Origin of the sequence: Pseudomonas sp. CFBP13508, assembly GCF_005233515.1 — a bacterium.
Classification (GTDB): domain Bacteria; phylum Pseudomonadota; class Gammaproteobacteria; order Pseudomonadales; family Pseudomonadaceae; genus Aquipseudomonas; species Aquipseudomonas mercuritolerans.
In genome coordinates, this window is the sequence record NZ_QFZZ01000010.1 from 115,210 (window position 1) to 171,527 (window position 56,318).

51 protein-coding genes and 1 pseudogene (2 of these 52 only partly in view) are annotated in these 56,318 nt (G+C 61.9%); 26 read left to right on the forward strand and 26 right to left on the reverse strand.

What is annotated here, in order from left to right; all coding sequences use genetic code 11:
• Window positions 1-394, reverse strand: the 5' end (the start) of a protein-coding gene (gene prmA / locus PspCFBP13508_RS24045) for a 50S ribosomal protein L11 methyltransferase (protein WP_137215885.1). Its footprint begins 485 nt before the window's first position; only the first 394 of its 879 coding nucleotides appear in the window; it begins with the start codon at window positions 392-394; its stop codon lies off the left edge, out of view.
• Between the two features lie 194 nt (window positions 395-588).
• On the opposite strand from prmA, the gene PspCFBP13508_RS24050 reads away from it, so the two are divergent.
• Window positions 589-4,545, forward strand: a complete 3,957-nt coding sequence (locus PspCFBP13508_RS24050) for a DUF6543 domain-containing protein (RefSeq protein WP_137215886.1) — start codon at window positions 589-591, stop codon at window positions 4,543-4,545.
• Window positions 4,546-4,609: 64 nt separating this feature from the next.
• Here PspCFBP13508_RS24050 and accC read toward each other — a convergent pair whose 3' ends face one another.
• The 5 genes from accC to gcbA all read right to left on the reverse strand — a co-directional run bounded on the left by accC (window position 4,610) and on the right by gcbA (window position 10,831).
• Window positions 4,610-5,965 (reverse strand): acetyl-CoA carboxylase biotin carboxylase subunit, encoded by a 1,356-nt coding sequence (accC, locus tag PspCFBP13508_RS24055; protein ID WP_024011424.1) that lies wholly within the window; start codon window positions 5,963-5,965, stop codon window positions 4,610-4,612.
• A 17-nt stretch (window positions 5,966-5,982) separates the two neighbouring features.
• The gene (gene accB / locus PspCFBP13508_RS24060; RefSeq protein WP_016771862.1) at window positions 5,983-6,441 is read right to left on the reverse strand and encodes an acetyl-CoA carboxylase biotin carboxyl carrier protein; all 459 of its coding nucleotides are present in this window, start codon (window positions 6,439-6,441) and stop codon (window positions 5,983-5,985) included.
• 24 nt (window positions 6,442-6,465) lie between these two features.
• A complete protein-coding gene (aroQ, locus tag PspCFBP13508_RS24065; RefSeq protein WP_016771861.1) occupies window positions 6,466-6,921 on the reverse strand; it encodes a type II 3-dehydroquinate dehydratase in 456 nt (151 codons plus the stop codon).
• A 241-nt stretch (window positions 6,922-7,162) separates the two neighbouring features.
• On the reverse strand, window positions 7,163-9,109 hold the full coding sequence (locus PspCFBP13508_RS24070) for a methyl-accepting chemotaxis protein (RefSeq protein WP_137215887.1): 1,947 nt from the start codon (window positions 9,107-9,109) through the stop codon (window positions 7,163-7,165).
• Between the two features lie 51 nt (window positions 9,110-9,160).
• The gene (gene gcbA, locus PspCFBP13508_RS24075) at window positions 9,161-10,831 is read right to left on the reverse strand and encodes a diguanylate cyclase GcbA (RefSeq protein WP_137215888.1); all 1,671 of its coding nucleotides are present in this window, start codon (window positions 10,829-10,831) and stop codon (window positions 9,161-9,163) included.
• Window positions 10,832-11,155: 324 nt separating this feature from the next.
• Between gcbA and PspCFBP13508_RS24080 the strand changes: the two are divergent.
• The 8 genes and pseudogenes from PspCFBP13508_RS24080 to PspCFBP13508_RS24115 all read left to right on the forward strand — a co-directional run.
• A pseudogene (locus tag PspCFBP13508_RS24080) lies at window positions 11,156-11,506 on the forward strand (hypothetical protein); the annotation flags it as partial.
• Between the two features lie 59 nt (window positions 11,507-11,565).
• The gene (locus PspCFBP13508_RS24085) at window positions 11,566-11,901 is read left to right on the forward strand and encodes a hypothetical protein (RefSeq protein ID WP_178084509.1); all 336 of its coding nucleotides are present in this window, start codon (window positions 11,566-11,568) and stop codon (window positions 11,899-11,901) included.
• Between the two features lie 138 nt (window positions 11,902-12,039).
• Entirely contained in the window at window positions 12,040-13,107 is a 1,068-nt protein-coding gene (locus tag PspCFBP13508_RS24090; protein ID WP_016771859.1) for a DUF2333 family protein, read from the forward strand.
• 3 nt (window positions 13,108-13,110) lie between these two features.
• The gene (locus PspCFBP13508_RS24095) at window positions 13,111-13,668 is read left to right on the forward strand and encodes an NUDIX hydrolase (protein WP_130910584.1); all 558 of its coding nucleotides are present in this window, start codon (window positions 13,111-13,113) and stop codon (window positions 13,666-13,668) included.
• 214 nt (window positions 13,669-13,882) lie between these two features.
• Window positions 13,883-14,254: a translation initiation factor Sui1 gene (locus PspCFBP13508_RS24100; protein ID WP_007951016.1), complete on the forward strand. Its 372-nt coding sequence runs from the start codon at window positions 13,883-13,885 to the stop codon at window positions 14,252-14,254.
• 220 nt (window positions 14,255-14,474) lie between these two features.
• A complete protein-coding gene (speA, locus tag PspCFBP13508_RS24105) occupies window positions 14,475-16,388 on the forward strand; it encodes an arginine decarboxylase (protein ID WP_016771856.1) in 1,914 nt (637 codons plus the stop codon).
• 233 nt (window positions 16,389-16,621) lie between these two features.
• Window positions 16,622-17,968 (forward strand): contractile injection system protein, VgrG/Pvc8 family, encoded by a 1,347-nt coding sequence (locus tag PspCFBP13508_RS24110; RefSeq protein WP_137215889.1) that lies wholly within the window; start codon window positions 16,622-16,624, stop codon window positions 17,966-17,968.
• Complete coding sequence (locus PspCFBP13508_RS24115; protein ID WP_137215890.1) at window positions 17,965-18,756, forward strand: DUF4123 domain-containing protein; 792 nt, start codon at window positions 17,965-17,967, stop codon at window positions 18,754-18,756. Before PspCFBP13508_RS24110 ends, PspCFBP13508_RS24115 begins: the two co-directional genes overlap by 4 nt.
• A 9-nt stretch (window positions 18,757-18,765) precedes the next feature.
• Here PspCFBP13508_RS24115 and PspCFBP13508_RS24120 read toward each other — a convergent pair whose 3' ends face one another.
• Complete coding sequence (locus PspCFBP13508_RS24120; protein ID WP_137215891.1) at window positions 18,766-20,115, reverse strand: MATE family efflux transporter; 1,350 nt, start codon at window positions 20,113-20,115, stop codon at window positions 18,766-18,768.
• A 235-nt stretch (window positions 20,116-20,350) separates the two neighbouring features.
• Entirely contained in the window at window positions 20,351-20,644 is a 294-nt protein-coding gene (locus tag PspCFBP13508_RS24125) for a hypothetical protein (protein ID WP_016771853.1), read from the reverse strand.
• Window positions 20,645-20,889: 245 nt separating this feature from the next.
• Between PspCFBP13508_RS24125 and PspCFBP13508_RS24130 the strand changes: the two genes are divergently transcribed.
• The 5 genes from PspCFBP13508_RS24130 to PspCFBP13508_RS24150 all read left to right on the forward strand — a co-directional run bounded on the left by PspCFBP13508_RS24130 (window position 20,890) and on the right by PspCFBP13508_RS24150 (window position 25,379).
• The gene (locus PspCFBP13508_RS24130) at window positions 20,890-21,192 is read left to right on the forward strand and encodes a MazG-like family protein (protein WP_016771852.1); all 303 of its coding nucleotides are present in this window, start codon (window positions 20,890-20,892) and stop codon (window positions 21,190-21,192) included.
• Window positions 21,192-21,941 (forward strand): methyltransferase, encoded by a 750-nt coding sequence (locus PspCFBP13508_RS24135; protein WP_137215892.1) that lies wholly within the window; start codon window positions 21,192-21,194, stop codon window positions 21,939-21,941. The genes PspCFBP13508_RS24130 and PspCFBP13508_RS24135 overlap by 1 nt, the downstream gene beginning before the upstream one ends.
• Before the next feature lie 12 nt (window positions 21,942-21,953).
• Window positions 21,954-22,565: a DUF4136 domain-containing protein gene (locus tag PspCFBP13508_RS24140; RefSeq protein ID WP_137215893.1), complete on the forward strand. Its 612-nt coding sequence runs from the start codon at window positions 21,954-21,956 to the stop codon at window positions 22,563-22,565.
• Window positions 22,566-22,606: 41 nt separating this feature from the next.
• On the forward strand, window positions 22,607-23,164 hold the full coding sequence (locus PspCFBP13508_RS24145) for a DUF4136 domain-containing protein (protein ID WP_137215894.1): 558 nt from the start codon (window positions 22,607-22,609) through the stop codon (window positions 23,162-23,164).
• 217 nt (window positions 23,165-23,381) lie between these two features.
• Window positions 23,382-25,379 (forward strand): pilus assembly protein TadG-related protein, encoded by a 1,998-nt coding sequence (locus tag PspCFBP13508_RS24150; protein WP_137215895.1) that lies wholly within the window; start codon window positions 23,382-23,384, stop codon window positions 25,377-25,379.
• Here the strand turns inward: PspCFBP13508_RS24150 and PspCFBP13508_RS24155 are convergent.
• Together PspCFBP13508_RS24155 and PspCFBP13508_RS24160 are read right to left on the reverse strand one after the other, a co-directional pair.
• Window positions 25,364-28,126: an ATP-binding protein gene (locus PspCFBP13508_RS24155; protein ID WP_137215896.1), complete on the reverse strand. Its 2,763-nt coding sequence runs from the start codon at window positions 28,124-28,126 to the stop codon at window positions 25,364-25,366. The genes PspCFBP13508_RS24150 and PspCFBP13508_RS24155 overlap by 16 nt on opposite strands.
• Window positions 28,123-28,569 (reverse strand): TadE/TadG family type IV pilus assembly protein, encoded by a 447-nt coding sequence (locus PspCFBP13508_RS24160; protein WP_137215897.1) that lies wholly within the window; start codon window positions 28,567-28,569, stop codon window positions 28,123-28,125. The genes PspCFBP13508_RS24155 and PspCFBP13508_RS24160 overlap by 4 nt, the downstream gene beginning before the upstream one ends.
• 74 nt (window positions 28,570-28,643) lie before the next feature.
• On the opposite strand from PspCFBP13508_RS24160, the gene PspCFBP13508_RS24165 reads away from it, so the two are divergent.
• From PspCFBP13508_RS24165 to PspCFBP13508_RS24175, 3 genes are all read left to right on the forward strand, one after another.
• The gene (locus PspCFBP13508_RS24165) at window positions 28,644-29,114 is read left to right on the forward strand and encodes a prepilin peptidase (RefSeq protein ID WP_137215898.1); all 471 of its coding nucleotides are present in this window, start codon (window positions 28,644-28,646) and stop codon (window positions 29,112-29,114) included.
• Between the two features lie 118 nt (window positions 29,115-29,232).
• The gene (locus tag PspCFBP13508_RS24170; protein WP_137215899.1) at window positions 29,233-30,000 is read left to right on the forward strand and encodes a response regulator transcription factor; all 768 of its coding nucleotides are present in this window, start codon (window positions 29,233-29,235) and stop codon (window positions 29,998-30,000) included.
• A gap of 1,202 nt (window positions 30,001-31,202) precedes the next feature.
• Window positions 31,203-31,565, forward strand: a complete 363-nt coding sequence (locus tag PspCFBP13508_RS24175; RefSeq protein WP_137215900.1) for a DUF6124 family protein — start codon at window positions 31,203-31,205, stop codon at window positions 31,563-31,565.
• Window positions 31,566-31,675: 110 nt separating this feature from the next.
• On the opposite strand, the gene PspCFBP13508_RS24180 is transcribed toward PspCFBP13508_RS24175, so the two are convergent.
• From PspCFBP13508_RS24180 to cpaB, 8 genes are read right to left on the reverse strand one after another with little or no spacing between them, the layout of a single operon-like run.
• The gene (locus PspCFBP13508_RS24180) at window positions 31,676-31,948 is read right to left on the reverse strand and encodes a DUF3613 domain-containing protein (RefSeq protein WP_137215901.1); all 273 of its coding nucleotides are present in this window, start codon (window positions 31,946-31,948) and stop codon (window positions 31,676-31,678) included.
• Window positions 31,949-31,958: 10 nt separating this feature from the next.
• Window positions 31,959-32,681: a tetratricopeptide repeat protein gene (locus PspCFBP13508_RS24185; RefSeq protein WP_137215902.1), complete on the reverse strand. Its 723-nt coding sequence runs from the start codon at window positions 32,679-32,681 to the stop codon at window positions 31,959-31,961.
• 22 nt (window positions 32,682-32,703) lie between these two features.
• A complete protein-coding gene (locus tag PspCFBP13508_RS24190) occupies window positions 32,704-33,588 on the reverse strand; it encodes a type II secretion system F family protein (RefSeq protein ID WP_137215903.1) in 885 nt (294 codons plus the stop codon).
• 1 nt (window position 33,589) lies between these two features.
• Window positions 33,590-34,474 carry a type II secretion system F family protein gene (locus PspCFBP13508_RS24195; protein ID WP_137215904.1) on the reverse strand — a complete coding sequence of 295 codons (885 nt, stop codon included), beginning with the start codon at window positions 34,472-34,474 and terminating at the stop codon, window positions 33,590-33,592.
• Between the two features lie 17 nt (window positions 34,475-34,491).
• On the reverse strand, window positions 34,492-35,760 hold the full coding sequence (locus PspCFBP13508_RS24200; protein ID WP_024011443.1) for a CpaF family protein: 1,269 nt from the start codon (window positions 35,758-35,760) through the stop codon (window positions 34,492-34,494).
• A complete protein-coding gene (locus PspCFBP13508_RS24205) occupies window positions 35,757-36,947 on the reverse strand; it encodes a pilus assembly protein (protein ID WP_137215905.1) in 1,191 nt (396 codons plus the stop codon). The genes PspCFBP13508_RS24200 and PspCFBP13508_RS24205 overlap by 4 nt, the downstream gene beginning before the upstream one ends.
• The gene (locus PspCFBP13508_RS24210) at window positions 36,944-38,161 is read right to left on the reverse strand and encodes a type II and III secretion system protein family protein (RefSeq protein WP_073471824.1); all 1,218 of its coding nucleotides are present in this window, start codon (window positions 38,159-38,161) and stop codon (window positions 36,944-36,946) included. Before PspCFBP13508_RS24210 ends, PspCFBP13508_RS24205 begins: the two co-directional genes overlap by 4 nt.
• Before the next feature lie 20 nt (window positions 38,162-38,181).
• The gene (gene cpaB / locus PspCFBP13508_RS24215) at window positions 38,182-39,123 is read right to left on the reverse strand and encodes a Flp pilus assembly protein CpaB (RefSeq protein WP_137215906.1); all 942 of its coding nucleotides are present in this window, start codon (window positions 39,121-39,123) and stop codon (window positions 38,182-38,184) included.
• A gap of 330 nt (window positions 39,124-39,453) precedes the next feature.
• On the opposite strand from cpaB, the gene PspCFBP13508_RS24220 reads away from it, so the two are divergent.
• From PspCFBP13508_RS24220 to PspCFBP13508_RS27365, 4 genes are all read left to right on the forward strand, one after another.
• Window positions 39,454-39,669, forward strand: coding sequence for a Flp family type IVb pilin (locus PspCFBP13508_RS24220; protein WP_130911677.1), 216 nt, complete (start codon window positions 39,454-39,456; stop codon window positions 39,667-39,669).
• Between the two features lie 112 nt (window positions 39,670-39,781).
• A complete protein-coding gene (locus PspCFBP13508_RS24225) occupies window positions 39,782-39,994 on the forward strand; it encodes a Flp family type IVb pilin (protein ID WP_110603764.1) in 213 nt (70 codons plus the stop codon).
• A 71-nt stretch (window positions 39,995-40,065) separates the two neighbouring features.
• Window positions 40,066-40,473, forward strand: coding sequence for a response regulator (locus PspCFBP13508_RS24230; RefSeq protein ID WP_137215907.1), 408 nt, complete (start codon window positions 40,066-40,068; stop codon window positions 40,471-40,473).
• Window positions 40,474-40,878: 405 nt separating this feature from the next.
• The gene (locus PspCFBP13508_RS27365) at window positions 40,879-41,211 is read left to right on the forward strand and encodes a hypothetical protein (RefSeq protein ID WP_137215908.1); all 333 of its coding nucleotides are present in this window, start codon (window positions 40,879-40,881) and stop codon (window positions 41,209-41,211) included.
• Here PspCFBP13508_RS27365 and PspCFBP13508_RS24240 read toward each other — a convergent pair.
• The 5 genes from PspCFBP13508_RS24240 to PspCFBP13508_RS24260 all read right to left on the reverse strand — a co-directional run bounded on the left by PspCFBP13508_RS24240 (window position 41,177) and on the right by PspCFBP13508_RS24260 (window position 47,969).
• On the reverse strand, window positions 41,177-41,539 hold the full coding sequence (locus PspCFBP13508_RS24240) for a DUF6124 family protein (protein WP_024011449.1): 363 nt from the start codon (window positions 41,537-41,539) through the stop codon (window positions 41,177-41,179). The genes PspCFBP13508_RS27365 and PspCFBP13508_RS24240 overlap by 35 nt on opposite strands.
• A 519-nt stretch (window positions 41,540-42,058) precedes the next feature.
• Window positions 42,059-43,729, reverse strand: coding sequence for a POTRA domain-containing protein (locus tag PspCFBP13508_RS24245; protein WP_137215909.1), 1,671 nt, complete (start codon window positions 43,727-43,729; stop codon window positions 42,059-42,061).
• 134 nt (window positions 43,730-43,863) lie between these two features.
• Window positions 43,864-45,456 (reverse strand): collagen-like triple helix repeat-containing protein, encoded by a 1,593-nt coding sequence (locus PspCFBP13508_RS24250; protein ID WP_137215910.1) that lies wholly within the window; start codon window positions 45,454-45,456, stop codon window positions 43,864-43,866.
• A 303-nt stretch (window positions 45,457-45,759) separates the two neighbouring features.
• Window positions 45,760-46,614 carry a MaoC/PaaZ C-terminal domain-containing protein gene (locus PspCFBP13508_RS24255; protein ID WP_137215911.1) on the reverse strand — a complete coding sequence of 285 codons (855 nt, stop codon included), beginning with the start codon at window positions 46,612-46,614 and terminating at the stop codon, window positions 45,760-45,762.
• 2 nt (window positions 46,615-46,616) lie between these two features.
• Window positions 46,617-47,969: a 3-oxoacyl-ACP reductase gene (locus PspCFBP13508_RS24260; protein ID WP_137215912.1), complete on the reverse strand. Its 1,353-nt coding sequence runs from the start codon at window positions 47,967-47,969 to the stop codon at window positions 46,617-46,619.
• Between the two features lie 255 nt (window positions 47,970-48,224).
• Here PspCFBP13508_RS24260 and PspCFBP13508_RS24265 point away from each other — a divergent pair, with 255 nt between their 5' ends.
• From PspCFBP13508_RS24265 to PspCFBP13508_RS24275, 3 genes are all read left to right on the forward strand, one after another.
• Window positions 48,225-49,502: an acetyl-CoA C-acetyltransferase gene (locus PspCFBP13508_RS24265; RefSeq protein WP_137215913.1), complete on the forward strand. Its 1,278-nt coding sequence runs from the start codon at window positions 48,225-48,227 to the stop codon at window positions 49,500-49,502.
• A 430-nt stretch (window positions 49,503-49,932) separates the two neighbouring features.
• On the forward strand, window positions 49,933-50,829 hold the full coding sequence (locus PspCFBP13508_RS24270) for a PA4780 family RIO1-like protein kinase (RefSeq protein WP_016771829.1): 897 nt from the start codon (window positions 49,933-49,935) through the stop codon (window positions 50,827-50,829).
• Between the two features lie 427 nt (window positions 50,830-51,256).
• Window positions 51,257-52,465, forward strand: a complete 1,209-nt coding sequence (locus PspCFBP13508_RS24275) for an MFS transporter (protein WP_137215914.1) — start codon at window positions 51,257-51,259, stop codon at window positions 52,463-52,465.
• Here the strand turns inward: PspCFBP13508_RS24275 and cueR are convergent.
• The 3 genes from cueR to PspCFBP13508_RS24290 form a co-directional block, all read right to left on the reverse strand.
• Window positions 52,419-52,832 (reverse strand): Cu(I)-responsive transcriptional regulator, encoded by a 414-nt coding sequence (gene cueR / locus PspCFBP13508_RS24280; protein ID WP_016771827.1) that lies wholly within the window; start codon window positions 52,830-52,832, stop codon window positions 52,419-52,421. The genes PspCFBP13508_RS24275 and cueR overlap by 47 nt on opposite strands.
• A complete protein-coding gene (cueA, locus tag PspCFBP13508_RS24285) occupies window positions 52,829-55,222 on the reverse strand; it encodes a copper resistance metal-translocating P1-type ATPase CueA (RefSeq protein WP_137215915.1) in 2,394 nt (797 codons plus the stop codon). Before cueA ends, cueR begins: the two co-directional genes overlap by 4 nt.
• A 175-nt stretch (window positions 55,223-55,397) precedes the next feature.
• Window positions 55,398-55,781 (reverse strand): hypothetical protein, encoded by a 384-nt coding sequence (locus PspCFBP13508_RS24290; RefSeq protein WP_125917565.1) that lies wholly within the window; start codon window positions 55,779-55,781, stop codon window positions 55,398-55,400.
• Between the two features lie 148 nt (window positions 55,782-55,929).
• Here PspCFBP13508_RS24290 and PspCFBP13508_RS24295 point away from each other — a divergent pair, with 148 nt between their 5' ends.
• Both PspCFBP13508_RS24295 and PspCFBP13508_RS24300 read left to right on the forward strand, forming a co-directional pair.
• The gene (locus PspCFBP13508_RS24295; protein WP_137215916.1) at window positions 55,930-56,127 is read left to right on the forward strand and encodes a cation transporter; all 198 of its coding nucleotides are present in this window, start codon (window positions 55,930-55,932) and stop codon (window positions 56,125-56,127) included.
• Between the two features lie 87 nt (window positions 56,128-56,214).
• On the forward strand, window positions 56,215-56,318 hold the beginning of the coding sequence (locus PspCFBP13508_RS24300) for a multidrug effflux MFS transporter (RefSeq protein WP_130912907.1). The gene runs 1,093 nt beyond the window's last position; only the first 104 of its 1,197 coding nucleotides appear in the window; it begins with the start codon at window positions 56,215-56,217; its stop codon lies off the right edge, out of view.

Genomic DNA, 56,318 nt, shown 5'->3' on the forward strand with positions numbered 1-56,318 from the left:
GGTCCAGCAGCAGGTTGACCGCATCAGGCTCAGGGGCGGCGTGCCAGCTCGGCACGATCCACAGGCGCTGGCCGAACCGCATCGGCTCGAAACCGTCCATCCAGCTGCGTTCCCAGTCCTGGTCCTCGATGACTTCGCTGTGGTGCTCGGGCAGCGGGCTGCCGGTGAGCAATTCCAGATGGGCGAGGACCGGCTCCGGTTGCGTGCCGCCCTCGAACAAGGCCAGCAAATGGGTGTGCGACCACAGCGGTGTGGTGTTGAGTTCCGGTTCGAAGATCGGCTGGTCTTCGGCGTCCATGAAAGTCACCGACACGGCGCCGACTTCGAGAAATGCATCCTCGTAGGTTTCGGCTTGTTCCGGAGTGATGGCGAGACGGACTTGCAGCCAAGGCATGGCGGGCACCTTTGAAAATCTGTGGGGCAGCCCGAAGCTGCAAAAGCGCGCAGTTTACGCCAGGTCGCCGGCAAAGTGGACACGCCAGTCGGCTGTAACACATCCGCAGGTGCCATATACATATGTACGGCCTGGGCACGCTGGCCGTGAAATAGAGTGGGGGCTCATTTCCATGCAACAAAAGGCTGGACGATATGGCGGATCAACAAGGGATTGTAGAAGAAAAACTACCTGTAGCTGCGGCGCCTACGGGGTCGGTGCAGGAAATCCTGCTACGCATCACGCGCTGGCAGGTGATGATCGACAAGCGCTTGAGCAGCCAGATGACGCTGCTCGAGGCGCTGGAGCATTACGCGTTGACTGAATTGCGCATTGATTATCCCGAAGGTCATTTCGATCCGGGGTTCGTGGTTGCCCTGCTCGATGCCATTCTGCAAAAGCTTCTCGACGGCAAGCCAGTCACGTTCCTGGCAGTCCAGGACGCTCCATTTCGCTGGCCGGGAGCCGCTGACCTCGGGTTGCCAGCCAGCCGCCGGGAGCACGTCGCCCGGACGGTGGATTCCGTTTCGCTGCACTTCCTCGACCAGTACAAGAAATACCTGCGCGAACACTGGGCGACAAAAGGGCAGGAGGCGTTGTTCGATCGTTTGATGAAGCGCAAGCTGCGGCGCTATATCAAGGACATCGAGTCGCTGTTGCGTCGTGACCGGCTCGTGGGCGTGACATTGAATCAGTTGCGCCGAAAGATCGATAGAGTCCAGGCCCGAGGCACCCGTCGGTACCGGTTGACTGCATTGGCAACCGGTGCAGAGAAAAAGATTCTCGAGGCGCACTCCTTCGCGCAACTGCCGCAGTGGATGAAGGTGTTGAAGGACCCGGATCGCGCCTTGTTGCGCCATTATCAGGAGCAGACGTCACTGTCCCGGACAGCGCTCGATGAGCTGCTGCAGGGCTACGGCTCCTTGCGCGCCTTTGCCCGGCAGCAGGCCATCGAATACATTCAGCGCAAGCTCGACATGACGGTTGAACCGGATCGGATCGACGTGCGACTCAGATGGCGCTCGGCAGTCGGCGAGCCGACGCGCAATCGCAGCCTGACCGACTTGCTGGCATCCGGGCCGATCGGTCAGGACTTCGCAGCGGTCCTGTATATCGCCAGTACTGCGCCTTTGCGCAACCAGTCACTCAAGCCGACATTCATTGCCGACATGCTGGCGGAACAGGACTATCCGGCAGATTACCTGCGAGTCCTCGCCGAGCAGTACAAGCGCACAGAAGTGCAAAAGGCGCTGATCGACTGGTTCACCGCTCGGCTCCGGCAGAGCGCATACGTCGCGCGTTGTGCAGCTCATCTGTCGGAGTCCGATCATGAACTTCTGGAGCAGACGTGGTCCGGGCAAGCTGCAAGCAAGCCCCTGCAAGTGGCCGCACTGACGCTGCCCAACGGCATGCAATGCACCGATCTTCTGGTGTTCTACCATGCAGAGACTGCGCAAGCGGTAAGTAACCTGGTGCTGTACGCGCCCAACAAGCCGAACGGTCAGGAGTGGGTGCGGTTAACGTCTGTTGCGGCGTTGACCGGCGAGGTGTGGAGCTGGACGCAGAGCGAAGCCGGCCGCGAGTACCTGTTGCAGCAGCTTTCGCCGACGGCACATCGTACGGCGCGTGACTATCTTTTGGCCGTGGCGGACAACCCGGCCCTCTGGGGCATGACCAGTGACATTCGACGTGCACCCCTGTCATTCGCGGAGTGCGTCGAAGCAGCTGTAAAAATGGGCCTGGCAAAAAACCTGCAGCAGGTCGAGGTGGACAACTCGCTGCGTTGGTACACAACGCTCGGTCTGGATGCGCGCCGGCGCATCAGCAGCCTGAATCAGGAATTGATTGTTCATCAGCAGGTTTTCAACGAGCTGCTGGGCGGCTTTGAAGTGTTTGTCGATTTCGCCAGGCGCACGGTTGCCGCAGCGATCGCGCCCTACATGCGCAGCAAGAACGTGCTGGAACCGGTCGACCCGGCCACTGTGTTGATCGATTACAACCCCGGCGTTGCCGATCGCAGGAAGCAGCAGGTGGCGACACTGCTTGACTTGGCGATTCACGGCTACGACGACAACTCCGGCATCGAGCACCCGAAAAAAGGCGTGCGCTCGTCGGTCGGGCAGGATTTGAGCCTGGTGCGCAGCGCCGATCTGGCGTTGTATCTGCGCCGGGCCTGGCTGGGCGAGAAATACGCCGACGAGATCCGCAGCAAATATCTCGACCCTCGTAATGCCGCCTACGAACCGCGTCGCTTCGCCTACCGCAACGTGCTGCTGTCAAAAATGGATCGTGATTTGCGCGTGGCCAGAAGTCAGGCGCGTCTGAGCGACGCGGTGTATTCAGCGCTGGTCCGCCAGGTCACACTGTTGAGTCAATTGCCAGCGCCGGGTACGCATTATCCGGGCGCCCGTATGGTTGAAAGCGACGGCGTGTTCAGGTTCACCGTGCGCAATCACGTCGTGCTCGGGGTTTACGTTCTGACTTCGTTCGACCCTGAGCCGTCCTGGTGGCTGTACACGCCTGATGCGCCCGACGGTATTGTGGTGCGTGCGTATCATTCACTTTTCGGCGACATCGCGGGAACCTTGCATGACTATCTGATGGCGCGTACGCCGGTTGCTGCACGCAGCATCGTGTCGCGCACCCTGTACGCGATTGCGGCGAAAAAACAACGCGTCGATGTGCTCTACGAAGCGGAGCGCCTGGTTGACGCCCGCAGCGAGTTCAATGCGTACATCGAGCGCGCGGTCACGGATGTGCAAGACATCACCACCAGCCGCGCGCAAATGATCGAGCGCCAGGTGGTCAAGGGGCTGATGTTCGCCGCCGCACCGTTTTGTATGGTGTTTCCTCCCTTTGCCTTGCTGCTCGATGTCGTGTTCATTGCCATCAGCGCTGGTCAGGCTGTCGCTGCGCATCTGGAAGGCGATGTCGATGGCGCTCTCGGACACTGGCTGGAGGCCTCGTGGGGTGCGCTGTTTGCCATGGTCGGTGCCGGCAGTGCGATCAAGTTGCTGGGCGGTGCGGCCAGAAGTCTGAAACACACGATGAGGCCCGTCTCATTGTTGTCAGAGCACCTGAGTACCGTGGCTCCGGTGCACAAGGAAGCGCTGCCGGCGATCCGGGAAGTCCGCTTCCATGCCAGGCAGGCCGTCAGCAAGAGGCCCGAACGCTTGCAAAAGGTGACTGACGACGGTGTGTTTTTCGGCACCTGGCGCAGTCCGCCCAGTGCTGAACAGCCGCAACCGGCCTATTACATCCGTAACAGAGGCAAGTATTTCCTGGTCAGGGAGAATCCGCATTTCGGTGGTCTGAGCCTGGTCGATGCCCGCCGCCCGACAGCTATCTATCAGCAACCGATACGTCTTGCCCCTGGCGGCAGGTGGACACATGACCGGGTCGGGCTCAGAGGCGGCAACGTCCGCAACCTTGGGCGGGTGAACAATTTGCGTGATGCATTTCCGGCCCGTGTCGAACCATTGCTCAACCGCGGTGCGATGCAGGGCGAAGCGGTGGTGGGGCGTGCCGTTCCCGGATCGCGAGACAACTACCTGTTTTCGCTGAATGCGCAGAGTTGCGTCATTGCCTCGCTGTACAACCCGACGACGAGAACAGGGGCGGTGATTCATTTCGATCACAATATCCGCCCCCTGATCCAGCGCAGTGTAAGCGGCGTGTTGGAACGTCTGGGGTACGCCGGCCAGGATATTCGCGCCACGCTGGTGGGAGGTGACTGGGTGTCGATGGGCGCTGACATCGGCGGCCCGGTCAGGCGTGTCCTGCGCGAACATGGCCTGCAACCGACGTGGGATTACTGGTCGTACTCCTCGTGCCTGGGCAACACTTACGGGGTAGTGTTGAATCTGAACAATGGAGTCTCGAAAGTGTTCAAGCATTCCGCTGGTCAGGTTGGTGACGTGTACAAAGCGCTTATCGACAGAGCGCCATATTCAACCGACCGACTCTCGATACGTGCCCAGAACTTCATGGACCGTGTCCGCAGTGAAGCGTTGCACGAGAATGCCGTCGGCAGCGTGGTCGATAGGGCCGGCAGCCGGGCGACCGCGGCGATGGTAGAGGACCAGGCGTTCTCGATGGTGCTGATGAACTGACGCGTCGTTCAGGCATAAAAAAACCCGATCCTCGGGGATCGGGTTTTTCCACGCCGGATCAGTCTTACGACTGCTTGGCCAGCTTGTGCTCGAGGTAGTGAATGTTCACACCACCCTTGCAGAAGCCTTCGTCACGAACCAGGTCACGGTGCAGCGGGATGTTGGTCTTGATCCCGTCGACCACGATTTCGTCCAGGGCATTGCGCATGCGTGCCATGGCTTCGTCGCGGGTTGCGCCGTAAGTGATCAGCTTGCCGATCAGCGAGTCGTAGTTCGGTGGCACGGCATAACCGCTGTACAGGTGCGAATCGACGCGAACGCCGTTGCCGCCTGGAGCGTGGAAATGCTTGACCGTGCCCGGGCTCGGCATGAAGGTCTTCGGATCTTCAGCGTTGATCCGGCACTCCAGCGAGTGACCACGAATGACCACGTCATCCTGAGTGAACGACAGCTTGTTGCCGGCGGCGATGCTGAGCATCTCCTTGACGATGTCGATACCGGTGACCATCTCCGAAACCGGGTGCTCCACCTGAACACGGGTGTTCATTTCGATGAAGTAAAAACGACCGTTTTCGTAGAGGAACTCGAAAGTACCAGCACCACGGTAGCCGATGTCGATGCACGCCTTGACGCAGCGAGCCAATACTTCCTGGCGCGCCTTCTCGTCGATGCCCGGTGCCGGCGCTTCTTCGAGAACCTTCTGGTGCCGACGCTGCAGCGAGCAGTCGCGGTCGCCCAGGTGGATGGCGTGGCCCTGGCCGTCGGACAGTACCTGCACTTCGACGTGGCGCGGGTTGGTGAGGAATTTTTCCAGATAGACCATCGGGTTGCCGAACGCCGCACCTGCTTCGGAGCGGGTCAGTTTCGCCGAGGCGATCAGGTCTTCTTCCTTGTGCACCACGCGCATGCCACGACCACCACCGCCACCGGCGGCCTTGATGATCACCGGGTAGCCGACTTCACGACCGATGCGCAGCGCCGTTTCTTCGTCTTCCGGCAGCGGGCCGTCGGAACCTGGAACGGTCGGTACGCCTGCTTCGATCATCGCGTGCTTGGCCGATACCTTGTCGCCCATCAGGCGGATGGTGTCGGCTTTCGGGCCGATGAAGGCGAAGCCGGAGTTCTCGACCTGCTCGGCAAAATCGGCGTTTTCCGCGAGGAAACCGTAGCCTGGGTGAATGGCGGTAGCGCCGGTCACTTCAGCAGCAGCGATGATGGCCGGGATGTGCAGGTAAGACTGAGCGGCGGACGCCGGGCCGATGCAGACGGATTCGTCTGCCAGACCCAGGTGCATCAGCTCTTTGTCGGCCTTGGAGTAAACGGCGACGGTCTTGATGCCCATCTCTTTGCAGGCACGCAGAATCCGCAGGGCGATCTCACCGCGGTTAGCGATCAGAACTTTTTCCAACTTCGCAGTCATCAAAGGCTCTCCGCGGTTCAAACGATGGTGAACAGCGGTTGGTCGTACTCAACCGGCTGGCCGTCTTCGACGAGGATGGATTCGATCACACCGCTGGTTTCAGCTTCGATGTGGTTCATCATCTTCATGGCTTCGACGATGCACAGGGTGTCGCCTTTCTTCACGGTCTGGCCGACTTCAACGAAGGCTGGCGAGGTTGGCGAAGATTTACGGTAGAAGGTGCCGACCATCGGCGAACGGGCAACGGTGCCGTTCAGCGCCGGTGCAGCAGCGGCAGCCGGAGCAGCGGCAGCGACTGGCGCGGCAGCAGGGGCGGCGGCCGGAGCCTGCATCGGGGCTGGCGCGTAATACTGCTGCGCCGGGGTCTTGCTGTGGCGGCTGATGCGTACGGACTCTTCGCCTTCCTTGATCTCGAGCTCGTCGATGCCGGACTCTTCCAGCAATTCGATCAGTTTCTTAACTTTACGGATATCCATGAATCATCAACTCCCAAGGGTCGGTCAGGGGCGTATAGCTTGGTGTTCAAGCTGCTCTAGTGCGGCCTCCAGGGCCAGTCGGTAACCGCTGGCGCCAAGGCCGCAGATCACTCCTACCGCTACATCGGAGAAGTAGGAGTGATGGCGGAAAGGTTCGCGCTTGTGCACGTTGGACAAATGCACTTCGATGAATGGGATGCTCACTCCCAGCAGCGCGTCACGTAATGCGACACTTGTGTGCGTAAAAGCCGCCGGATTGATCAGAATGAAGTCCACGCCTTCACCGCGCGCAGCGTGGATGCGATCGATCAATTCGTACTCGGCATTGCTTTGCAGATGCAGCAGATGATGGCCGGCTTCGCGGGCGCGCCGCTCCAGATCCTGATTGATCTGCGCCAGGGTCGTCGACCCGTAGGTCCCCGGTTCCCGGGTGCCGAGCAGGTTCAGGTTGGGGCCATGCAGCACCAGTAGCGTCGCCATCTGCGTTGTCCTTGTTATCAATGAGCAGTCGTCAGAACCCGGCGACTATGCCGCAAAGCCTTTATGACTGTCCAGTTCCATGCAATAGCCGGCACGATGGGCGATGTTTGCGCGAAATTTGTGACCAAGGATCAGGATCCGGTCACTTGTAATGACAGGGCCGCCGCCTTCGCGAGCAGGCTCGCTCCCACAGGGGTATGCATTCCAAAGTGGGAGCGAGCCTGCTCGCGAAGGTGGTATGTCAGACGCGGAAGGCCTGAACGGCCGTATGCAATTGGCCGCCGAGAACCAACAGGTTCTCGCCCTGTTCGCGCCCTTGGCCGATGCGCAGCAGGTTGTCCCCACCCAATTGATGAATGCGCTCGCTGTGATCGCGGATTTCGCTGACCGCGCCACTTTGCTGCGCCGTGACATCGGCGATGCGCACGGCGGTGTCGGCGATGGTCTGGATCGCGCCGACGATCTTGTCCAATGCACCGTCGGCCGCTTGCGCCTGACTGGCCGTGGCTTCGGCGTGTTCAACCTGCGCGCGCATGCCTTCGACCGATTGCCGCGCGGCGGTCTGCAGGCCGGCGATCAGTGTCTGGATTTCTGCCGTGGCCCCGGCGGTGCGTTGTGCCAGCGAGCGCACTTCCTCGGCGACCACGGCAAAACCACGGCCCATCTCTCCAGCGCGGGCCGCCTCGATCGCGGCGTTCAGGGCGAGCAGATTGGTCTGGTCAGCAATCGAACGAATCACTGTCAGCACGCCGCCGATGGTTGCTGATTCTTCTGCCAGATGTTCGATCATCTGCGCATTGCCTTGAACCTCACCGACCAGCGCATGCAGTCCGGTCAGGCTCTGGCCGATTACAGCCTGCCCTTGCTCGACGGCCAGTCCGGCATGACGGCTGGCGTCCGCAGCCTGCCGGGCATCGCCGGCCACTTGCTGAATCGTCGCCTCGAGTTCTCCCAGCGAATCGCGAATCAGCGCAGTGTCACCGGCCTGATGCTCGGCGCCGCTGTGCAGGTCATTGCTCAGTTCGGCGAGGGTGCGGCTGCTGCCTGCGACCTGCTCGGCGTTACCGCGAATCGTGCCGACCAGATCCACCAGATAAGCGCGCAAGCGATTGAGCGACGCTTCTATGTCGTGCAGTTCACGATTGGTCTTGCCCAATTGAATGTCGCGACTGAAATCGCCCTCGGCCCAGGTCGACAGCGCCGGGGCGAGGTTGGTCAGGGTGCGGGCCAGGCGCCGCTGCAAGGTATCGATGAGCAGGGCGATCAGCAGAATCAGGCCAATCATCACACCTTGCATCAGGCGCACTTCGCCCTGGATCTGCCCGTGCTGCGCGCGTACTACGGGTTCGAGGCCGGCGATGGCGTGTTGCACGCTGGCGATTTTTTCGTGGGTGGCGGCGCTGAGATCGGCGCGTTTCTGGATCTGCTCGCGGGTGCGCGCCAGTTCTGCCGGATAGCGGCCGAGCAAGCTGTTCAGTTCGCGCTTGAGCCCGACCCCGGCATCCTCTGCGGCGGCTTTGTCGGCGTTTTCGATGCCCATCAGCGCGGCGAAAGCGTCACTGCTCGATTCGTTGCTGGCGACCACACCGAGCAAGGGCAGGGCATCGATGGCTTCGGCCTGGGCGCGCATGTTGCTCACTTCGCGCTCGACATCGGCCGCCAGTTCACTGCGCCCGCTGCTCACCAGTTTGTCCCGCGCCAGCGACAGTTTGCCCAGATGCTGCGATGCGGCGAGCAGTGGTGCGAGGTAGGCGGCGTTGCCACTGGCGTAGGTGTTGAGCTGGTCGAGGCTGGCGCTGAGTTCGCGTTCGGCCTGCAACAGCAGCGCCTGCGGATCGCCGGCCAGTTTGCCGGCGGCGAGCAGGTCGGTTTTGCTGAATTCATCAAGGCTCGACAGGCTTGGCTGCACGGTGTCGGCCAGCGTCGGGGGCAGCTCACCCAGTTGCTTGTGCACGCTGTCGATGGCCTGAGCGGCACTGCTCAGGCGCAGCGCGTCACCGCTGGCGAGGTAATCCTCAACGTTGCGCGCCACTTCATTCTGAAATTGTTGGGACAGCCCCAGGTAACGCTCCATCAACAGATAGGGGCGTTCGAGGGCTTTTTGCGACCACCACAGCGTGGCGCCAAGGGCCACGCAGACGGCGACCAACAGCAGAGTGTTGAGATTGGTGAGCAACTTCAGGCGCATGACGGCTACCAACGGCAGAAATGGTAAGCGCCTGAATTTATTGCTGTTCTATTACAGGGTTATGACCGAATCAGTGGATTCCGATGAAAAAGTGGCACTTTGCTTTGACTGCCGCGCGGTCTGCACCCGATTGCGTCCGGCACCCTTGGCGCGGTACAGCGCCTCGTCGGCCTGGCTAGCCATCATCAGGCTGTCGGAGTCATCGCACATTTCCACCACGCCGGCGCTGAACGTGCACCACAGGTCCTGCGGCTGCGCAGGGTAATGAATCTCGGCAAAGCGCTGACGAATTTCGTCGAGGACTTTGTGCGCGGCGTCGATATCGGTATCGGGCATGACGATGGCGAATTCTTCGCCGCCGTAACGGCCAATGAAATCGGTCTTGCGCAAACGCTGTTTGAGAAACAGCGCCAGGCTCTTGATCACCCGGTCGCCCATCGGGTGGCCGTGGCTGTCGTTGACCCGTTTGAAGTGATCGATGTCGAGCATGGCAAAGCTCAGCGGCTTGTTCTCGCGGCGCGCACGGAACGAGCAATCTTCGAGCAATTGCAGGATGTGCGTGTGGTTGTACAGGCCGGTAAGACTGTCGCGGACCATCCGCGCTTTCAGATTGCGCGCCCGAGCGGCGCGATTGCGCACGGTGGTGATCAGGTGCCGCGGCTTGATCGGCTTGGTCAAGAAGTCATCGCCGCCCTCGCTCATCGCATCGAGCTGTTTGTCCAGATCGTCCTCGGCCGACAGGTAAATGATCGGCACGCTGACGTAGCGGTCGTTGTGGCGGATGACTTTGGCCAGCTCGGTGCCGGTGCAGGCCGGCATGTACATGTCGAGGATGATCAGGTCCGGCTGGAAATCCGCCAGCTCGGCCATTGCCTGAATCGGTTCGATCAGGGTGCGGGTGACAATCCCGGCGCTGTTGAGCAGGCGCTCGGTGTGCAAGGCCTGGGCGCGCGAGTCGTCGATGATCAGCACTTTATAAGGCTCGTACTGGGCGACGCAGGTCAGCACTTCGATTTTTTCCAGCAGGCTCGAGGCTTCGAGCGTGCCGGTGAGGAATTCCTGGCCACCGGCGCGCACGGCGGCGAGGCGGGTCGGGGTGTCGGTTTCGTGCAGGCTGAAGAACAGCAGCGGCAGGGGTTCTTCGAGGCCGACCTGAGCTTCGGCGGCGAGTTTCAGGCCGATGCCGGGGCCACTGAAATCCACGTCCATGACAATCGCCGCGGGCAAGCGCTCGACCATCGACGAGCGAAACGCCGCGACACTGTCCAGCGCCTGCGCGCTCAAACCGAAAAATTCCAGCTGCTTGGCCAGGCGCTCGGCGCGGTCGTGATCCTGCAGCATCACGTAGATCGGCTTGCGCAGCGGCGGCAGGAAGGTCTGATCGAGTTGGTCACCATGGCGCAGGCCAGTGCGTGACAGACGCTGCATCAAACGATTGAGATCGGTGATCAGGCCGCTGCTGAGGCGCCCACGGTTGGCATCCACCGCTTGCAGCGACTGGCTGATGTGATGCGCCAACTGAGTGTGTTCCGGCTGTTCGAAGCGCTCGGCAAAACGCAGCAGGCGCAGATTCGCCTCGCTCAGCTCGGCGAGATCGACGGAGGACCACTCACTGCGTTGCAGGCGCTGCCATATCTCAAGAATCTGACGTGCCTGATGAATTACCCGCTGGGCAAAGTGGTGCTTGAGACGCTCACGGCTGGGGTCTTCTGGCTCGGTCATATCCTGACTACTAGTTAGGGTGCATGCTGAGATCGACTGGTGGCTCTATGCTAGCACCTCTTTTCCCTTAGACGAGTGTCGTACGTCAATAATCTGCTGGACGACACGATTCAGTTTCTGACCGGGTGGTTTTGTTTTTGTATCCGATTTTGGCCAAGTGCCCGCATGCTGGGGTTTTGCGAGCAATCCTGCCAGCGCTGTCGACATTTCACCCGCCTTGATGGGCGGCGTCTGACAGCGCTTTCTGATTTTTCTTCTGCGCGCTTTCACCGGCCCGGTTGGCTGGTACGGTTCAGGGATTCCCCTAGTTGCCGTCCATCCGCCATGAGCCAATGTTTCACCGAACTCGGCAGTGATGCCCAGCGCCTCAATCACAACATCACGCCCATCGACGACTGCGCCTGCGGCGAAGAGTTGTTGTATGGCGAGCGGGTGCAAGTGACAGAGGTGCCAGTGCTGACCTGCACTGGTCTATGGCGTATCTATCAGCGCGAAGCCGAAAATATCGTTGCGCCAGACGGCGTTCTGATTGCCGATCCTGTGGAGCGTAATCAGGTAATTAATGCGGCCTATGCCCGATTGTGGTTGCAGGATTCTCGTTTTCAATGGGCAGGTTTAGCGGCGTTTGCCTCAAAACAGGTCGGTTGTGGATTGCTGCATGCTTCAAACACTGTCGATCTCATAGGGCAGCAGCGGGACCGCTCGAAGGGCTGGACCAGCTGCGCGCAGGCTTGATGATCAATCTGGACAGCGAAGTCCTGGCGCATATCAAACAGGGTGAATGGTGCCTGATCAAAGCCGAAGCCGACTACGGCTACTGGCAGGGCGCCGAAGCGGTGTTCCAACAGGCCGTGCTCGAGCTGATGAACAATCCTCCCGACCAGCCCACCCGCACCGCGCGAATCTTTCGTCTGGTCGACAGCGTGACCGGCGAGCCTTTGCCTGCGCAGGCCTACATCGCCACGATCGATGGAATACCCAGTCAGCGTCGAACTGACGCCCAAGGCATTGCACATCTGTTTACCGACGACCAAGTGCGGCAGCTTTCGCTGCGCATCTTCAACGTCTGAAACCTGCGTCTATCCTTTCGTTCGCGACGTCCTTCGCTTGTTTTGCGCCAGTGCCGCGATAGCGGGTGCCCGGCCTTGGCACGTTGTTGTATGGTTGTGGTCGAACCGTTGAACCCAAGTGATTGAAAGGATATCGCCATGCTGGACTGGAAAAACCGCGCGGGCAGCGCGCCTGAACGTGCCGCCGAGCCCAAGTCGGCCACTCGCAGCTATGTCGGCGGGCTGCTGTTCAGCCGGGCGCTGGCCACAGTGGTCGGTCTGTATTTGCTGGTCACCATCGCGCTGGGCTGGTACTGGAGCCAGGAACCGGAGCTGTTTCCGGTGGCGCAGAACGCCCAGGTCGCTGCCGAGAAAGAAGGCAAGCAAATGGTGGTCGGCTACACCACGGTCGAAACCCTGAAGACCGTTGCCGGCACCTTGCTCAACAAGCCGGGCGGTTACATTTCCAATGATCGTTTCCCGCCGGGCCTGTGGATGGACAACACGCCGAGCTGGGAATACGGCGTGCTGGTGCAGGTGCGTGACCTGACCCGCGCCCTGCGCAAGGATTTCGCCCGTTCGCAATCGCAGTCCGCCGAAGACGCCGATCTGGCCAAGGCCGAACCGCGCTTCAACTTCGACAACAAGAGCTGGGTGCTGCCGTCCAGCGAGTCGGAATACCAGGAAGGCATCAACTCCCTGAGCCGCTATCAGTCGCGCTTGTCTGATCCGAATCAGAAAAACGCGCTGTTCTACGCGCGCGCCGACAACCTCAACAACTGGCTGGGCGATGTCGGCACCCGTCTCGGTTCGCTGTCGCAACGCCTGTCGGCCAGTGTCGGTCGGGTCAAGCTCAATACTGCGCTGAAGACCGAAGTTCCGGCGGTCGGCGAAGTGCCGCAGGTTGACGAAGAAGTCGTGGAAACCCCGTGGATGCAGATCGACAACGTGTTCTACGAAGCGCGCGGTCAGGCCTGGGCGCTGTCGCATCTGCTGCGCGCCATCGAAGTCGACTTCGCCGATGTGCTGGCGAAGAAGAACGCCACCGTCAGCGTGCGCCAGATCATCCGTGAACTGGAGGCTTCGCAAGAGCCGGTGTGGAGCCCGATGATCCTCAATGGCAGCGGTTTCGGCGTATTGGCCAACCACTCGCTGGTCATGGCCAACTACATTTCCCGGGCCAACGCTGCGGTGATCGACTTGCGTCAACTGCTCAATCAGGGCTGATACGTGAGCCAGAGTACAAGAGAGGCGGCCCATCGCGCCGCCTCGGACGCCGAACAGATCGCCTGGGTCGACGAGCAGGACAACCTGCTCGGCGCGCTGGTGCGCTCCGATTTGCGCGAGCGCGGGCTGATTGGCCGTGGCACCTACATCATGCTGTTCAATTCCGCCGGTGAGCTGTGCGTGCACCGGCGCACGTTGAGCAAGGCGATTTACCCCGGTTACTGGGATGTTGCCGCAGGCGGCATGGTCCAGGCTGACGAAAGCTACGCCGAGTCGGCGGCGCGCGAGCTTGCGGAAGAGTTGGGCGTCAGCGGCGTCGAACTCACCGCTCACGATCACTTCTACTTCGAAGACACCGGCAACCGCCTGTGGTGTTCGGCGTTTTCCGCCGTGTGGGACGGGCCGCTGAAACTGCAGCCGGAAGAAGTCCTCGAAGCGCGATTCATCCCCGTCGAACAGGTCATGCGCGAAATCAGCGAAAAGCCTTATTGCCCGGACTCTCTGGCCGCGCTGAAGCGCTATCTCAAGGCGCAGCAAAGCGACGTCGCAAAGAACACATGAATTGGCGCCGATTGGCACTTAGCAATCGCGATTTTTGCCGTTACACTGCGCGACCTTTTCAAACTGCACCGGATAGCTTGAGGTTGGCCTGCAGATTCAGTCCAGCGTTCAAAGTTTCCGATGCAGTAGCGCTGCCCCTGCCTGAGTGGGGCTTCGCGGTCGCTGACCTTGCCCAAGGTTGCGATCAGTCTTTGTCCTCCCGAGAGGATTGCCGGTGGCCAAGAAAGCCGCATCCTTCGCCGCCCTGGGCGGCCTGGTATTTTCTACCGACGCAGGTCGTCATTGCCCGGAATGCAGCAAACCGGTAGACGCCTGTATCTGCAAACAAACCGTGATCCCGGCCGGTGACGGCATTGCCCGCGTGCGTCGCGAAAGCAAAGGGCGTGGCGGCAAGACGGTGACCACCATCACCGGCGTGCCCCTGGCCGAAGACGCGCTCAAGGAGCTGGCGACGACGTTGAAGAAACGTTGTGGCACCGGCGGGGCGTTGAAGGACGGCATCATCGAAATCCAGGGCGATCACGTCGAGCTACTCTTGGCAGAGCTGGTCAAGCACGGTTTCAAAGCGAAGAAGTCCGGCGGCTAGCAGCCTCTGTGAAACCCTCCGGCGGCTTGATCCGGCTTCGAGTGTTCTCGGATCCGGCGTCGTCGCCATGGTTTTCACAGAGCCTGTTCATGACCGGTTTCTAAACTCCACGCAGTCAGTGCGGTCTACCGCCGCACTGACGAACCGTCATTTTCATTCTTTAGACTGCGCCGGCCTGCACTTCAGGCGACGCACTCTGACTTCTTTATAGGGGACTTCGATGTCCGTACGACGCACACGTAAAGACGATGGCAGCCAATGGACAGTTGCGGACAGCCGCAGCGTTTACGGGATTCGCCATTGGGGGGCCGGGTATTTCGCGATCAATGAAGCCGGTCGCGTCGAAGTACGTCCGAACGGCCCGAGCAGCTCGCCCATCGACCTGTTCGAACAAGTCGACCAACTGCGCAAGAGCGGTTTGTCCTTGCCGCTGCTGGTACGTTTCCCCGACATCCTGCAAGACCGTGTCCGTCAGTTGACCGGCGCTTTCGATTCCAACATCGAGCGCCTGGAATACCAGAGCAAGTACACCGCGCTGTACCCGATCAAGGTCAACCAGCAGGAAGCGGTGATCGAGAACATCATCGCCACCCAGAACGTCTCCATCGGTCTGGAGGCCGGCTCCAAGCCTGAGCTGCTGGCCGTGCTGGCGCTGGCGCCGAAGGGCGGCACCATCGTCTGCAACGGTTACAAGGACCGCGAATTCATCCGTTTGGCGCTGATGGGCCAGAAGCTCGGCCACAACGTGTTCATCGTCATCGAGAAAGAATCCGAAGTCGGCCTGGTGATCGAAGAAGCCGCCTCGCTGAAGGTCAAGCCGCAGGTGGGTCTGCGCGTGCGCCTGTCGTCGCTGGCCTCGTCGAAATGGGCGGACACCGGTGGCGAGAAGTCCAAATTCGGTCTGTCGGCGGCGCAACTGCTGTCGGTGGTCGAGCGCTTCCGTGGCGCCGGTCTGGATCAGGGTATCCGCCTGCTGCACTTCCACATGGGTTCGCAGATCGCCAACCTGGCTGACTACCAGCACGGCTTCAAGGAAGCGATCCGTTACTACGGCGAATTGCGCAACCTCGGTCTGCCGGTCGATCACATCGACGTCGGCGGCGGCCTCGGTGTCGACTACGACGGCACCCACTCGCGCAACGCCAGTTCGATCAACTACGACATGGACGATTACGCCGGTGTCGTGGTCGGCATGCTCAAGGAATTCTGCGACGCGCAGAGCCTGCCGCATCCGCACATCTTCTCCGAAAGCGGCCGTTCGCTGACCGCGCACCACGCAATGCTGGTGGTGCAGGTCACCGACGTCGAGAAACACAACGACGAAATTCCGCTGATCGAGAACAAGGAAAGCCTGCCGGAAACCGTGCAGTGGCTGGTCGATCTGCTCGGCCCGACCGACATCGAAATGGTCACCGAAACCTACTGGCGCGCCACCCACTACATGAGCGACGTCGCCGCGCAGTACGCCGACGGCAAGCTGACCCTGGCGGAAAAAGCCCTGGCCGAGCAATGCTACTTCGCCGTGTGCCGTCGCCTGCACAACTCGCTGAAGGCGCGTCAGCGTTCGCACCGCCAGGTGCTCGACGAACTCAACGACAAGCTGGCCGACAAGTACATCTGCAACTTCTCGGTATTCCAGAGCCTGCCGGACACCTGGGCGATCGATCAGGTGTTGCCGATCATCCCGCTGCATCGCCTCGACGAAGAGCCGCTGCGCCGCGCGGTGCTGCAGGATCTGACCTGCGACTCCGACGGCAAGATCAACCAGTACGTCGACGAGCAGAGCATCGAAACCAGCCTGCCGGTGCACGCGTTGAATGAAGGCGAAGATTACCTGCTGGGCGTGTTCCTGGTCGGCGCCTATCAGGAAATCCTCGGCGACATGCACAACCTGTTCGGTGACACCGACTCGGTGAACATCTACCAGAACGCCGATGGCAGCGTGTACCACGCCGGTATTGAGACCCACGACACCATCGAAGACATGCTGCGTTATGTGCACTTGTCGCCGGAAGAACTGATGACCCACTACCGCGACAAGTGCGCCAGTGCCCGCATCAGTGCCAGCGAGCGCACGCAGTTCCTCGATGCCTTGCGTCTGGGCTTGACCCGCTCTTCCTATCTGTCTTCCTGAGACTCGATAGCGTTCCGGCCGGGTTGTCTGATTTTTTTCCGCAAGCTGTGGAAAAATCGGACAACCCGGTGGGACATCTCCTGAATTTTTCACGAAAACCTGTGCTGTCACGGTCAGCAAACTCCTCTGGTCTGCTTTTCGCGTAGGTCATTTCCTAAGTTGTACTTCGCCTCTCTACTCGGCCATGCCTCTCGGCGAGAATCCCCGGCCGCCCCTCCTGTAGAGATCCGCCCATGTTCGATCCAGTCAACGAGCCGTCGTTTCGTCTCGATGTAGCGGGCCTGTCCGACCCCTTCGAAGTTCTCGCCTTTACCGGAAGGGAAGCGCTCAGCGAACCCTTCGCCTTCGAGATCGATGTGGTGATCGACGATCCGCATCTGGATCTTGCCGGCCTGCTGCATCGTTCTGCGTTCCTGTGCTTCGGCCCGCCCGGCCAGGGTGTGCACGGGCAATTGCACAGCCTTGTCCAGCATGAGCACAGCCTTGGCCTGCGCTTGAGTCGAGTGCGTCTCGCGCCGAAGCTCGGCTGCCTTGATCTGCGTTTGAGCCAGCGCATTTTCAGCGGCCGCTCTGTGCCGCAGATCATCGAACAGGTGCTGCGCGAACATGGCATTGTCGGCCTGCAACGACGTTACGAGCTGCACAGCGACTACCCGCCCCGCACCTTCTGCACGCAATATCGCGAGTCCGATATGCAACTGCTCCAGCGCCTGTGCGCAGAGGCACGCATTCACTATTACTTCGAACATCACCCCGACAGGCACTGCCTGGTGTTCGGCGACGATCCGACGCGGTTGCCGCAGGCAGAGGTGGCGCGTTATGAAACCGAACAGCAGGGCGATTGCGTCGCACCGGCCGTACGCCAATGGCAACTGCACGAAGATTCACAGGCCGACCGGCGAGGAGCGAATGCCGAAGGACACAGTGATCTGCCCGCCTTGCGCAGTGGTCAGTGGTTGCCGCTGGACGACCATCCCTTCATCGAATGCAACCGCCCATGGTTGCTGACCCGCATCGAACACCGTGGCGATCAATCTCTCGAGCCGCCCTATGGCAATCGCCTGTTCGCGGCCACGCGCTTGCCAGCCTGTGCGCCTGCCGAGACGCAACCCAAGCAACGCATGCACAGCCTGCAGCGTGCCTGGGTGGTTTCGGTCGACGAAGCGCAACCTGATCGCTCGCGGCCGGTGGCGGTGCAATTCGACTGGCTCTATCAAGGCGAGGGCGCAGCGCCCAGCCATTGCTGGCTGCCGCTCGCGCCGACCCTGAACGATTTGCCTTCGGCGGCGCTGGCCGATGGCGTGGAGGTCGTGGTGAGTTTCCTTGAAGGCGATCCTGATCAGCCAATGGTCAGTGGCGTTCTGCAACCCCCGGCGCTGGCAGAGGATGCGATCGAGGATGACCCGCCGTCACCGCTGCCCGAGCCGCTGGTCAGTGATGGCCTGCTGCAACTGTTGCAGTCTGGCGAGCCGTTGCTGCTGCTGTGCCTGATGCCGGGCGGTGGCAGTTTCAACCATTGCGCCGAGTCCGTGTGCAGTTGCCGGCTGCTCACCGCGCTCGATCAGAGCAGCGCACGATGAGCGGCGCGGCGCTTGAGCCGATGGCGCAATGGCTGTTGCTCGATACCCCGGACGCGGCACGCGCCCTGCTGACCTTGCGCCAGGGCTTCGCCGATGTGCAGCGTCACCGGTTGTTCGACGGCACCGAATTTCAACCGGTCAGTGAGCACGGACCGGTTCTCGTCGATTTGCGCGAGAGCCCGGCATTGACCGCCCTGTGTCTGCGCGATCCGGACACCTGGCGCGGCCTGTTGCTGAGCTGCGAGATACCGGCGCAGCAGCTGCTCAGCCACTTGCAGCGCATGCTTACCGTCTCGTTCGGTTTGAATCACCGGGCCTTGCTCAGCTATTACAACCGCCAGACCGCCAGCTACTTCTTCGATGCCTGTGACGCCACGCAACTGAGCCGCTGGCTCGGTCCGATCCGTCAGTTGCGCTGGTTTGGCGGCACCTGGGCCGACCGCGCCATCGGCAGTCAGGGCTGGCAACAGCTGCGCAATCCCGGCCTGCTCGTCGAACCGCTGGGCATCGAAGAAAGCCTGACCCGGCGCCAGCGCGAACGCCTGCAAACCTGTCTGCTGGAGCAACATATCTGGCGCTGGTGCCAGTCCCTGAGCGTCGATTACCAGACGATTTCTGTGCATGTGCAACAAGGCCTGGCACTGGGTTTCAGTGATCGCGCCGTGCTGGATGGCTGGCTGTGGCTGCGCCTGCTCAATCCGCGCGCGGTGCTGGTCGTGCCGCCGGCCGGTCTGACCCAGCCGGAACGGCTCGACTTTCTGCGTCGGCAGTGGGGCGCGGCGGAGTGATTGACGCCGTCAGTGAGCCTTGCCGCTGAACCAGCCATCGCTGCGTTTCAGCCACAGGGCTTGCGCGCCTAGGGTCACGCTGCGCAAGACCATGAACAGCAGAAAAGATATCCACAGGCCGTGATTACCCAAGGCCTGCAAGAACCAGGCGAATGGCAGCAACAGCAGCACCGTCAGCAGCATGCCGTTGCGCATTTCCCGCGCGCGGGTGGCGCCGATGAACAAACCGTCGAGCAGGTAGCTCCCGACCGCAATCAACGGCAGCACGGCTAGGTAGGGCAGATAGACGAACGCCGTGTCGCGCACGCTCTGGATATCGGTCTGCATCTCGATGAACAGGTGCCCCGCGAGCAGAAACAGCACGGCGAACCCGAGGCTGGCGATCAGCGACCAGCCGCCCGCCACCACCAGCGATCGACGCAAGGCCAGGCGATCCCGCGCGCCGATGGCATGCCCGCACAACGCTTCAACGGCGTGTGCCAGGCCATCGAGGGCATGGGCCGTCAGCAGCAGGCCGTTGAGCAGCAGCGCATTCGCTGCAACGGTCGCATCGCCGAGCCGCGCGCCTTGCACGGTGATCAGGAAAAACACCGATTGCAGGGCGAGGCTGCGGATGAAGATGTCACGGTTGACCGCCAGCAGCGGGCGCCAGCTCTGCCAGATTTTCAGCGCCGACCAGATGATCTGCCCCGGATAGGCGCGTAACGCCGTGCGCGTCAGCCACAGGCCGAGCAGGGCGCCGCTCCATTCGGCGATTACCGAAGCGCGTGCCGAGCCAACCACGCCCCAGTTCAGGCCGATGACAAACCACAGATTGAGGAAGATGTTGATCAGGTTGGTGCTTAGCAGAATCGCCAGCGGCGCCCGCGCGTTCTGCGTGCCGAGGAACCAGCCGACCAGCGCATAGGTCGCCAGCGCTGCGGGCAGGCCGAACAGGCGCGTGTGGAAAAACTCCCGGGTCAGTTGTTCCAGTTCCACCGACGGCTGCATGAAATGCAGCGCAACGCCGCTGAGCGGCACACCGAGACAGCCGAGCACGACAGCCAGGCCCAGCGCCAGCAGCAGCCCCTGCAACAGAATCTGCCGCAACGCCGCGCCATCGCTGCGCCCGGCAGCCTGGGCGGCAAAACCGGTGGTGCCCATGCGCAGAAAACCCATCGCCCAGGCGAGAAACGTGTACAGACTGGCGCCGACCGCCACCGCTCCCAATTGATGGGCGTGCGGCAGATGGCCGATGACAGTGCTGTCGACCAGCGCCACCAGCGGCACGGAAATATTGGAAAGAATCATCGGCGCGGCGAGTGCCCAGACCTTGCGGTGAGTCGGGCGGTCGCGCCAGTCGGTAATCAGAGAGGACATGCAGGCTCCTTGGGGGAGCGAGGATTGTAGCGAGTCTGAGAATTGCAGTGGTTTCAAAATCACCCCCTCACCCCAGCCCTCTCCCCCAAGGGGGCGAGGGGGAAAGGGAGCAGATCTTCATGCTTTTCAAACCCGAGTTCGACTCGATATGCCAAAGTCGGCGGAGAATGTCCAAGCAGCGCGGTCAGTCCCCTCTCCCTCCGGGAGAGGGTTAGGGTGAGGGGCTTTTGAAGCGCTAGTGAATAATCCAGCTCAACAACCACAACCCCAGCAGCAACCAGATGATCCCGGCAATGATCGACGCGTTCATGAACGCCCGAATCGCTGACCACAGCAGCATCAGGCCAACGATCAGGGCGATGATGCTGATGATCGAGGTGTCCATCCCCAGCGTCTGCGCCAGGCCGTCGACAAAGTTGCTGCCGGCATTGCTGAGCATATTGAACAGGCCGCTGAGGCCATCGACGATAAAACGGATGACCGAACCGAGTGCCTGGCCGAGCCATTCGAAAAAGCTTTCTACACGCATGTGTGCATCCCTGATGAAAGAGCTGTGCCTTGGGCCACGCCGAGGGTGGCCGAGTTCCCTGCATGATAGAAGGTTTGCCCGGATCCTGTGTGGGAGCGAGCCTGCTCGCGAAGGGGGCGTGTCAGGCAAATCCGGTCTGGATGATCCACCGCCTTCGCGAGCAGGCTCGCTCCCACAATAGATCATCTGCGCTGCTTGCCTTCAGCCCGCATCCCCCCGAAGCTATGCGTCTTCAGGAGAGCCCGATGAACCTTGTTGAACTGACCGAACGCCTGCACGCCATTCGCGACCGCAATGACTGGCGGCAATTTCACAGCCCGAAAAACCTCGCCATGGCCGCCAGCGTCGAAATGGCCGAGCTGGTGGAGATCTTCCAGTGGCTGACGGAAGACCAGTCGCGCCAGTTGCCGGCGGACAAACTCGCGCATGCCGGCCAGGAAGTCGGCGACATCGTCCTGTATCTGTTGCTGCTGTGCAGCGAGTTGGGTCTGGACATGAATGAAGTGGTGCGCGCCAAGCTCGCCGACAGCGAACGGCGGTTCAGCTGATGAGCGACCGTCATTTCGATCAGTTGGCCACGCGCTTCGCCGAAAAAATCTACGGCGGCGCGAAAGGCGCGATTCGCCTCGCGGTATTGCAGGCCGATCTGACCGAGGCTTTGCCGGATCGTCCGCTGCGCGTGCTGGATATCGGCGGGGGCCTTGGGCACATGTCGCTGTGGCTGGCCGAGCGCGGCCATGACGTCACCTTCACCGAGCCGGCCGAACCGATGCTTGAAGGCGCGCGCCAGCGTTTTGCCGAAGCCGGACACACCGCGACATTCATTCAGGCGCCGTGGCAGGAACTGCTCGGCCAGCTTACCGAGCCCTACGATCTGGTCATCTGCCACGCGGTGCTGGAATGGCTTGCCGAACCCCACGCGATCCTGCCGGTGCTGCATCAACTGACCAAGCCCGGCGGCTGGCTGTCGCTGGCGTTCTACAACCGTGACGCGCTGATTTATCGCAATCTGCTCAAGGGCCATTTCAAGAAAATGCGCAAGAACGTCACGGCCGGCGAAAAGCAGAGCCTGACCCCGCAACAGCCCCTCGACCCACGGGAATTGGCAACGCAACTCGCCGGAATGTGGCAGGTCGAAAGTCAGAGCGGCGTACGGGTATTTCACGATTACATGCCGGTGGAATTCCAGGCCCGCGCCGAACTGGCGGACTTGCTGGAAATGGAACTCGCGCACCGTCGTCACCCAGGCTTCGCCGGGCTTGGGCGTTACTTGCACTGGATCTGCCGGCCGATCTGAGCGGAGCGCGACATGAAAGCTCGATGCGGGTTATTGCTGATGAGTCTGGGGTTGGCCGCTTGCCAAGGCAGCAACCCCTACGTGGCCCAGTCGCGGCCCTTGCCGCCGGCACCGCCGCAAGCCGCCACCACCTTCGACCGCAGCGCCTATCCGGCGCCGCCGCGTGATTACGGGCGCTATCGCAATTGGGCCTGGCTCAACGGCCAATTACCACAGGGGACGGCGTGGGCCGACTCGGCGCAAGTGGCCGAGGCGGTCAGCAATGCCCTCGACCAGCGCGGCTTGCGGCCGATGCGCGACAACCGCCCGGCCGACCTGCTGGTCAGCGCCGACCTGCGTCTGGAAACCCGTTTGCGCCAGGTTCGCGACGACTACGGCTACTACGGTGGTTACGGCGGCTATGATCGGTATGGTCGCGGTTACGGCATGTACAACAGCGTGCCGGTCATGCGCACTTATCAGGAGCAGGTCGTGGTGGTGCGGGTCGATCTGTTCGATGCCGGAAATGGTCAGCCGGTGTGGAGCGCCAGCGCCGAAACCGGCACCCAGGGCAATCAGATCGAACGCGCCGACGCGATCCGCGAGGCTGTGGAAAAAGCCATGGCGGCGTATCCTCCCAGCTGACGTCGTGTCAGCAGGTTCATGTCTTCACCCGGAGAAAAATCATGTTCCGCCGTCTCGCTCTACTCGCTGTGGCCGCGCTCCTCAGTGCCTGCGCTGCCAACCAGGTCAACCACGACTTCGACGCCAGTCGCGACTTCGCCGCCTATCGCAGCTGGAGCTGGAAAGACCCGGCCCTGCAATATCGCCCCGATGACCCGCGCATCAAAAGCGACCTGACCGAACAGCGCATCCGCCAGGCGGTGTCCGATCAACTCGATCAGCGCGGTTTGCGCCCGGCTGCCGGCGCTGGCAAAGGTGATCTGAACGTGCAGACCTACCTGATCGTCGAGGACCGGCAGCAGCAAGTGACAACCAATTACGGCGGCGGTTGGGGCGGCCCGTGGAACGGTTACTGGGGCGCGCCGATGTACAACGAAACGCGCAACATCACCTACAAGGTCGCGACCATTCAGATCGACCTGCTCGACGGCAAGGACGGCAAACTGGTCTGGCGTGGCAGCGATGAACAAATGCTCAGCAGCCGACCCAATCCGGCCGATCGCAGCAATGCCATTCGCGAGACCGTTGCAAGGATTCTGGCGAACTATCCACCGCGTTGAACCGCTCTGAACCGTTCCTGTGGGAGCGAGCCTGCTCGCCAAGGCCGTGTCATTCAGCATTGAATCCTCTGGCACGACGCTTTCGCGAGCAGGCTCGCTCCCACAGTGGCGGTGGTGAAAGGAATGGCGCGACGCCAGCAGTCTCGACCGACCGCGTCTACACTCTTTTTCATTAACGGAGGTAGCGCTCGGCACTGCGCCGGCAAAGGAGTGCGCCATGTCGCCTGGATCGCAATGCAACGGCCCGGCGCGGCAACGTGGGGCGATCGGCTTGATGGCGGCCGCGACTCTGAGTCTGGCGCTGGTGATGATGTTGCTGGTGGTCGACAGCGGTCGCCTGTACATGGAACAGCGCAAATTGCAGCGGGTAGTGGATACCGCCGCCCTCGAAGCGGTCAGTCGCGGCGGCAATTGTCTGCCCGGGCTGACCGCCGCCAGTTACGCCGGGCAAAGTGCGCTGCGCAATGGCTACCTCGTCGATGCGAATAACACCCTCGCGACTACCTGCGGCACGCTGGCCACCGCCGCTGGCGGTATGCGCAGTTTCACTGTCGATGCCACGCAATCAAGCGCAGTCAAGGTCGCCGCCAGCCGCACGGTCACCAGCAGTTTTGCCGGCGGTGTGCAGGCGCTGTTCAGCGCCACGCCGGTCAGCCTCGACACCACACTCAATGCTTCGGCAGTTGCCGCGAAACCGCAGCCGACCGTCGCCCAACTGAATATTCGCAGCACCCTCGCCAGCATCGACACGGCGCAGTCGAACATCCTCAATCCGCTGTTTTCCGGGTTGCTCGGCGGCAACGTCAACCTCACGGCGGTTGGCTGGGACGGCTTGCTGCACACCGATATCAACCTGCTCAAATACCTCGATCAACTGGCCATCGACCTCAACGTCGGCGCCGGCAATTACACGCAGTTGCTCAATACCCAGGCAACCGTGACGCAACTGATTCAGGCCGCCGCGACGGTGGTGCAGCTCAATGGCGCGACCGCGCAAGTGGTCACCGCGCTGGGCCAGTTGCAGGTCGCCGCCATCAATGCGGCGCCGGTCAGACTCGGCGAGATCCTGCAATTGCAGACCGGCACTACGGCGGCGGGGCTGGATGCCAATCTGCAATTGCTGCAACTGGTGCAGGGCGTGGTGCAGCTGGCCAACAGCAAGAGCGCGGTGGCGGCGACCTTGCCGGTCAACGTGCTGGGGCTGGCCGGTGTCACGGTGCGGGTGAAGGTGATCGAGCCGCCGCAGTTCTCGGCGATTGGCGACCCAGCGCGGGCCAAGGCCGATCCGTTGGGACCGGACCGGATTTATGTGCGCACTGCGCAGGTGCGCACGCTGTTGTCGGTGAATTTGCCGGCGTTGAACGGGGTGACAGGGTTGACCAATGCGGTGCTGGGCCTGGTCGGTACGCTGACGCCGACGCTCAATGCGCTGTTGAGCCTGAACCTGGTGGACACGCTCAATTCAGTTTTCTGCCTGCTGGGCGCCGGTTGCGAACAGCTCGATCCGAAACTGCTACCGTCGCCGCAAATCGACATTGCGCTGGATGCCGGCGGTGCGAAAAGCTATGTCACCGATTACCGTTGCCCGACCGGCGACACCGGCAGCAAAAGCCTGACCGCCACCACCACGACCTCACTGGCTGATCTCAAGCTCGGCAAGATCGATCCGGTCACGGCGTTCTCTTCAGTCGCCGAACCAACGGTGGTGCCGTTGCCGCTGGTCGATCTCGGCATCATCACTTGCCACAAGATTCTCGGCATCGGCAGTTGCGATGCTTCCTCGCATGTTCAATACGGCGCCGGCGGCATCGCCATCAAACTCGACACCAGCGTCGCGCAAACCACGCAAAACCTGCTGTTTTCCAGCACCGCGCCGTTCGCCACCCCGGCCAACCTGAAACTGCCGCCGAGCCTGCTGCCCGCCGCGCCGACCAGCAACATCGTCGGCAGCCTTGCGAACACCCTGTCGGGCATCAACCTGATCGTCTACAAACCCGTGGGCAGCAATCCGCTGGGCGCTATCGTCAGCGGTGTGGCTTCGTTGATCAGCGATGTCACTAACCGCTTGCTGCCGGTGGTCACTGGTTTGATCAGCCCCTTACTCGACCCGCTGCTGAACAATCTGCTGAAGGGGCTGGGCATCAACCTGATGAACACCGAGGTGGGCGCCAACATGACCTGCGGGCAGACCGGCAAGGCTTACCTGGTGATCTGATCGTCCGTTGCGATCGGCAATTCGATGCAGAACCGTGCGCCCTCCGTAGAGTTGCGCACGCTCAATTGCCCGCCCATGTTGGCGATGATGCCGTAGCTCACCGACAGGCCCAGACCAGTTCCGACGCCGATCGGTTTGGTGGTGAAGAACGGCTCGAAAATCCGCTCGAGCAAACGCGGATCGATACCGCCGCCATTATCCTCGACCCACAGCCGCACGCTTTCCTCGTCACGCTCGGCGTAGATCGAAATCCATGGCTTGAACCCCGGGTTGTTGTCGCGCTTGCCCAGCAGGGCGTCGCGGGCATTGACCATCAGATTGATCAGCACCTGCTCCAACTGATCGACGTAACCACGCACCTGCGCCTCGAAGCCGGTCGCGCTGATGCGCAGATCGACACCTTTGCCGCGCATGCCTTCGGCCAGCAGCGACAGGGTGCCCTCGATGGCCTGGGCCGGGTTGAACAGCTGTTGCTCGATTTCCGAGCGCCGGCCGAACACACGCATGTGGTCGACCACCTTCGCCGCCCGTTGTACCTGAGCGTCAATACGCTTGAGTTTGTCGGTCAGATAATCGACCTGCACATCACCGTTGCCGAGGCGCTTGAGCACGTTGACGATGGCCATGCGCATCACATTCAAAGGCTGATTGATTTCGTGGGCGAGGCCGGTGGCCATTTCGCCGAGGGTGGCCATTTTCGCGCTTTGGGTGAGTTGCTGTTGCGAGCGGCGCACCTCGGTGTTGTCGCGGCCAACCGCTTGCACTTCGATCAACTGTCCCTGCTCATCGAACACGCCGCGATCCGACCAGACCCACCAGGCGTGTTCGCGTCCGGGCAATTGCAGGCTGATTTGCGCTGTACTCACTGGCTGTTGCGGCGTCAGTTGGCTCAAGCGCTGAACGAACGCTGCGCGCTGTTCATCGGACATCCAGCCACCCAGATCAACCCCGGGCAGTTGTTCCGGGGTGCATTCCAGATAAGTCGCCAACGGTCGGTTGCCAAAGATCAGCGTCAGGTCAGGGCGATAACGGCAGATCATCGCCGGCGAGTCCTCGACCAGAATCCGGTAGCGCTCTTCGCTTTGCCGCACCTGCTCGGCGGCAAGCGTCGCGTCGGTGACATCCAGCCACAGGCCCACCGCCTCGACCGGCAGGCCGAGATCGTTGCGCAGCAGTTTCGCTTCATCGAGCAGCCAGTGGTAATCGCCACGGCTGTCACGCAGGCGATAACGCGCACGCACCGAACCTTCGCGCAGCAACTGACGGTTGCGCTGGAAATACAGTTCGCGGTCGTCGGGATGCACGCGCTCGACCAGTGTTGCTGCATCGCAATCTTCCAGCGTCCAGCCCAGCAAGGGTTGCAGGCTGGCGCTGAAAAACGCCGGGATCAGCGCGCCTTCTGCATAGCGCTGCACGTAGATCACCGCCGGCGAACTGGCGATAAGATTGTCCAGTCGCGCATGGGCGGCAGCGGCGCGCTGTTGTTGATTCTGGATGTCGCTGATGTCGAGCATGAACCCGACCAGACGCCGATGCTCACCGGTGCCGCTGACCTGGCCCTGAATCCGATACCACGTCGCGGTTGCGCCGACCTCCGCGCGGTGCAGACGCACGCTCAGGGCCAGCGCTTCTCCTTGCAGTTGCAGGGCGCGCAAACGGCTGCGCAACTCGTCGCGGTCGGCGGGATGAAACAGCGACAGCCAGTCTCCTACCGGCAGCAGGCGATCGCTGAGATTCAGTGCCGAGGCCAGCGTCGGCGCCAGTGCAATCTGCTCTTCGGCAGTGATTTCCCACCAGCCAGTGCCGAGCAGGTTTTGCAGTGAATCCAGGCGCTCCATCGATTGCACATGGCGCTGCTCGCGCAAGCGGCTGAGCAGCGGCCCGGCCAGCGCGCCGGCCAGGGTTAGCCAGTCACGATCGGTCAGCCATGGCGCCACGTTGTCGACCGTATAAAACCCACAGAGCAGCCAGGCGACCACGCCCTGGTCATTGCTGTAGGGCACAGCGAAACCGTTGGTGTTGCCGAACGTGGCCTGCAGTCGCGAGTGTTCATAACGGCGATGCGGGCCGGCGAGGCGTTGCGGCGCGCTGCCGTTGAGGCTGTCCAGCGGCGTGCCCAGCGGCTGGCCGTCCTCCCACAATTGCGGGGCGTCGTGGCCACGAAACTGTTGATGAATCTGCCAGCCCTGGGCCTGTTCATCCAGTAACGCCACGGCGAGGCAGGGGATGTGCCAGCGCTGGGCGATGGCCTGCAATTGTTCGCCGAGTACCGTCGGCAGACGCGTCAGGCTGCACGTGCGCAGACGATCGCTAACCTGCGCGGCAAGGGCCTGGCAGGCGTCGCGGTCGCGCGCTTGCTGACGTTCGAGCAACAGGTCGGCGATGTCGAGCATCTGCAATCGCCAGCCATCCTCCAGCGGCTGCACCCAGCCGCGCAGGTGCAGCGGCTGACCATTGAGTCCGGAAAAGTCGAGATCGAGGAGTTGCCCCTGCCAGTCCCTCGGCTGACCTTCGATGGTCAGCAGACTGTGCGGCAGCAGATAGGCGCGGAGCGGCAGCGGCTGACCCTGGGGTTTGTGCTGGGCGAGCAAATGCCGCAGCGGGCCGGCGATCTGCAACACATCGCCGTTGCCATCCAGATAAAAATGCAGGCCGATCGGCGGCGCGCCGAGGTGGTCCGGCAAGTCGTGGGCTGCGACGGGGGCGCGCTTGAGCAAGCGCCCTAAAAGCTTATCGCCGGCGGTCAAAATTGCAGGCTCGAGCGCGCGGTCAGGTGCGTGGGCAGATTGGGCACCGTGCCAATGCCCGGGAGCACCAGAAACGGCATGATCTGATTGAGCTTGCTTACCGGGTAATTGACGCTGACGGTGAGGGTTCCGGTACCCGCGTCGTACGCTGAGCTGGTGTCCGTTCCGACGACCAGATTGAGTGCCGAGGGCAGCCATTGCAGTTGCTGGGTCAGCGCGGCATTGGCGGTGTTGACCACCACCGTCGAATAGTTCGGCGTGGTCGGGTCGACCGCAACGCTGCGGCGCACCGCTTCGGCAGTGGCCTGGTTGAACGATTGCATCATCACGAAGGGCAGACCGTAGCTGACCAGTGCGTAGAACACCGCGAAAAAGATGATGAACACCAAGGCGAACTCGATCGCCACCGCACCTTTTTGCGACCTGCGAAAGCCGTTTTTCATGCGTGCGTCTACCCTGACAGTCACTGCGTAGTATCAGCATAGAATCATTCAGGCAAAACGGACGGCTTTTGCAGATGCAGATTTCCCTTGTTCTGATCTGGCTGGCGATCTGCGCCGCGCAAGATGCCCGCCAGCGGCGAATTTCCAACCTGTTGACCTTGGGCGTGGGCGCGCTGGCGCTGGTCTGGTTGCTGGCGACCGGCAGCACCTGGCTGGGCGCCGATGCGGGGCAGGGCGGCTGGGCTTGTCTGATCGCTTTGCTACTGACGCTGCCGGGTTATTTCCTCGGTCGCATGGGCGCTGGTGATGTGAAATTAATGACAGCCCTGGGTCTTGCGACGAACGGCGTGTTTGTTCTTGGTGCGTTTATCGGCGCGGGTGTGGCCAGCGTACTTTGGCTGCTGCTCGCGCCAAAAGTCTGGCCCCATATGGGTCAATGGCTTAGAGAGCTTTTACGCCATATCGCCCCGGACAAGTCAAAAAAGCTGCCATTTGCGCCGTTCGTGTGGGTAGGTGTAGTGCTTTCGCTGTACTGGATCACCTGATCGCGGGGTGCCACTAGTCCTATGTACATAGTAGGAAAGTGGGTCTACTTTCAACGCAGGTGAATACGCCACCAAAGTGCAGGAATCGTCAGCGTTGGCCCGAGCAATGGAGTGGTTCGTGAACAAGCCTAATTCGGTAAAAATCCTGGTGGTCGATGATCAGCCGCTGATCGTCGAAGAACTCTGTGAGTTTCTTGAGAGCAGTGGCTACCGTTGCGTGCCGTGCGACTCCAGTCTTGAAGCCATCGAGCTGTTCAGGGCGGACCCGAACATCGGTCTGGTGCTGAGCGATTTGCACATGCCGGATATGGATGGCATCGAGTTGATCCAGGCGTTGCAGCGGCTGGCCGGCAAGCAGCGGGTGTTCGAAGCGATCATGCTCACCGGGCGCGCTGACAAGCAGGATGTGATCAAGGCGTTGCGTGCGGGGATTGCCGATTACTATCAGAAGCCGATTGATCTGGCAGAGTTGCTCGAAGGCGTGCAGCGCCAGGAGCTGGCCTTGCAGGAACGGCAGAAGAATCTGCATCTGGGGCATCTGAATCAGAAGTTGCAGTTTTTGTCCGAGTCGATCGATGACCTTTATCAGGATCTGGACAAAGTGCGGCGCTCGCCTGCGCCGGCGCTGGGTGATGGTGAGCCTGAGTCCGTGGAGATGCCGGCGGTGTTCAGTCAATTGTCGCCCCGGCAGTTGGATGTGGCGCGGTTGGTGGGCAAGGGGCAGACCAACTATCAGATTGCCTGTGAGTTGGGGATTACCGAGAACACGGTGAAGTTGTATGTGTCGCAGGTGTTGCGGTTGACGCATATGCATAATCGGACGCAGTTGGCTTTGGCTTTGTCGCCCAGTGGGTCTGCTGGGCGGCAGCGGGTTACGGCGCATTAATCGGTGAATATCCGTTGCTGCGGTAACGGCTTCTTAGGGTTTCGCCCTTACGGCGAGTCCCTTTTGGCAAACGCCCCAAAAGGAACCAAAAGGTCTTCGCCCTGACGTTCGGCCCGCTCGCTGGGGCTCGGGGTTCCTTCGCTGCGGGATCGATCCGGGCGCAGCGGCTACGGTTTGCTTCGCTGCACCTCCTTCCGCTGTGTCTGGCTGCGCCAGACGGTCGCTGCGCTCCCACGCCCGGATCAATCCCTCCGCTCAGCCTGCCGACGGGCTCCCAGATCAAGATCAAAAGCTACTCGAGCTTGCGCTCATTGTTTTGAGTGGTGAAAAGCATGCGGTGTCTGGCTTTTGTTTTGCGCTGGATTCGCCCCTCATCGGAACGCCGCCCGCCCAGCCCTCTCCCGAGGGAGAGGGAGCCGATTTGCGGGTTGTTCAAAATTTGCATTCGACTCGGTATCTCAGGTCGGCATACCTGACCCAAACAACTCGGTCCCCTCTCCCTCTGGGAGAGGGCTAGGGTGAGGGTGCTTTTGATCTGCTTCAAAATCTGTGTTCGACTCGGTATTTCAGGTCGGTGTACTTCGCCCAAACAACTCGGTCGGTCCCCTCTCCTCTGGGAAAGGGCTAGGGTGAGGGTGCTTTTGATCTGCTTCAAAATCTGTGTTCGACTCGGTATCTCAGGTCGGCATACTTCGCCCAAACAACTCGGTCGGTCCCCTCTCCCTCTGGGAGAGGGCTAGGGTGAGGGGTGCTTTTGATCTGCTTCAAAATCTGTGTTCGACTCGGTATTTCAGGTCGGTGTACTTCGCCCAAACAACTCGGTCGGTCCCCTCTCCCTTGGGAGAGGGCTAGGGTGAGGGTGCTTTTGGTTTTGATTGTTTAAATCTGTGTCTGATTTGCCAGAACCTTCCCACAAGGTTTTCAGGTTGTCCGTCGGACGTCGGGTCACTAGTCTCTGGCTGTCGTCGAACCTTCGGCGATCGGGTGTGAGAACCCTGCTACTTATGGTCATCCAGTATCTGTGCACGCATAATCGCCGCCAGCTTGTCCGCTGTCTGCAATGTGTCATGGCGGCTGTGTGCGGGCAGACTTCGGTCTGGCCGGGTGTCCATAACCGGTATTCTCACCCCGCATACAGTTGCCACCTTTTGCCCCGTGAGAATGGCATTGGGTCGCACCGCAGATTTCGGAGAGCCGTTTCAATGGACAAACTGATCCCAGACCCACCCCCACCCCCCACCACCCCGCTCGGAGACGCCATGCGCGCCGACGATCTGGTGAAAAACCGCGAAGCGATAAAACGTGCGCTCGATTTCTATCTCTGCCCTGAACCCGCAAAACCGCACCCGCCCAGCACGCTGTTCATGGTGGTGCCCAATGTCGATACCGAAAGCCTGTTGGCGCATGCCTGTGAGTCGCTGGCGTCAGCGAGTGCGATGGCGAGCAATTTCGCAGGCGAGTTGAGCGGTTTCCAGCGCAGCACGGCGTTGGCGATTCAGCAGATTGTCATGCTGGCCGAGCTGGCGGTGAACCGGGCGCTGGATCGGGTTGATCCGCGGACCTGACCTGCGACCGCGTTATCGTTCTTCGCGAGCAGGCTCGCTCCCACAGCAAGCACGCGGTCGACTGTGGGAGCGAGCCTGCTCGCGAAGGGGCCTTCAAGGGCACCACCAGACTAATTCTTGCTCTCGATCTTCCCGCCCGCATCCGGATCGTAAAAATCCGGGATCTCGTACTGGTATTTCTTCAGCCAGCGCTGCATCGCCAGTTCACGTTCGGTGGCGGTGGCGCTTTGCGGTTTGGGTGAGGCGGCTTTGTTGCGGCTTTGCAGGACCAGCCAGCCTTCGGTTTCCTGCTGCTGCGCTGAAGCGGGGCCGGTGTCGATGGCGTGGGCGCTGAGGGGCAGGGTGAGCAGGGTCAGGTAGCACAGGCCTTGGCGGATGTTCATGGCTGTCTCCTTATTCGAGCGTCGGCGGTAGCGGGTCGATGAAGGCGGCGACGCGGTCGCCGGGTGTGGCTTTGGCGTTGGCCGGGGCTTTGAGTTTTTCTGCGCGTTGCTGCGCTTCGGTGAATTGTTCCGGGGTCAGTTTCGAGCGGCTGACGATTTCCGCGGCTTGTGGCCAATCGTTCTGGTAGAGCAGCAGGGTCACCATGTTCAGCGTCGCCAGTTGATTGTTCTGGCTCAGTTCGATGGCGGTGAGGAATTCGAATCTGGCTTCGTTGAGGCGCAGTTGGTTGAGGTAGACCACGCCGAGGTCATTGCGGATTTTTTCGTCGGTGGGCGCCAGGCGGGCGGCGCGTTGCAGGTGGGCCTGGGCCTGGCCGTTGTCGCCACGGGCGGCGTAGACCTGGCCGAGGCCGTGTTCGGCCTGGGCGGTGAGGCAGCCGCCGAGCAGGCTGCGGTAGAGCGGCTCGGCTTCGCTGCGACCGAGCAGGCGATAAACCTTGGCTTTGCGCAGGCGCACTTCGCTGAGGTTGTCCGGCAGGCTTTGCAGGTTGGCGAGGCTGGCGTGGAGCTTGCCGTCGCTGGCCAGATCATCGGCGAGGTTCAGCGACAGCTCCTGCTCCGAGGTCAGTTTGCTGCAACTGGACGGCGACAGCAGCGAGGTCCACGGCGCCTGGCCGTCCGTGGCGCAACCGCTGAGCAGCAACAGACTTGCCATGACTATCAGTACTTTCATCAACGCTCTCCATGAGCCAAGGTCAGTTTGCGAAGGCGCGGGCAATGGCGGTGAAGCCCGGGCCGGCCAGTACGATCAGCAGGGCGGGAAACAGAAACAGCATCATCACCACCGACATCTTCGCCGACATTTTCGAGATGTATTCCTGCAGCCGGGTCAGGCGTCGGTCGTCCAGTAATTGCTTGAGCGCCAGCAGTGATTTCATCGCGCCGCCGCCCTGGTGGATCAGTTGTTGAAGGATCACGCAGGTGTCAGTGAATTCGTCCACCGCGAGCATCACCGCCGTCTTGTTCAGTTCCTGCCCCAACTCCAGACCCGAGTCGACGCGGCTGAGGATCAGGCGCAGTTCGCTGGTCAGCTCCGGCAGCAGTTTCTGCGCTTCGACGCTGAGCACGCGCAGGGCTTGTTCAACCGCCATGCCGGATTCGAAGAGGATGCGCAGCAGTGGAATGAACGTGGAGATTTCCACGGAGATGGTTTTCTGCCGGCGGGCGGCGGCGTAGGCGAGCAGGCGTTTGGGCAATAGATAGCCGCCGCCCGCAGCAAACATCGGCGCCATCCAGCGGTGGCTGGTCTGTGGAAAAAACACTTCCTGCAAAAAGATCGCCAGCCCCAGGGCGAGCAGCGGCGTGCCGATCTGGCAGGCGGCAAAGAGCGCGCGTTCGTTGGCGCGGCGCCAGCCGAGGCGGCCGAGCAGGGTCTGGGTTTCGCTGTCGATGCTCACCGAGCCCCGGCCGAAACGGCTGTTGCCCAGCGCGCGCAGCCAGTGGCCGAAGCGGTTTTCCCGGACCAATTGGCCGTGCAAGCGCTGATGCACCTGTCGCACGCGGCGGCGCTCGGTGAGCAGGTGATTGCCCAGCAATAACAGCGAACCGAGCAGCAACAGCAACGCCGCGAGCCAGACCATTTCAAACGCTCCGCAACATGCGCCACAGCGCCAGACTGCCCAGCACCTGCAACGCGGCGGCGCTGAGCAGCATGGTCTGGCCGCTTTCGTCGTGCCACATGCCGAGCATGTAGCCGGGGTTGGTCAGCATGAAGTAGCTCACCAGAATCAGCGGCAGCAAACCCAAAACCCAAGCGGTCATGCGCGTTTCCCCAGTCAGCGCGCGCAACTGCCGCGCGCCCTGGTCGCGCTCGCGGATCAGTTTGATCAGGTTCTCCAGCAGCTCACTGGCATTGCCGCCGTAGCGATGATTGACCTTCAGGCCGAGGGCGAACATGCGCAGTTCGTCCTGCTCGTAGAGTTCGGCAAAATCGTTGACCGCATCGGGGAGGTTCACCCCCAGTTGCACGTTGCGCTGCACCCGGCCCATGGCCGCTTTCAAGGGGTCTTCACTGGCCTCGATGCCGCCCAGCACCGCATCGCTCAGCGTGCGCCCGGACTTGAGACTGCGCACCGTGTAGTCGAGCAGTTGCGGCAGTTGTTCGATCATGCGGCGGATCCGTCGGCGGTAGCGGACGGCGATGAACAGCCGCAATGCAACGGGTGGTGCAATCAGCATGAGCACCAGCCCGCCCCAGCTCGCGGTTAAAAATCCTGCTGCCATCGCTGCTGCCCACAGGCTCAGCCATTGTCCGAGACGTTCGCTCAGCCAACCCAGTCCCGCACGTAGAAACATGCGTTCCAGTCCCACCCATCTGGTCTGCTCGACGACCAGTTGCGGTTGCCCGGCGGCGAGTCGGTTGAGAACCTTTTCCGTCGCGGTCTTGCGCAGGCCTTGCAGGAACAGATAGATCGACAGCCCGAGCAGCATCAGGCAGATGGCGATAAGAATGATCGGTCCCAGCATCTGCGTGCTCCTCGCCGTCAGCCCAGGTGAGCGTCGTGGCGCAGCTTGTCGCCGGCCGGGTTGACCGCTTCGCGCACAAAGCCAAAGCCCGTGCGACGGTCGAGGCGGAACAGGGTGTTGGTGACGTAGACATCCTCGCGAATGCCGACCACTTCCACCACTTCGCTGACGCAGCGCCGGCCATCGGGCATGCGTGTCAGTTGAATAATCACGTCGAGGGCGGCGCAGATCATCTGGCGCAAGGTGCGTTCGGCAATCGAGCGCCCGGTCAGGCCCACCAGCGTCTCCAGACGCAGCAGCGCATCCTGGGCATTGTTGGCGTGCACGGTGCTCATCGAACCGTCGTGGCCGGTGTTCATTGCGGTGAGCACGTCGACCACTTCGACGCCTCGGATCTCGCCAAGAATGATCCGGTCGGGACGCATGCGCAGGGCGTTGCGAATCAGGTCGCTGGCCTTGACCTCGCCATGACCCTCAGCGTTGGGGGGACGGGTTTCCAGACGCACCACATGCGGATGGCCGAGTTGCAGCTCGGCGACGTCTTCGATGGTCACCAGCCGTTCGTGCGGGTTGATCAACTGGCTGAGGATGTTCAGCAGCGTGGTCTTGCCGGTGCCGGTGCCGCCACTGATGAGGATGTTGCAGCGCCTGCCCACGGCGTTCTGCAGGAATTCGAAAATCGCCAGATCGATGGTCTGCATCGCCATCAGGTCGGTGCTCTTGAGCATGTCCTTGCGGAACTTGCGGATCGACAGGCACGGGCCGTCGAGGGCGATCGGCGGGATGATCGCGTTGACCCGGCTGCCATCGGGCAGGCGCGCATCAACCATCGGCGAGGACTCATCGAGGCGGCGCCCGAGCGGCGCAAGAATGCGCTGCATGACCCGCTCGACGTGATGCGCGTCGATAAAACGCAGATCGCTCTGATGCAGTACGCCGTCGCGCTCGATGAACACCCGGTGCGGGCCGTTGACCAGAATCTCCGTCACCGACGGGTCGCGCAGCAGGACTTCCAGTGGGCCGAATCCGGTGAGTTCGTCGACGATTTCCTCGCCGAGGCGCTCCATCTCGTAGCGCGAGATCGCCAGGTGCAAGCGCGCGATGTATTCGGCGACCTTGTCGGTGACGAACTGCGCCAGTTGCTGGCGTGAACCTTCCAGCAGATTTTTTCCTGACTCCTCGATGGCGTCGATGATGTAGCGGTGCAGGACTAGTTTCAGGCCTTCGTGATCGCTGTTGCCGATCGCTCCGCGTGGCGTCGCGCCAAAGAGTTTTTCTGCGCTCATGAGTGGCCTCGCAGACGGTCGAACCAGGTGACTTTCGGTTTGCTCAGGCCTTCGGAACGCTTGGCCAGACGCTCGCCGAGGGCGCGCAGGCTCTGGGTGAGTTTTTCCCGGGGCGCCAGTTCGAAAAGGCTGACGCCCTGGTTTTTCGCGTTCAGGCGCACGTCGGGACTGAAGGCCAGCACGGCGATGACTTCCAGATTGAAGGTCTTGCCCAGGGTTTCGGCATCCGGCGCGACGTTGCTCAGGTAGCGATCGATCAGCAAGCGCCCATGCTCGAGTTTCATGCCTTTCTCGCGCCACTGGTTGAGCACGGCGAGGTTGCGTCGGCAGTTGAGGACGTTCTGGTCGGTGTACCACAGCAGTTTGTCGCAATGGCTGACGAAGGTGCGCAACGCCTCACTGTCGGCCTGCCCGGTGAGGTTCACGACAATGTGCTGGAAGTGCTGGCGCAGGGCGCTGAGGAGCATGTACAGCTCGGCGGCACTGGTGGATTCCAGCGGCTCGTCGCTGTTGGCGTAAGCAAGAATTCGCAGGCCGTGCTCGGCGCTGGTGAAAGCGCTGTCGATCAGCGTCGCGTCGAGCCGGCGCAAATGACGCAGGGCGTCGCCGAAGTGAAACGAACTCTCCAGACCCAACAGCGCCAGACTGTCGCCACGCGGCAGACCGAGGTCGAGCAGCAGGGTTTGCTGGCCGCTTTTCTGCACGACCATGGCCATGTGATTGGCGATCAAGGCGCCGTCCGACGCGCCTTGCACACCGTACAGAACGGTAAGCCCGCCGAGCTGGGTGTTGGGAGTGACGGCGGGCAGGCGTTTGCCCAAGCGCCGCACCAGCCCGGCGACTTCGCTGGAACGCGAGCCATAGGCGACAAAATCCCGCGCACCGGCGCGCATCGCATTGAGCACAAGCTGATTGTCCATGCCGTCACCGAGCGCAACAATCGCCAGCATCGGCTTGGCTTCCAGCGCACCTTCGATCAGCGCGCTCTGCGCCACGACGTGCTCGCGGTCGAGACCGACGAAGACCAGACTGGCGAACGTTACATCGACCAGTGCGAGCAATTCGTCGAGGCTGCCGGCACCGGCGCTGATGACCTGGCCGAGTGGCGCGAGGGCGCTTTGCAGCCATTCCAGATCGGTGCTGTTGCGGGTGATGGCGAGGAAGGTCTGACTGAGATTCTGGTTCATTGCGACAACCCGCTGCGCTTGTCGAAGTTGCCGTTCTCGAGGAAGAACATGCGATAGAAATTCGGGTCGTAATTGCGCAGTTTCTCTCCCGGCAACGACGGCAGTCGCGCGTCCGCCGCCAGTGGCTGGACCAGGTGCGGGGTGACGATCATCAGCAGTTCGCGCTCTTCGCGCTTGATCTGCGAACCCTTGAAGAACGCGCCGAGGATGGGAATGTCGCCAAGGCCGGGAAACTTGTTCACCTGCGAGCTGTTGGTGGTGCTGATCAAACCGCTGATGACAAAACTTTCGCCATCACCCAGCGACACGCTGGTGTCGGTGCGGCGAATGGTCAGCGCCGGAACGGTGGTGCCGGCGATGTTCACCGCGTTGGCAAAATCCAGTTCGCTGACCTCCGGGGCGACCTTCAGCGCGATGCGATCGCGGCCGATGATGGTTGGCGTCAGGGTCAGGCGGATGCCGAATTCCTTGTACTCGATCGACACGCTGTCGCTGCCGGAACTGGGCACCGGAATCGGGATTTCCCCGCCGGCCAGGAAGCTCGCACTCTGTCCGTTCAGTGCCACCAGACTCGGCCGCGCCAGGGTGTAGGCGAAACCGCTGGTTTCCAGGGCATTGATGATCGCCATGGTCTTGCCGCCGACCCAGGAGAAATTGAACAGCGAGTTATCCACCGGCAGGCGCGGCTGCGGTACGCCGTCGATTGGTGGCAGCGTGCCGGGCGAGCCGAACAGGAAATTGCCGCGCGTGCCGATCAGCGACGCCGTGGCTTCCTTGAGTTTGGTGCGGCTGACTTCGACGAAGCGAATGTCGGTCTGCACCTGCGATGGCAGGGTCGGATCGTCGGACGGCACGCTGCTGGTCAGCGCCGTGGTCGCCGCGCCCTGGACGAAGACCATGGCTTGCTGCGGCTGCGCCGAACACGCGGTCCAGACCATCAGGCTGGTTGCGCCGGGGCCGACGCCCGTGAGCAGAAAGGACGAACCGCCATTGGCATGCACGTCGGCAATTTTCGGGTCGCCCACTGCCAGCCGAGTGATTGCCACAGGTGACTGCATGTCCTGCTGGAAGCCTTCACCGATCTCGATCACCGAGGGCAGGCGCGGCAGTGCCGAGCAATTGCCCACCGCCGCGAGGGCGGTATCCATCGTCAATCCCAACAACAGCAAGGCCCGGAGCGCCGGTTTCAATGTCGGTCTGAGTCGACTCTGCATGCACGTGAGTCCTTGCGCAGTCATGGGGTTTGTTGGCTGATCTGGTTGCCGCGAATGATTTCCACCGCAGGCCTGGGCGCCGCGCCGGTACTGGCGGTGGCAGGTGCTCTTTGCGCGCTGCCCAGAGCGAGTTGAGTGAACTGGAAGAGCTGGCTGTTGGCGCGATCCAGGTGCGCGGGCGATTGCGCTTCGCCGGCCCAGTATTTGGCCAGCCGTTGTTCTTCGCTGCTGCGCACCGCGAGACGCAAGGTGCCGACTTGAGTGGCGAGCATCAGGCGGCTGAGCAGTTGTTCCGGCACCGCCAGCACCACAGTGCGTGCTGTAATCCGGCGTTGGTCCTGTTTGATTTTTTCTTCGGCGCTGAGGCTGGGCGTCGTCGGTTGGCCGTCGTTGGTCAGGCCGTACTGATCACCGATCCCGAGCACGCGCAGGGCGGGAACGGCGATCTGCGCCGACTGCTGCAGATTGCTCGCGTCCTCGCGCAGATACAGCAGCACATCAACGTAATCGCCCGGCAGCAACTGTCCGGCGGCACCGATCACTTCATCGACGGCCACGGTCAGTGCGCGCTCGTCGCGGCGAATCATCCGCGCCAGCGCTCCGCCGGCCTGGAAGCTTTCGTCATTCAGCCAGGTGCCGGCGCTGAGGTGGCGCCAAGGCGTGCGGCCGACTGCTTGTTCGATGCTGGTCAGGCTGCCGGCCGGTGCGCTGCGCAGTTTTTCCACGGTCACATCGGCGGCGGTCAACGGCGTGAACGGCGCTACATCGTGGAGCACCACCACCACCGGTTGGCGGGTCTGGTCTTCGGCAATCGCGACAGTCTGTTCAACGCTGGTCGCAGGGGCGACGGGTGCCTCGGCGACTGGGGCCGGCTGACGACTGAGCACCAGCCCCCAGTAACCGACAAAAACCGCACCGAGCAACAGCAACGCGGCGAGGCTCATGGTGACGCGACTGTTCATGACGGCTCTCCCTTTCCTGCTGCACAACCGACGGCATCTGCTTGTGAAGGGCTTACTCATTCGGCAGCTATGAACATGCAACTATTTCGCTATTTCCAAGCTAGCTGATCCAAGCAAAAGCGCCATTAATGACAGGCAAAATAACCCACCAAAAGTATGAGTCCCGGCCAATTAACGGCAGGAAGTGGCCGAGACACATTGGCATTAATGCTTTGTGATTAATGCGTTCTTACAGTTGTTGGGTGGGGGTTTGTTGACAATGCTCAAGTGGCCCGGTGGAACCTTGCCGCGGTGGTGATGTCGGCGCCAGAGGCGCGAAGGAGTGGAGCTATGTTTGGTGTAACTTTCGATTATCTGCTCGCCAGGGCTCGCGCGTTTGCCCGCAGCGAAGAGGGTGCTTCAGCGATTGAGTATGCGATTGTGGTGGCGATGGTGGCAGTTGTTGTCGTCGTGTTCGTGACGCCGATCGGCGCGAAGGTACTCGCGATATTCAACTCGGTACTGACCTCGCTGGGCGGTACAGCGCAAGTGCGTCCGACCACTTGATGGCTATCTCTTCTTCCTGTTCGGTGTCTGTGCGTAAGTGACAGGTGCGCCCAGGCATTGACAGGACCTCCGTTTGCCAGCGTCCGACCATGTCGGCGCGAGGAGAATGTCCATGCTGCTTGATTATTTGCTGACGCGGGTACGAGCATTTCTGGCTAGCAGTGACGGTGCCTCTGCCATCGAATATGCGATTGTCGTGGCGATGGTTGCCGTGGTGGTTGTGGTGTTTGTGACACCGGTTGGCGCGAAGGTACTGGCGATTTTCAACAGTATCCTGGTGTCGCTCGGTGGCACCGCGCAGACGGCTCCGGTGCAGACGCCCTGATTGAAGTGCCGGTCGCGTCTGGCCAACGGCGCGCTACACTGAGATTTACTTTCAGTATTTCGGGGCTGCCCATGAATTCTCCCTCGCTGCCGCGCCAACAGTTGCTTCTGGTTGACGATGAAGAAGACGCGTTGCTGGAGTTGGCGGAGTTGCTGGAGGGGGAGGGGTTTACCTGTCATACCGCGACGTCGGTGAAGCTGGCGTTGCATCTGTTGACCCGGCATCCGGATATTGCTTTGGTGATTACTGATTTGCGCATGCCCGAGGAGTCGGGCATGTCGTTGATCAGGCGGCTGCGTGAGCATACGTCGCGGGAGCATTTGCCGGTGATTGTGATGTCGGGGCATGCGGATATGGAGGATGTCAGCGATATGTTGCGGTTGCAGGTGCTGGATCTGTTTCGCAAGCCGATTTATCACGTTCGGTTGTTGGAGACCCTGGATAATCTGTTTCCCAAGCCTCGGGTTCAGGCTGGGTGAACTCGGCGGCCTTTGGGCCGACCGTGTTGGTGGGGTTTTGGGTGAATATCCGTTGCTGCGGGGGTGGCTGATTACGGTTCCGCCCTTACGGCGGGTCACCTTTTTCAAACGCCAAAAAGGTAACCGAAAAGGCTTGCTCCTGCGTTCGGCCCTCGCAGGCTCGGGTTCCTTCGCTCCGTGACTGATCCGGGCGCAGCGGCTACGGTTTGCTTCGCTGCACCTCCTTCCGCTGTGTCTGGCTGCGCCAGACGGTCGCTGCGCTCCCACGCCCGGATCAATCCCTCCACTCAGCCTTCCGACGTCGCCCGTGGATCAAGATCAAAAGCGGTACTCGAGCTAACGCTCATCGTGTAGGAGCTGCCGAAGGCTGCGATCTTTTGATTTTGATTTTGATTTTGCTGTTCTGTGGGAACGAGCCTGCTCGCGAAGGCGGCCTGCCAGCCGACCAATTTCTTCCTGATGTACATCAATCCTGTGGGAGCTGGCTTGCCAGCGAAGGCGGCCAGCCAGCCGACCTGTTTCTCGCTGATGTACTCGATTCAAACTGTGGGAGCGAGCCTGCTCGCGAAGGCGGCCTGCCAGCCCACCATTTTCTTCCTGATGTACATCAATCCTGTGGGAGCTGGCTTGCCAGCGAAGGCGGTCAGCCAGCCAAAAAGGCTCTGCCTGACTCACCACCTGCGCAACCAGCCTCTAGCTCTTGTCACTCCGGCACAAGCCTGTCCAGTACGCGGTTGACCGCCAGTTCGCCCAGCATGATCACCTGCTGTATTCCCAACAGGGAGCTGCGCTGCGGTCCATCGATAAATCCGGCGAGGTCGCTGGCCATGATGCTTGCCGAGGCCAGTGATTCGCAGGCATGCACCAACAGGGTTTCGTTGTCCGCAGCCGGGTCGACGATGAACAGGGTGCTGGGTTTGCGCGGTGCGGCAGGGTCTTTGATGAGGCGGGGGTTGAGGTAGTAATCGATGGCGCGGTCGGCGGCTTCCTTGAGTTTTTGCGCTTCGAGGAGCGGGTCGGCGAAAGTCGGATCGGCAAGGGGTGGATCGGGCGTTATCTTTTTCACGGGCTCAGTCTCCTGATGGAGTAGGGCCGCAACCCGTTCGCGACTAAACGAAAGGGAGGCAGCTGCACGCAGGTTAGTCGACCGATGAGCCACGAAATCGGCGCGCCCGAAGGCGCCCTGCGCACAGCCACCATCAAGTGCAGGTATGCAATACCTGGCTGACAGGAACCTGTGCGTCGTGGACAAGCGGGCGACTAAACCCGACCACTGATGAGCAGTGGCAGGCAAACGATAGAACCCGCGCCCCAGGCGCACAAGCCGGCGGATTCTGGCGTAGCCGTAGGCAAAGGCGCAAGGATTTGTGGGTTGTTGCGAGGTAGCGGGGCGTGTGTTTAAACGGCTGGTTTAAGTGCTGCGATAAATCGGTTGAATAGCCGCACCCTTTCGCGAGCAGGCTCGCTCCCACAGGGACGGCGGTTGTACTGAGAAACCGTGAACACCGCCGAATCTGTGGGAGCGAGCCTGCTCGCGAAGGCGGTGCGTCAGTCAAAAAAATCCTGACTGACAACCGCTCGGCCATCACAACTGATAACTGAAACTGATGCTGTACCGAGGCTTGCGATTCAACGTGTCCAGCGCTTCCTCTGACATCGCCTTGGCCACTTCCAGGGCGACGTTGTAGTACTTGGCATCGCCGAACCTCAGTCCGAGCGCGGTGGATGACAGGTTGTTGGCCTGCACCGGCAGTTGGTTGAACCAGCTGCGCGAGCGGTCGAGCACCACGTAGGGTTGCAGGATGCGCACCCAGTTGCCGTCGCGATTGAAGCTGTAGTTGACCTCGTAGGCCACGCCCCAACCCTTGTCGCCCGAGGCCTGGTCGTCCGGGTAGCCACGGCCGAAGTTCTGCCCGCCGAACACTGCTCGCTCGCTGTCGGGCAGGGTGTCATCGCTCCAGTACAGCGCCGCCGAGAGCACGCCTTGCCAGTTGTCGAGAAACTTGTCGCTCTGCACGCCGGACAGTCTGACGCGGAAGAAATCCAGGTCGATGTCGTCGTAGTTGGTGTGTGCGCCAAGGCTGTCGAAGCCCTGGTAGACGCCGGCACTGAGGATGCGCAGTTGGCGGGCGTCGGCTTTGCGCCAGTCGCCTTCGAAAGCCAGGGCGCGGACGTCGGTGCGTAGTTCGGTGCTGAAGGGAAAGTTGATGCCGTCGTAGCGCGTCTTGTCGTCGACCGCGTATAAGCGCGAGCCGGCGGTCAGCAGTTCGTTGGCGGAGGCGATCAGGGGCGTGCTGAAGCCGATCGAGTAGCGGTCGTTCTCGCGATGGGTACTCAGGCGTCCGCCACCGCCCACCAGCACTTCGGTGTCCGGGTCGGCGCGGTAACGCGAGGCCGAGACGTTGAGTTGCGTGCCTTCGGTATCGAGGAACTGGCTGTAGTCGAGACGGTAGTAATGCTCTTTGTCGTCGCCCGGTGGAAACAGGCCGCTGAGGCTCAACTGTTCGCCCATCGAGGTCTGCGAATTGCTGCTGATGCCGAGCAACGCTTGCGGGCCGTTACGGTTGTCTTCGGTGGTGCTCAGGGTGCTGGTGAACGGTTTGCGACTGGCCTGGGCAACCAGGGTGGTCGCGCCATCGGTGGTGCCGGGCGGTGGCACTTGCGCTTGAATGGTTACCCCGGGAATGCGGCTCATCAGCGTGGTGTAGCGCTCGAAGGTCTTGCGCGTCAGCGGGCGTTCGGCCTGGATTTTCGCGGCGAGTTCGTCGAGCAGGCCTTTGACCCCGCCGATGTCGCCTTGCATCTGGATATCGCGCACGTAGCCCTCGACCAGTACCACGCGGGCCACGCCGTCATCGAAGTTCTGTTGCGGCAGGAACGCGTAGGACAACAGATAGCCATCCTGCTGATAGCGGCGGGTGATGTTGCGCGTGGCTTCGATCAGTTCGGCAAGGCTGGCCTGGCGGCCGATCAGGGGCTTGTAGATTTCCGCCAGTTCGTTGAGCGGGTAGATCGTGCCGCCTTCGATCTGCACGGTCTTCAGGTTGACCTTGGTTTCCATCAGCAATGGCTGTGCGGCGGTCGCACCCGGGTCCGGCACTTGCAGCGGCGCTGCGCTCGGCCGATAGGCGTCGGCGGGCAGGTTGGGTACGGGGAGGTTGCGGATGGTTTCGTTACTGTTGAGAAAGCTGGGCAAGGTGTCGGCGAGGGCAGCGGAACTGAGGCTCAGGCACAGCAGGGATGCCAGTACGCGCATAGGACACTCCATGGTCAGAACACAGCACAGGGCAAGTTTTTCCTTAGAAAAAAGGCGGAAGACTCGTGGGAATCTTCCGCCCTCAACCAAGCGTAGGCGCTGTAGGTAAGGCCGTCGAATCGGCCAGGTGCAATTTAGCGTTGAGTGCCGCTCAACGCCCCGGTCAGGCCACCGAGTACCCCGCCCAGACCGCCAGTTGTGCCGCCAGTGGCAGTGCCGCCGTTGACCAGACCACCGACCGCTGCCACGGTGCCGCCGACGTTGGTAACCAGACCGCCGACAGCAGTGGTGACCGGATTGTTGGTGGCGGCAATCGCTCCGCCGAGATTGCCGACGGCGGCGCCCACCTGATTTGTAAGACCAGCGACCGGAGTGCTGAGACCGGTAGCGGCGCCGACCTGTTGAGTGACAGTGGTGACCGCGCTGGTGACCGGATTGAGGCCCGCACCGACTGCGGCGCCGACACTGGCCAGCGGCGACGTGGTTGCAGTGATCGGGGTGCCCGAGCCGCCGAGTACGGTGTTGATCGACGCAATCGTGGTGCCCAGCCCGCCAGCGGTGACGCCGCCGGCACTGACCACGCCGCTGGTGCTGCCGGCATTCAGACCGCTGCCGACGTTGACCACCGCACCACCCACGGTTTGCAGCAGACCGGTGCCGCCAAGCCCGCCACCGATGCCGCCAGTACCCGAGCCAGTGCCATTGGACACCAGGCCGCCCGCTTTGCCGACCGCGGTGCCGGTGTTGCTCAGGGCGCCGCCGAGGGTGTTGGTCAGGGCATTGCCGGCGCCTGCGTCGGTAACTTTGCCGCCGAGGCTGTTCACCGTTGCGCCGACGTGCGCAATCGTTCCTTTGAGCGGATTACCCAGCCCCGTGGTTACGCCGAGTTTGCCGGTGGTGCTTTCAACCATGGCGATCACCGGCACCAGACCGCTGCCGACCTTGTTGGTCAACTGGCTGGTCGGGCCGCTGGTCAGTGAGGTGTTGAGGGTGTCGCCAAGCATGGTGACTTTTTCACCGATGCCATCGACCAGCGGCGCCACCCGGGTGACTACACCGCCCACGACGGGAACGCTACGGGTCGTTGTGTTCAGTTTGACGCTGAGGTCCGACACGCCGTCGCCAACATCGGAAACCGCGCCGCCAAGCGAGGCCACGGTGGTGGTCAGGCCATTGGGGTCAGTGGCCAGTTTGCCGATGCCATCAGTGACGCCATCGCCCAAGGTGCTGACCACGTTGCCGGTGGTGTTGGCCACGCTTTGGACGATGCCGCCAGCGACCGGAACAGTGCTCAGCGAATCGCCAATCTGGCCGATGCCATCGCCGACACCGCTGACGGTTTTGCCGACTTCCTGAACAAGTGTTGTGGTCACCAGCGAAGGTGCAGCGGGATTGGTCGGGTTGGTGGGATCGGTCGGGTCTGTCGGATTGGTTGGGTTGGTCGGATCGGTGCCACCGCCAGTTCCACCAGTGCCACCGGTTCCACCAGTGCCTGCGGTATCGCCACCAGTGCCACCTGTGCCGCCGGTGCCGGCAGTATCGCCGCCGGTCCCGCCGGTCCCGCCGCCCGCGCCACCGCTGCCATCGGTGCCCGCCGTGCCGTCCGCCGTCGAGCTGCCCGAACTGCTGCGATGACCGCCACCGCCGCTGCTGCAGCCGACGAGTCCCACAGAAAGAATCAGTGCCAGCGCGATTGCCGATTTGGACCACATCACTTGAGTTTTCATGATTGAGATTCCTGCACCTGTCACAACGTTACGTTGCCTTCGATGGCCCGCCGATCTGTCGTCGGCGATGCCTCGTCCGTGGCTGTAATCTCAGTCGAGGGCAGGTTTTTCACCATTCTCAAGTTGGTATTAACCCCTTTATGTAGAGGGGCCGGCGCAATGCCGAAGGACTAGTACCCAAGTAATAAACGCGCAAAAAAAAGCCTTGAAATTCAAGGCTCGGTTTTTTCCAAAGCGGCGGGCAGGGCGCGGAAAAACTTAAGTGATATATACACAATTAACGGGTTTTTCCGCCCCGCCAGATCAGGCGATCGGTTGCCATTGACCGACCATATGTTCCAGGTCGCCGGCACCGATCAGGCGCAACTCACCGCTGGAGCCTGCGGCACTGGCCAGCAATGTCACTTCACTGGGCAGGCGCACCGGTTTGCGAAAGTGCACGGCGATTTCCAGGTTGGCTTTGGGCAGGTGATCGGAGAGTGCCGCCAGTGTCCGTGCCTTGTTCCACAGTCCATGGGCAATCGCGGTGGGAAAACCGAACAGTTTGGCGCTCGCCGCACTGAGGTGAATCGGGTTGTAGTCGCCGGAGACTTTCGCATACTGGCGACCGATATCGGCCGGTGCAGTCCAGCGCGTCACCTCAAGCAAATCCTGCGACGGCTGCCAGTCCTGTGCCAGCGCCTCGCCCTCGAGTTTTACCCCGCGACAGAGCATCCGGCTTTCGGCTTCCCACAGCGGCCCGAGCTGATCGTCGAGGGTGGTCAACAGATCGAACGTCGCGCCCTTGGCATGTGGTTGCAGGTTGTGCACACGCACGCTGACTTGCGCGCGACTGATCGCGCCCATTGGCCGCAGCACGCGGATGCGGTTGCTCAGGTGAATCAGTCCCAGCAGCGGGAACGGAAAGTCCCTGGCCGTGAGCAATTGCATCTGCAAGGCGAAGGCGAGGATGTGTGGATAGGTCGGCGGCAGCAGGCCGTCATCGACGAAGTCGCAGACCTTGCGATAGGCCGCCAGCCGTTTGCCGTCGATATCGACCGAGCAGCGCAGGCCGCTGTCGGGCAGTTGCGTACCGGTGATTTTGCGTCGCGTCGCTGCGCGCGAGTACAGCGCGGGCAGACTCGGTTCGCGATCCAGCGTGTGCCATTCGATGCTCATGCTCAAGCCCCCAGAACGCTTTGCCCACAGACCCGCAACGCCTGCCCGGTGAACGCGCCCGTGCCCGGTTGCGCCAGCCACGCCACGGCTTCGGCGACGTCTTGCGGCAAGCCACCCTGGCCCAGCGAACTCATGCGCCGCCCGGCTTCGCGCAGGCCGAACGGAATGTGCGCAGTCATTTGCGTCTCGATAAAACCCGGGGCGACGGCGTTGATGCTGATCCCGCGTTCCAGCAATGTCGGCGCCCATGCCTGGGCCAGACCGATCAGGCCAGCCTTGCTCGCCGCGTAGTTGGTCTGCCCTCGATTGCCGGCGATGCCGCTGATCGAGGCGAGCAGGACCACCCGTGCGTTGTCGCGCAGGGTGCCGCTGTCGAGCAGCGCCTTGGTCAGCACTTGCGGCGCGTTGAGGTTGACGGCCAGCACCGCGTCCCAGAATTCCGGGGTCATGTTGGCCAGGGTCTTGTCACGAGTGATGCCAGCGTTGTGCACGAGGATGTCGAGGCCGTCGGGCAGCTGTTCGATCAATTGCGCGGCGGCGTCATCGGCGCAGATATCGAGGGTGATCGCACGGCCGCCGAGGCGCGCGGCAAGGGCCTCGAGGTCGGTCTTGGCTGGCGGTACGTCGAGGAGGATCACCTCGGCGCCATCACGGGCCAGGGTTTCAGCAATCGACGCGCCGATGCCGCGTGCAGCACCGGTGACCAACGCCTTGCGCCCGGCCAGCGGGCGGGTCCAGTCGGTGACTGGCGTGGCGCACGCGGACAGGCGAATCACCTGGCCGGAAACGAATGCGCTTTTCGGCGAGAGGAAAAATCGCAGCGGGCCTTCCAGTTGATCTTCGGCACCTTCGCCGACGTAGATCAGCTGCAAGGTGCCACCGCCGCGCAGTTCCTTGGCCAGTGAGCGCGAGAAGCCTTCAAGTGCTCGCTGCACGCTGGAGGCGAACGGATCACCCAGGCTTTCCGGAGCGCGGCCGAGGATGACCAGATGCGCGCTATGGTCGAGCTTCTTCATCAATGGCTGGAAGAATTCGCGCAGTTGCTTGAGCTGGTCGGTGTGCTGCAGAGCGCTGGCGTCGAACACCACCGCTTTGAGTTTCGGACCGTGGCCGGGGATCCATGCAGTGGCCAGCGAGGGGTCGGTGCCGTAGCTGTAGATCGCATCGGTCAAGCGGTTGGCAAACACGCTGATCCGTTCGGCCAGCGGTCCGCCACCGAGCAACAGGGCGCCCTCGATCGGCCGCAGACGCCCCGCCTGCCAGCGTTCCAGCCGCACCGGCGACGGCAGGCCCAAGGCCCCGACCAGACGATGGCCGAAGGATGAGTTGGCGAAGTCGATATAGCGGTCAGACATGGAACGCTCTCCAGAAGTTGGGGTTCAAAGTGTGGACTGCCTACGGCAATCAATCGTTCGATCGGCGCAATAAGGCCTACGCTGGAACATTCAGGTTTAGCAGGTCTTGCAGATTAATGCGGTTCATGTGGGAGCGAGCCTGCTCGCGAAGGCGCTGTATCAGACGCTGAAGTGGCTGAATGTGCCGGCCTCTTCGCGAGCAGGCTCGCTCCCACAGGGATGTGCAAATTCGACCATTTGGAACAGGAGCTTTTCATGACCCAGCTGCGCCGCGTCGCGATCATCGGCGGTAACCGCATTCCCTTCGCCCGCTCCAACGGGCCGTACGCCACCGCCAGCAATCAGGCGATGCTCACCGCCGCGCTGGAAGGCCTGATCGAACGCTACAACCTGCATGGCCAGCGCATCGGCGAAGTGGTGGCGGGCGCGGTGCTTAAATTGTCACGGGATATGAACCTGACCCGCGAATGCGTGCTCGGCTCGCGCCTGTCTCCAGCGACGCCGGCCTATGACATTCAGCAAGCCTGCGGCACTGGTCTGGAAGCGGCGTTGCTGGTGGCCAACAAAATCGCCCTCGGCCAGATCGACTGCGGGATTGCCGGCGGCGTCGACACCACTTCCGACGCGCCGATCAGCGTCAGCGAAGGCCTGCGCAGGATTCTTCTACAGGCCAACCGCGCCAAGAGCACCGGCGACAAGCTGAAAACCCTTTTGCAGTTGCGCCCCCGGCATCTGATTCCCGAATTCCCGCGCAACGGCGAGCCACGCACTGGCCTGTCCATGGGCGAGCACTGTGAGCTGATGGCGCAGACCTGGAATATCCCCCGCGAAGAACAGGATCAACTGGCCCTCGAAAGCCACCACAAACTCGCTGCTTCCTACAGCGAAGGCTGGTACAACGATCTGATGACGCCGTTTCTTGGCCTGACCCGCGACAACAATCTGCGCCCGGACCTGACCTTGGAAAAACTCGCCACGCTGAAACCGGCCTTCGAGAAAAGCGCCAAGGGCACGCTGACGGCCGGCAATTCCACGCCGCTCACCGATGGCGCTTCGGTGGTGTTGCTGGGAAGTGAGGAATGGGCCAAAGCGCGCGGCTTGCCGATCCTCGCTTATCTGCGCGACGGCGAGGCGGCGGCGGTGGATTTCGTCAACGGTGCCGAGGGCCTGCTGATGGCGCCGGTGTACGCCGTGCCACGCTTGCTGGCGCGCAACGGCCTGACCTTGCAGGATTTTGATTACTACGAAATCCACGAAGCGTTCGCCGCGCAGGTCTTGTGCACGCTCAAGGCCTGGGAAGATCCGGAATATTGCAAAACCCGCTTGGGGCTCGACGCGCCGCTGGGTTCGATTGATCGCAGTCGGCTCAATGTGAAAGGCAGTTCGCTGGCGGCGGGGCACCCGTTTGCTGCGACGGGCGGGCGGATTGTCGCGAATCTGGCCAAGCTGCTGGATGCGGCGGGCAAGGGGCGAGGGTTGATTTCGATCTGTGCAGCGGGCGGGCAGGGTGTCACCGCGATCATTGAACGCTGAAAAAGCCCCTCAGCCTAACCCTCTCCCAAAGGGAGAGGGGACTGATTGGGGGATGCTTGAAATCGACGCCGACCTGAGCGCCCTTCACCGAATCCAAAGCAGCGATTCAAACCAGAAGCGCTGCGGTCTCTCAGGTCGATGTATTACGGGAGACACCGCAGTCGGCCCCCTCTCCCTCTGGGAGAGGGCTGGGGTGAGGGCAACAGAAGTTCACCGACCATGTCAGATTCTGTCGCAAATGCCCTTGCCGGCCGATACCAATCAATGCCACGGTCTCGGCTATGATTCGCCCGGGTCGCTGCGATTGATCCGGCACAGTGTGTGCATCCTCAAGGTTCACAGGTCGGCAACCCCTCCCCGTCGGGCGAGGATTGCCGTATAACGAGTGACATTCGCGTGTTTGGTAATAAAGGACCCACAATAAAAGCTGATGAAGACTCCAAAACGCATTGAACCCCTGATCGAGGACGGTCTGGTCGACGAAGTGCTGCGCCCACTGATGAGTGGCAAAGAGGCAGCTGTTTATGTAGTGCGCTGCGGCAATCAGTTACGTTGCGCCAAGGTCTACAAGGAGGCGAATAAACGCAGTTTCCGCCAGGCAGCCGAGTATCAGGAAGGCCGCAAGGTTCGTAACAGCCGTCAGGCGCGGGCCATGGCGAAGGGGTCCAAGTTCGGTCGCAAAGAGACCGAAGACGCCTGGCAGAACGCTGAAGTGGCGGCGCTTTTCCGTCTGGCCGGCGCCGGTGTGCGAGTGCCCAAACCCTATGACTTCCTCGACGGCGTGCTGTTGATGGAGCTGGTGGCCGACGAATTCGGCGACGCCGCGCCACGGCTGAACGACGTGGTACTAGAGCCGGATCAGGCGCGCGAATATCACGCGTTCCTGATTTCGCAGATCGTGCTGATGTTGTGTACCGGTCTGGTGCACGGTGACCTCTCCGAGTTCAACGTGCTGCTGACCCCGACCGGCCCGGTCATCATCGACCTGCCCCAGGCAGTCGACGCTGCGGGTAACAACCACGCGTTCAGCATGCTCGAGCGTGACGTTGGCAACATGGCTTCGTACTTCGGCCGTTTCGCGCCGGAATTGAAGAAGACCAAATATGCCAAGGAAATGTGGGCGTTGTACGAAGCCGGCACCTTGCACCCGAACAGTGTGCTGACCGGCGAGTTCGACGATCCGGAGGACCTGGCCGATGTTGGCGGGGTGCTGCGCGAAATCGAAGCGGCGCGCCTCGACGAGGAACGCAAGCAAGCCATTCGCGCGGCGGACGACGCGCCGAAAGGCAAACCCGAAGAGCCGCCTCCACCGCCGTGGATGCAGTGATCGCGTGATGAAAAACCCGGCTCCGGCCGGGTTTTTTGTTTGAGTCAAAAAGCACCCTCACCCCAGCCCTCTCCCGGAGGGAGAGGGGGCCGACCGAGGTGTCTTTAGCCATACATCGACCTGAAAAAACCGAGTCGATCATGGATTCAAAGAAAAACGTTCAGGTCGGTGTATTTCCCATATATCCCCCAATCGGTCCCTCTCCCGGAGGGAGAGGGGGCCGACCGAGGTGTCTTTAGCCATACATCGACCTGAAAAAACCGAGTCGATTATGGATTCAAAGAAAAACGTTCAGGTCGGTGTATCTCCCAAATATCCCCCAATCAGTCCCCTCTCCCTTTGGGAGAGGGCTAGGGTGAGGGGGCTTTCGGATCCTGGCTTATTCGCGTCTACTGTCCAGCGCTCCAACCACACTCAAGGACTGAATGTGATCACCCCACGCAACACCCACCTGATCGTAACCGCCCGGCTGATCTCCGATTTCGGCGCCTTCCTCAACATGGTCGCGCTGGCCACCTACGTCTACCTGCTGAGCAACAGCGCCATGAGCGTCGGCATTTTCCTTGCCAGCCGTGTCGGTGGCGGAATCTTCGCCAGTCTGATCGGCACACGCTTCTACCGGCGCTGGCAGGGCCGCGCGTCGCTGATTGCTTTCGATCTGTTGCGCGCTGCACTGCTGGCGCTGCTGTTGATCACACCGGCGAGTCAGCAGGCATGGCTGTTGCCCTTCATTGCCTTCGGCCTCGGCTTGGGCAATTCGATGTTCGCCATCGGCCTCAACAGCCAATTGCCGCGCTTGATCGCGCCGGCGCAGTTGCTCAAGGCCAATGCCTGGATCACCTCAGCCTCTTCAGCCGCCATGGTCGGCGGCAGTCTGGTGTCGGGGTTGCTGGTGGCTGCTTTCGGTTTTGAAACGGTCTTCGCCCTCAACGCGCTGACCTATCTGCTCGCGGCGCTGCTGATCATGCCGCTGTGTTTCGAAAAAACCGATGTCAGCGAACAGCCGGAGCGTGGTGAATGGTTTGCGCTGCGGCAGGGCCTGCGTTCGGCGCCTGTGGTCGCGGCCATGCTTGCGGTGACCATGGCCGATACCTTGGGCAGCGCCGCGCACAACGTCGGCTTCCCGATCATTTCGAAACTGCTGACGCCCGAGGCCGCAAGCACCACGCTGGGCTTGGCGCTTGCGGTATGGGCCAGCGGCAAACTGCTCGGCGCGCGCATCGCCAGTCACCTCAAGGGCTCGGAGAACAGCCACCTCGAAAGACGATTTTTCTGCGGCGTGGCGCTGATGTCCTGCGGGTTCATTCTGATGTTCCAGCAGCACAGTCTCGTGGGCCTGCTGCTGTTCGCCTTGCCGGCGGGGCTCGGCGATGGCGTGTCCGAAGTCAGCCTGATGTCCCGTTTGCAACGGGAACCTGCGGCTTTGCGCCTGCCGATTTTCAGCGTGCTGACCTTGCTGCAGATGACCGGATTCGGCATCGGCATGCTGGTCGCCGCGCCGTTCTACGCGTGGTGGACGCCGGGGGCCGTGGTCATGCTGTTCCACGGCATTCCCCTCGGCACCCTGTGCGTGGTGACGCTGTTGCGGATCAGGCGCGGGCGGGTTGCGCGCAGCAGCCCGACGCCAGCTCCTTGAGGATCGGGCAATCCGGGCGGTGATCACCGCTGCAGTGCTCGACCAGATCCTGCAGGGTGTCACGCAGCTCGCCGAGCTCGCGGATCTTCTGATTCAGCTCATCGATGTGCTGGCGCGCCAGTGCTTTCACATCGGCGCTGGCACGCTGGCGATCCTGCCAGAGGGTCAGCAGCTTGCCGACCTCCTCCAAAGAAAAGCCCAAGTCCCGCGAGCGCTTGATGAACGCCAGCGTGTGCAGGTCATCGCTGCCATACACGCGATAGCCGCTGTCGGTGCGATTGGCTGCTTTGAGCAGGCCAATCGACTCGTAATAGCGAATCATTTTTGCGCTCAGGCCACTTTGTCGGGCCGCTTGGCCGATGTTCATCGGTGTTCCTCCAGGTCCTTGGGTTTCCAGGTTTTCAACAGTAACGCATTGCTCACCACGCTGACGCTCGACAGCGCCATCGCCGCGCCGGCCAGCACCGGATTGAGGAAGCCGAACACCGCCAGCGGAATGCCGATCAGGTTGTAGACAAAGGCCCAGAACAGGTTCTGGCGAATCTTCGCGTAGGTCTTGCGGCTGATCTCCAGCGCTGCCGGCACCAGTCGCGGATCGCCGCGCATCAAGGTGATACCGGCCGCATGCATGGCGACGTCGGTGCCGCCGCCCATGGCGATGCCGATGTCGGCGGCGGCGAGGGCCGGGGCGTCGTTGATGCCATCGCCGACCATGGCGACCACGCCGTTTTTCTTCAGCTCGGCGACAGTCGCGGCTTTGTCGGCGGGCAGCACTTCGGCGTGGACATTTTGGATGCCCAGAGCCTCGGCCACCACCCGTGCGCTGCCGCGATTGTCGCCGGTCAGCAGGTGGCTCTGGATATCCCGCGCGGCGAGTTGTTGCACCGCTTGCAGAGCGCCGGGTTTCAGCGTGTCACCGAAGGCGAACAGGCCCAGCACCTTCGGCTGAGGACTTTGTTCAATCAGCCACGACAGTGTCCGACCTTCGCGTTCCCACGCTTCGGCGGATGTGCTCAATTCACCGCCACTCAAGGCGCTTTCGTCGAGCATCCGCCGATTGCCCAGCGCCAGGCGCCGGCCATCCAGCGTGCCGGCGATGCCGCGTCCGGTCAGCGCCTGGCTGTCGCTGACGTCGGGCACGTTCAAACCGCGTTCGGCGGCTGCATCCAGCACTGCTTTGGCCAAAGGATGCTCGCTGCCGCGCTGCAACGCACCGGCCAAGGTCAGCAGATTATTTTCGTCACCATCGACCGCGCTGAAGTGCGCGATACGCGGCGTCCCCGAGGTCAGCGTGCCGGTCTTGTCGAATACCACCGTGCTGACTTCGTGGGCACGCTCCAGCGCCTCGGCGTCCTTGATCAGAATGCCGTGGCGCGCCGCTACGCCGGTGCCGGCCATGATCGCCGTCGGAGTGGCGAGGCCGAGGGCGCACGGGCAGGCGATCACCAGCACGGCGACGGCATTGATCACCGCAGTTTCCAGCGGTGCGCCGTACAACAACCAGCCAATCAGCGTGGCCAGGGCGATCAGCAACACGGTCGGCACGAAGATCTGGCTGACCTTGTCTACCAGTTTCTGGATCGGCGCTTTCGCCGCTTGCGCGTCCTCGACCAGACGAATGATCCGCGCCAGCACGGTTTCCGCGCCGAGCGCCTGGGTGCGCACCAGCAAACGACCTTCGCCGTTGATCGCGCCGCCGGTGACCTTGTCGCCCGGTTGTTTCGGCACTGGCAGGCTTTCGCCGCTGATCAGCGCTTCGTCGGCGTGGCTCTGGCCTTCGACGACTTCGCCATCCACCGGGAAGCGTTCGCCGGGTTTGACCAGCACCAGATCGTCGAGGCGCAGGGCGCTGATCGCAACGTCTTGCTCACGCCCGTCGATAACTTGAATCGCCCGCTCCGGCCGCAACGCTTCGAGAGCGCGAATGGCGCTGGCGGTCTGGCGTTTGGCGCGGCTTTCGAGATATTTGCCGAGCAACACCAAAGCGATGACCACCGCCGAGGCCTCGAAATACAGATGCGGCATGCGTCCGGCGGCGCTGGCCCATTCATAGATACTCAGGCCATAACCGGCGCTGGTGCCGAGGGCGACGAGCAGGTCCATGTTGCCGGCGCCGGCGCGCACGGCTTTCCACGCCGCCACATAAAAGCGTGCGCCGAAGATGAATTGCACGGGGGTGGCGAGGGCGAATTGCACCCAGGCCGGGAGCATCCAGTGAATGCCGAACGGCTGCAGCAACATAGGCAACACCAGCGGAAGAGCGAGGGCGATCGCGCAGATCAATGCCCAGCGCTCACGGTGCAGGCGTTTTTGCTGGTCATCGGACTGTGGCCGTTCAGCTTGCCAGACGCTGGCCGAGTAACCGGCCTTGCTCACCGCGGCGAGCAGGGTTTGCGTATCGACCTGGCCGAGCAATTCGAGGTGCGCACGTTCATTGGCCAGATTGACGCTGACGCTGCTCACGCTTGGGACTTTGCTCAGGGCGCGTTCGACGCGACCGACGCAGGACGCGCAGGTCATGCCGTCGATGCTCAATTCGACGGTTTGCCGGGGCACGCTGTAACCGGCGCGCTCCACGGCTTGCATCAGCGCCGGCAGGCTGTCGCCGGGTGCCTGCACCCGGGCCTGTTCGGTGGCGAGGTTGACGCTGACGGCACTGGCGCCGCTGACCTTGCGCAGCGCCCGCTCGACACGCCCGGCGCAACTGGCGCAGGTCATGCCGGCAATCGGCAGATCGAAAGTGGTGGATTCGGACATCGGTCGCGCTCCCTGTAGTGGATGTCTACAGGATCAACCTTGCCATGCGGGCAAGGTCAAGCACCATTCTTGTGGGAGCGAGCCTGCTCGCGAATGCGGTGCATCATTCAGCAATCATGTTGGCTGACCCGGCGCTTTCGCGAGCAGGCTCGCTCCCACAGGTCGAGGCGGTTGCTCAATAACCCAGGCCTGCAGGTTTCAGGTACACGCCTTCGGCATTCATCGCCAGGCGGAACTTCAGCACATCACCGGCATGCAGCACGACTTCCTGCGAGCCCGGTGCGAGCATGCCTGGATTGCAACCCGGCGCCTGGCCCGGCAGCAGTTTCAAGCGCAGCGAAACCTTGCCCGGCGGCAGGTTGAACGACGTGCTCTGTTCCTGGAACAGGCGCGCCGAGAGCTGGTCCTGGATGTACACGCCGATTTCGCACGAGGTCGCCACTTCAAGGCGCTCGCGGGAAATGATCAGAACCGCGTAATCCTCGCCGGCGGCTTGCACCTGCGGGACGGCGGCGAAAAGGCTGAGCAAGCCAAACAGGCTCAAAGCTGACCAGCGCATGGCTGAACCTCCTGAATTCGAGTCATTGATGCACGCAGCTTGGCCGAGCACGGCGCCGAATGCCAGCCCGGCAGTTTTTCGCAGAACTTGACCTTGCCATCGTGGCAAGCTCGAGACTGCCGACAACCTCACTCAAAGGAGTCTTCCCATGCAAGTGTTCAACGTTCAAGGCATGTCCTGCGGTCATTGCGTCAAAACCATCACCACTGCGGTGCAGGCCCTGGATCCGGCTGCCAGTGTGCGCGTCGATCTGGCTGCCAGGGAAGTCGGCGTCGAAAGCGCGCTGAGTGCCGACCAGGTGATCGAAGCGATTCGCGAAGAGGGTTATGAGGTGAAGCTCGTCTGAAATTGATCGTTAGCGAGCTATCGGAATGTTCAAGGCGTCCGGGCGCGGCTAGACTGTCGGGCTGCGACTTGCCCACCTGGATGCCTGATGAACTTCCGCACGATTTTGATACTCGGCGCCTTGAGCGCCTTCGGTCCTTTGGCGATCGACTTCTATTTGCCTGCCTTTCCGGCCATGGCGCTGGCGTTCGG

Bases quoted from the DNA above. Each gene is read 5' to 3' on its own strand.
- PspCFBP13508_RS24050 (WP_137215886.1), top strand. From the start codon at position 589: ATGGCGGATCAACAAGGGATTGTAGAAGAAAAACTACCTGTAGCTGCG.
- accC (WP_024011424.1), bottom strand. From the start codon at position 5,965: ATGACTGCGAAGTTGGAAAAAGTTCTGATCGCTAACCGCGGTGAGATC.
- accB (WP_016771862.1), bottom strand. From the start codon at position 6,441: ATGGATATCCGTAAAGTTAAGAAACTGATCGAATTGCTGGAAGAGTCC.
- aroQ (WP_016771861.1), bottom strand. From the start codon at position 6,921: ATGGCGACGCTACTGGTGCTGCATGGCCCCAACCTGAACCTGCTCGGC.
- PspCFBP13508_RS24070 (WP_137215887.1), bottom strand. From the start codon at position 9,109: ATGCGCCTGAAGTTGCTCACCAATCTCAACACTCTGCTGTTGGTCGCC.
- gcbA (WP_137215888.1), bottom strand. From the start codon at position 10,831: ATGACCGAGCCAGAAGACCCCAGCCGTGAGCGTCTCAAGCACCACTTT.
- PspCFBP13508_RS24085 (WP_178084509.1), top strand. From the start codon at position 11,566: ATGATCAATCTGGACAGCGAAGTCCTGGCGCATATCAAACAGGGTGAA.
- PspCFBP13508_RS24090 (WP_016771859.1), top strand. From the start codon at position 12,040: ATGCTGGACTGGAAAAACCGCGCGGGCAGCGCGCCTGAACGTGCCGCC.
- speA (WP_016771856.1), top strand. From the start codon at position 14,475: ATGTCCGTACGACGCACACGTAAAGACGATGGCAGCCAATGGACAGTT.
- PspCFBP13508_RS24110 (WP_137215889.1), top strand. From the start codon at position 16,622: ATGTTCGATCCAGTCAACGAGCCGTCGTTTCGTCTCGATGTAGCGGGC.
- PspCFBP13508_RS24115 (WP_137215890.1), top strand. From the start codon at position 17,965: ATGAGCGGCGCGGCGCTTGAGCCGATGGCGCAATGGCTGTTGCTCGAT.
- PspCFBP13508_RS24120 (WP_137215891.1), bottom strand. From the start codon at position 20,115: ATGTCCTCTCTGATTACCGACTGGCGCGACCGCCCGACTCACCGCAAG.
- PspCFBP13508_RS24125 (WP_016771853.1), bottom strand. From the start codon at position 20,644: ATGCGTGTAGAAAGCTTTTTCGAATGGCTCGGCCAGGCACTCGGTTCG.
- PspCFBP13508_RS24130 (WP_016771852.1), top strand. From the start codon at position 20,890: ATGAACCTTGTTGAACTGACCGAACGCCTGCACGCCATTCGCGACCGC.
- PspCFBP13508_RS24135 (WP_137215892.1), top strand. From the start codon at position 21,192: ATGAGCGACCGTCATTTCGATCAGTTGGCCACGCGCTTCGCCGAAAAA.
- PspCFBP13508_RS24140 (WP_137215893.1), top strand. From the start codon at position 21,954: ATGAAAGCTCGATGCGGGTTATTGCTGATGAGTCTGGGGTTGGCCGCT.
- PspCFBP13508_RS24145 (WP_137215894.1), top strand. From the start codon at position 22,607: ATGTTCCGCCGTCTCGCTCTACTCGCTGTGGCCGCGCTCCTCAGTGCC.
- PspCFBP13508_RS24150 (WP_137215895.1), top strand. From the start codon at position 23,382: ATGTCGCCTGGATCGCAATGCAACGGCCCGGCGCGGCAACGTGGGGCG.
- PspCFBP13508_RS24160 (WP_137215897.1), bottom strand. From the start codon at position 28,569: ATGAAAAACGGCTTTCGCAGGTCGCAAAAAGGTGCGGTGGCGATCGAG.
- PspCFBP13508_RS24165 (WP_137215898.1), top strand. From the start codon at position 28,644: ATGCAGATTTCCCTTGTTCTGATCTGGCTGGCGATCTGCGCCGCGCAA.
- PspCFBP13508_RS24175 (WP_137215900.1), top strand. From the start codon at position 31,203: ATGGACAAACTGATCCCAGACCCACCCCCACCCCCCACCACCCCGCTC.
- PspCFBP13508_RS24180 (WP_137215901.1), bottom strand. From the start codon at position 31,948: ATGAACATCCGCCAAGGCCTGTGCTACCTGACCCTGCTCACCCTGCCC.
- PspCFBP13508_RS24185 (WP_137215902.1), bottom strand. From the start codon at position 32,681: ATGAAAGTACTGATAGTCATGGCAAGTCTGTTGCTGCTCAGCGGTTGC.
- PspCFBP13508_RS24190 (WP_137215903.1), bottom strand. From the start codon at position 33,588: ATGGTCTGGCTCGCGGCGTTGCTGTTGCTGCTCGGTTCGCTGTTATTG.
- PspCFBP13508_RS24195 (WP_137215904.1), bottom strand. From the start codon at position 34,474: ATGCTGGGACCGATCATTCTTATCGCCATCTGCCTGATGCTGCTCGGG.
- PspCFBP13508_RS24200 (WP_024011443.1), bottom strand. From the start codon at position 35,760: ATGAGCGCAGAAAAACTCTTTGGCGCGACGCCACGCGGAGCGATCGGC.
- PspCFBP13508_RS24205 (WP_137215905.1), bottom strand. From the start codon at position 36,947: ATGAACCAGAATCTCAGTCAGACCTTCCTCGCCATCACCCGCAACAGC.
- PspCFBP13508_RS24210 (WP_073471824.1), bottom strand. From the start codon at position 38,161: ATGCAGAGTCGACTCAGACCGACATTGAAACCGGCGCTCCGGGCCTTG.
- cpaB (WP_137215906.1), bottom strand. From the start codon at position 39,123: ATGAACAGTCGCGTCACCATGAGCCTCGCCGCGTTGCTGTTGCTCGGT.
- PspCFBP13508_RS24220 (WP_130911677.1), top strand. From the start codon at position 39,454: ATGTTTGGTGTAACTTTCGATTATCTGCTCGCCAGGGCTCGCGCGTTT.
- PspCFBP13508_RS24225 (WP_110603764.1), top strand. From the start codon at position 39,782: ATGCTGCTTGATTATTTGCTGACGCGGGTACGAGCATTTCTGGCTAGC.
- PspCFBP13508_RS24230 (WP_137215907.1), top strand. From the start codon at position 40,066: ATGAATTCTCCCTCGCTGCCGCGCCAACAGTTGCTTCTGGTTGACGAT.
- PspCFBP13508_RS24245 (WP_137215909.1), bottom strand. From the start codon at position 43,729: ATGCGCGTACTGGCATCCCTGCTGTGCCTGAGCCTCAGTTCCGCTGCC.
- PspCFBP13508_RS24250 (WP_137215910.1), bottom strand. From the start codon at position 45,456: ATGAAAACTCAAGTGATGTGGTCCAAATCGGCAATCGCGCTGGCACTG.
- PspCFBP13508_RS24255 (WP_137215911.1), bottom strand. From the start codon at position 46,614: ATGAGCATCGAATGGCACACGCTGGATCGCGAACCGAGTCTGCCCGCG.
- PspCFBP13508_RS24260 (WP_137215912.1), bottom strand. From the start codon at position 47,969: ATGTCTGACCGCTATATCGACTTCGCCAACTCATCCTTCGGCCATCGT.
- PspCFBP13508_RS24265 (WP_137215913.1), top strand. From the start codon at position 48,225: ATGACCCAGCTGCGCCGCGTCGCGATCATCGGCGGTAACCGCATTCCC.
- PspCFBP13508_RS24270 (WP_016771829.1), top strand. From the start codon at position 49,933: ATGAAGACTCCAAAACGCATTGAACCCCTGATCGAGGACGGTCTGGTC.
- cueR (WP_016771827.1), bottom strand. From the start codon at position 52,832: ATGAACATCGGCCAAGCGGCCCGACAAAGTGGCCTGAGCGCAAAAATG.
- cueA (WP_137215915.1), bottom strand. From the start codon at position 55,222: ATGTCCGAATCCACCACTTTCGATCTGCCGATTGCCGGCATGACCTGC.
- PspCFBP13508_RS24290 (WP_125917565.1), bottom strand. From the start codon at position 55,781: ATGCGCTGGTCAGCTTTGAGCCTGTTTGGCTTGCTCAGCCTTTTCGCC.
- PspCFBP13508_RS24295 (WP_137215916.1), top strand. From the start codon at position 55,930: ATGCAAGTGTTCAACGTTCAAGGCATGTCCTGCGGTCATTGCGTCAAA.